The organism is Roseateles sp. P5_D6, from assembly GCF_054049415.1.
Genome location: NZ_JBFUMK010000019.1, coordinates 1 through 53,490 on the forward strand (window position 1 = coordinate 1; position 53,490 = coordinate 53,490).

The window sequence follows — 53,490 nt, forward strand, 5'->3', positions numbered from 1 at the left end:
CGCATTTACTGTGGGCCGCGTACCGTTGGGCTTTGCCGTCATGTGCCAGCTCGCCTCGCCGCCCTCAGCCTTCTATGCAGTTTCTGTCCGTCGCCTCGCACCTCTTGCGCTCCGGCTTCCTTCAGACAAACCCTCGCGGGCCTGCCCTTGCCTTCGGCTCGTGGTTATCCTTGCTCACGATGAGTCCAAGTCGGTACTCCCACAGGGGACTTCCACCCCATAAGTTCGCGCCCATGCTGGGCGCACACCTGTCGCTAAAACGGACGCCACTGCGTGGCGCCGCTTACCTTCCACGTTAGACCTCAGATCCATCGATGAGAACATCCGACCTTTGTTACGCGATCTTCAGTGAGGCATGTGAGGAGAACTCTGCCTTCTATCGAAGGTTGATTGAGGAAGAATCGCTGGACGCAATCAAGGATCCACTTTGGAAAAGGATCGTTGCCTTGGCGCGGTCGCTTTCGGATCAAGACAAAGAAACGCTTTTGGCGTTTGCCAAGCAAGCGTCTGTTGATGCCGTTTCGACTGTGTGCGGCGGCATTGATGGGAGTACTTCTCTTGCAGGAAAGTTCCTCTCACTTTCCCTCGTCGATGAAGAGGGGCAGCAGCATGCGGGTGAGTTGCAAGAGGCGTTTCTCGGCGTTGCGCAGCATCGTGAGGTCTAACCATTCATTGCAGCGGACGGCTTTACCGCCCGCTGAACTCCAACGTTGAGCCGCATGGAAATCGGGCACCGTTTACTCCTTCGGACCACTTGCACGGTGCTGGTCGTCGTCCTGTTTGCCGCGGCCATGCACTCCATGCATCAGTCTGGCTGCGCGGCAGACCTGAAGACCGGCTCCACCGGTGACATCGCCGAAGCGCTGAGGCTTGAAAGCCACGCAACGGGCTACGGTTTGGCAAGCGGAACTTTGCTAGTGCTGCTAGTGGCCAGCTTCGCTCGCAGCGCTCTTGGTCGAGTCGGCGTAGCAGCGGCCTCAGGCCTGTTGTTCTACGCTGTCTTTCTCGCTGGAGCGTTTCAAGTTGCAGTGGCGGCTGCGAAGTCATGCCTGTAGCTGCACTATCGCTCGCAAGCATGCGGCCCAACCTGTCGCTGCAGCGGACGGCTTCGCCATCCGCTGAGTTTCGACGTTAGGCCGTCCAAACCGATGCGCTGGTCCGCCCTCAAAGCCGCTACTGAATCACTGCTCGCTCCCGCCGTCGCCGGGCGCGTGCAAGTTCACGTGACAAGGCATCACAAGCCGTCAAGCCGAGGTAGCGCCTGGTTTGTCGTCGACGGCATCGAGATCGCGCGCGCATGCGATTGGGTTTACACCCGCACTCGCTATTGGAAGCCAGAGCTTGTCGGCACCACCGATGGATCGTCTGGAGCACTGCCGTGGGGTACGGAGTCCGCGTGGGACGTGAAGCTTGCGTGCTGGGAACTGGTCCATGGCGGTGCGGTTGCTGCCCTCGAAAGTCCGAATGCAGCCCTTCGAGCGCTTGCCTTGCTTCACCGAAAGGTTGGGCGGGCCCAGGTTCTGAAAGCCGTGGCGAGTGCTCGATCACCCTTAGAAGAGGCGTTCGCCTCGTTCCGGGCGGAGGCCGAAGGCTGGCTTCCAGCGGCGGTGAAATCCACCGCCAACCCGGCTAACCATTCCTTGCAGCGGACGGCTACGCCGCCCGCTGAACTCTGACGTTGACGCTGTGCAATAACCCAACGACATGCGGTAAATCCGACTGTCACCGACGCAGGCGTGTCGGCACGATCGCAGTCATCACGCTGCAGCCGGATGAAGCCAATGCCACGCTACAAGCTCGTAGATCGCAGTCCCCGCTTTCTGCCTGTTGTGCTGGCCGAGCAGATTCAACCTGGCACCTTCGAGTTCGCGCTGGATCATCTGGTCGATCACGAGTTGGACCTGAGCGCGCTGGATGCCAAGTTCAGCAACGATGAAGTCGGCGCCAGCGCCTACGACCCGCGCGTGATGCTCAAGATCGTGCTGCTGGCGTACAGCCGAGGCCTGGTCTCCAGCCGCAGCATCGAGCATGCCTGCCTGCGCCATGTGCAGTTCATCGCCATCAGCGGCGACAGCCAGCCCAGCTACGCCCACATCGCCAAGTTCGTGCGCGAGTTGAAGGAGCAGATCCAGCCGCTGTTCACGCAGGTGCTGCTCACCTGCGACCGCATGGGCTTGATCGGGCGGCAGATGTTCGCCATCGACGGGGTCAAGCTGCCCAGCAATGCCAGCAAGGAGCGCAGCGGCACGCATGAGGAGCTCAAGCATCGGGCGCTGAGGCTGGACAAGGCGGCCGACAAGATCCTGGAACTCCATCAGGCGCAGGACGCCGGCGGCGACAGCGCGCAAGCGCTTGACGCCAAGCGCCAGGCTCGCATCGATGAACTGCGCCGTGAAGCCCAGGCGACGCGCGACTTCGTGGCCCGCAACGAGCCACGGCGCAACGACAAGGGCCAGGAGCTCAAGAGCAACGTGACCGACCCCGACAGCGCCAAGATGGCCACCGGCAAGGGCGTGATGCAGGGCTACGCCGCGCAGGCGGCGGTGGACAGCGAGAACCAGATCATCGTGGCCGCTGAGGTGACGGGATCGGGCTCAGAACAGCACATGCTGCTGCCCATGATCGAAGCGACGGCCGCGGTGCGCGCGCCCGACACCTTGATCACCGCAGACGCTGGCTACCACTCCAACGACAACGTCCAGGCCTTGTGCGAGGCCGCCATCCCGGCCCTCGTGGCCGACAACGCGATGCGCCAGCGCGACGAGCGCTTCGCCGAGCAGGCCAAGCACAAGGCGAAGGGCGAAGTGCTCGCTGACAAGCGAGCGCGAGGCGAAAGTCCCAATCCGAAGGTCAAGGGCTTCTTCGGCACAGGCGACTTCGTCTTCCACGGCGACAACACCTGCACATGCCCGGCGGGCTGCACGTTGCGAAGCAGTGGCGCGCTGTACAAGGTGGGGCTGTACCTGCGGCAGGACTTCAAGGCCAGCGCCAGCGATTGCATGAGCTGCGCGCAGCGCGCTCAATGCATCCGCAAGCCAGACGCCGCGCGCAGAACGGTGGCGCTGCACACCCGAATGCCTGACGATCCTCAAGACCCGCTGCATCGCATGCGCCAGGCCATCGACAGCCCCCGAGGTCGCCGGCTATACAGCCAGCGCATCGCCACCGTCGAGCCGGTGTTCGCCAACCTGCGCCACAACAAGCGGTTGAGCCGCTTCACGCTGCGCGGCAAGGACAAGGTCGGCACGCAGTGGCGGCTGTTCTGCCTGGTGCACAACATTGAGAAAATCGCCAACAGAGGCGAACGATCATGAGGAATGGGAAAGGTGCGCAACGCGAGCAAGGCGCCAGAAGCGCCACACAGGGCATTCACAAGGTCCAATCCAATCGGGCCGGCGGCTCGACGCATCAAACGATGAAGAATTCCTCAGCATCCACGGTGATCAGCCGCTCCGGGCATCGCAGAAATCGGGTTATTGCCCAGCCTCGTTAGGTCTCGAAATGCATCCAAACACATTTATCGAGCAGTTGTGGCGTGGCGTTGAAGCTGACGAAGTCTTCGTCGCAATGAGCTTCGCACCTCGATATGAAACTCGCTTCCATGACGTTTTCCGCCCCGCCATAGAGTCGATTCGATATCGGGGGAAACCACTCACTGCCAGGCGCGTGGACGAAAGCCAGTCGGGCGACTCTATCGTGACAGAGATAGTCCGCGGCATCTGCGAGTCCCGGCTAGTCCTCGCGGACGTGTCCGATCTTTCGGGTGCCGCAGATGCCTCCGAACCGGTTCGAAACGGCAACGTCATGTACGAACTTGGTCTTGCACACGCCGTAAAGAGCCCCGCCAAAGTTGTCATCGTCCGCGACGACTCCAAACGACTCCTCTTCGACGTATCCTCGATTCCTCACATCGCAATTGACTTTACTTCGACCGAAGCGGCACGAGGAACAGTAACTAGACTTCTGACAGACCGCCTGCGCGAATCCGAAACGATTGACGACTTCAAGCTTCGCGCGTTTGTCGATTCGATTTCCGACACAGAGTTGTCTGTCCTAGTACGACTCTTCAAGTCCACCCAGTCTGCTCCAATGGAGCTGACCATTGAAACCAAGTCGGGCAAAATTCTCCCACTTCCAATTCGCGATGCGTTCCACCGCTTGCGTGACGCGGGCCTCGTGAGAAGCCATGTGAGTTCCAATCCCGTGTCTATCCTTTATTCATTGACTGAACGAGGCCAACGCGCCTGCCTCACTCTGGGGCGCGCACTCCGAGATGCCAAACCCGAGACCTAACCCTTCTACGCATCAAACGATGAAGAGTTCCTCAGCATCCACGGTGATCAGCCGCTGCGGGCATCGCAGAAATCGGGTTATTGCCCAGCCTCGTTAGGTTGCTTCAATTCACTTCCAATACTTCAATGAACACTCGGTATTTCTTGCTTGCTGTTTCGTTGGCACTGACCGCATGCGCTGCGCCAAACATTTCGCGAGACTTTTCACTTGAAAAGTCTTCGTCCACCGGCGTCGCTACGGGCAGCATTACTTACGATGGCGGCTATGCCGCTTACCGCCTGCACGTGGAAAACAAGGTTAGCGGCCAGAAGTTCCTAATCGAGCACGGTAGTTCGCAAACTCTCAACCTCAGCCTTGCGTTCAAAGGCGAGGATCCCAATCGAGCACTTGGCAAGAAGGGCTCGCCTTTCGCCATTGAATTGCCAGCGGGAATTTACATTGTCAAATCCTGGCAAGTTAGCCAAGGTATGGCAAATGTTTGGTCCACGGCGCCTACCGGAATTGAGTTCGAGGTCAAGCCGCGTGAAGCCATTTATTTGGGCGGCTTCTATTTCCGTGAAACATCAAGGTTTGGTCGCGCGGTTACGGCCTCGACGGTGACGCTGTCCGATCAATCGGCCCGCGATCTGCCCGCAATCCGATCCGAGTTTTCTGCCTTGGCAACAGTTCCGCTAACGCAGTCGCTGTCTACCGGAGCAAAGCTTGAAAATATCGGTGGCGCAAGCGATGGCAAGATTAGCATTCCCATTTTCATTCCAGTCGTTCGTTGAGGCATCAAGCAACCTCTCAAGAAACACCCACCAAATAGTTGATCTGCAAAGAGGTTTCAGGCGGTCTGTGCCACGGGCACGATCTGCATGCCGAGTTGCTCAGCCCGCTGCCGCAGGTTCCTGAGCACCCGCTCCCGGTAGTGCTCCTCGAAGTAGTCCTGACCCGCATCGGTGACTCCTGGCCTTTGCTGAGCATCGCGTAGATCAACCGCGCCAGCTTGTGAGCTGCCGCCATCACCGCCTTGCCCTTGTCCATGCGCGCGCACAGCCGCCGGTAGTAGGCCCCGAGCGCCGACTGGCTGGAGCGCAGCCCGGTAGTTGGGGTGAGCGTCGCGAACCCCAACACGATCAGACCCACCGCATCAGGTTGGGGTTCAGTACCCACACCCGGTGATTGCCGCGACGGCACGCTGTGTGCTTGTGTGCCGGCATGGATCGAACTTCAACAGAACCGCCCGTTCACACCTGGCTTGACGACGGCCATGCACTAATAGCGGGCTCGTTGTTCGTCGCCTTGGGCCTCACCATGTTTGCACATGCCGGCCTGCTGACGGGAGGGGTCGCGGGAGTTGCCTTCCTCGCCAGCTACACCAGCGGCCTCAGTCTGGCGCTGTGCTTCTTCGCCTTCAGCCTGCCGTTCTTCCTGCTGTCCTGGCAGCGCCTCGGCAGAGAGTTCACGCTCAAAAGCCTCCTTGCCGTCTCGCTGGTTTCCGCCTGTACGGCGTTGGCACCCAGGGTGGTCCGCTTCGAGTTCCTGAACCCTTGGGTGGCCGCGGTACTTGGTGGCTTTCTCGTCGGATTCGGCCTCCTGGCCCTGCTTCGTCATCAGGCGAGCGTCGGCGGCGTCAATATCGTGGCGCAGTGGCTCCAGCAAACCAAGGGTCTGAGTGCAGGAAAGATTCAGATGTCGGTCGATGTCCTGGTTGTGCTTGCAGCGCTTTTCACCGTGCCGCCCGTTCGGGTTCTGCAGTCAGTCGTTGGCGCCGTGGCCATCGGCGCCATCCTCACACTGAACCACAAACCCGGCAGGTATCTGGGCGTGTAGACAGAGCGCCATCCCCGGCTTCACCGTGTCGACGTGCCCGACCGGGAAGCCGCCCACCACTGGGCCGCCAAGATCGCCGCCGCTTGCCGCTGCGCGCAGGACGTGCGCGAGTTCATGCCGCTGCCGCCGGAGGTGGCGGCCCGCCTGAGCAAGGCTTGAACGCGGGCGCCCCTCAGGGCGCCGCAATGCCGTCGATGCGGTCCAGCCGCGCGAGGATGCGGCCGTGCTGCTGGTTGCGCAGTTCCACCCAGCGGCCCGGCTCGATGCGCGTCACGGCGCCCGAGATCGCCTGCCCGTTCACATAGAGCGTGATGCCGCGCTTGTCCTGCAGCGCTGCGTTGAGCGCCTGCTCGATGCCTTGCTCGGCATCCGCCGCATGGGCCAGGCCCGAAGTGAAGGCGAAAGCGGCAACGAGTGCGGCAAGCACATGGCGAGCAGAGGATGCTTGGAAAGGTTGTGAAGGCATGACGGTCTCCTGGAACCAAGGCATCGCACTGTGCCTGCCGCCTGTCGCGCAGCGGTTTCAGGCCAGACGGGCGTTTGTTTCGTTTGTTCATGCGCCCACGACGGCCGTTGACGGCCGCGATGCCGGAGGGCCAGTCGCAATGCTGGACTGACGCTCGCATCCCCCCGCGGCAATCCTCAACCGAGAGGACACCGAGCCATTGCGCCGCCTTCTAGGGGTTGCTGGGCCACCAGGGCGGGCGGAGCCTCGCAGCGTCGACTGCAAAGGAGCCGCGATGACACTTGCCGCTTGGAGATGCCTGCTGGCCGCCGTGCTGGCGACTGCCCTGCATTCGGCGCGAGCCGACGTTGTCACGGACTGGAACGTCACGGCGCTCGGCCTCACGGCGTCCAGCACGCCGCAAATCGAGATGCGTGCCTTGGCTCTCACGCACGTCGCCATGTTCGACGCCGTCAACGCCATCACGCGCACGCACCAGGCCTACATGAGTCCCGCCCCCGCGGCGCCGGCCGGCGCATCGGCCGAGGCGGCGGCGGCATCGGCGGCACATGCAGTGCTGGCGTCGATCTACCCGCTGCAAAAGCCTGCACTCGACGCCGCATTGCAGGCCTCGCTTGCCAAGGTGCCCGATGGCGCCGGAAAGAGCGAGGGCAGCGCCCTGGGCCGCCAGGTCGCCGAGCAATGCATCGCCATGCGCAGCAGCGACGGCTGGAACGCCCGCGTCGTCTACACGCCAGCCACCGCCCGAGGCAGTTGGCAGCCGGCGCCGCCCTCGATGGGCGGCTTTGCCTCGATCCACTGGGCCGAGGTCAAGCCCTTCTTCCTCAAATCAGCGGCAGAGGTGACGGCGCCCGGCCCGTTGGCGATTGACAGCGTGCAATACGCCAAGGAACTCGACGAGGTGAGGCGCCTGGGCGGGCGCAACTCCACCGAGCGAACTGCCGACCAGACGGCGGCGGCCATCTTCACGCTGATAAACGGCGGCCAGATGTGGAACGCCGCCGCGCGCGCCGCGGCCAGCGCCAAGGGCACGTCGACGCCGGAGAACGCCCGGATCTTCGCCATCATCAACATGGCCGCGCTCGACGCCGTGATCGCCAGCTGGGAGGTCAAGCGCAAGATGGGCACCTGGCGCCCGGTGACGGCCATCCGCGCCGCTTCGAGCAATGCGGACCCGACCTGGGAGCCGTTGATCAACACGCCGCCGCACCCGGACTACCTCTCCGGCCATTCGGCGACGTCAGGCGCCTGGTCCAGGTCGCTCCAACTGCTGTTCGGCAACGACGGCGTGCCCTTCAGCGCCACCTTCAACAATGCGCTGACGCGTCATTTCAGCAGCTTCTCCCAGGCGGCGACGGAGATCGAGAATGCCCGGATCTGGGCAGGCATTCACACCCGCACGGCTGATGAGCACGCCACGGCTCTCGGCCGGAAGGTCGCGGAACTGGCCGTGCAGCGAGGAATGCAGAAGCTGCCGTGAAGCGATCCCCGCGGCTTGAATGAGCGCGATGAGCGCGCACTCGCTTGAGGCGATCAGCACTGTGACCAGGATCAGCGACCCGCGCCCGCCGCACGCGTGATCTGCACCTGCACCTCGCCCACGCCGGCGAACACATGCCGCGACTGCTGGCCGATGCGGATGTCGTGCACGCCGGTGATCATGCCGGTCGAGATGACGTCGCCGGCCCGCAGGATCTCGCCCTGCTGGGCACGCTTGTTCAGCGTGAAGGCCAGCGCGCCGAGAGGCCCTGGCTTGATGGCGACCTTGCCGGTGCCGACCGACTGGCCATCGATGAAGGTCTCCACATCGATGGTTTCCAGCTCGCGCCAGTTGGCGATCTCTGCACCGACGACGACGCCCCAGTTGTTGCCGAAGTCGGAGATGACGGCCCCCGGGCCGATGTCGTTCAGCGTCGCCAGCGGGCTGCTAGCGACTTCCACACCGATGTGCATGGACTTGACCAGCGGGGCGACGGTGTCGGCCGTCCAGTCGGCTTTGCCTGCCGGCGCATCGGCCGCGACGACGATGACGACTTCGGCCTCGACCGCCGCAAAGCCGCCTTCGAAGACCGGGCATTGCGCGGCAACACCTTGCGCCACGTGGTGGACGTTGGCGGCAAAGGCGGGCCCGATGAGGCGTTCTTCAGGGAACTGCGCTGCGAACGCCGGGTTCACACGGGCGACCTTCCAGCCCTTGACCGCATCGGGCCAGCGCGCGATGGCGGCGGCCTGGATGGCATAGGCCTCGGCCAGCGTCGCGGGCGGCGTGCCGGGGTAGGCTGCGATCGCAAGGCCGGCGGCGCGGGCGGCGGTGAAGGCTTCGGCGATTTGCTGGGTGGCGCTCATGAAGTTCTCTCTGTGCGCCGACCGGCGCGGTGATGCATGCGGTCGGCAATGTACCGCGCAAAACGAAACACGGTTTCACTTCTCGGGAAGCGGTCCTATCCCGCCTGCTCCGTGCGCACCGCGAACAGCGCCAGTTCCACGTCATTGCGCACGCCGATCTTCTCCAGCACCCGGGCGCGGTAGGTGGACACGGTGTTGGGCGAAAGCACCAGCTGTTCGGCGATCTCGCCCACACTGCGGCCGGCCGCCAGCAGCTTGAAGACCTGGTATTCGCGGTGCGACAGCAGTTCGTGCAGGGGCTGCGTCTCGTCCGCCTGGCGGGCGCCACCCGCGCCGATGGCGCCGGCCAGCTGCTCGGCCACGCTGGGCGTGATGAACAGCTTGCCGCGGGCGACGCTGCGCACGGCGTCGATCATCTGCTCGCTGTCCGCGCTCTTGTTCAGGTAACCGGCCGCGCCTAGCTTCAAGCTGCGCACGGCGTACTGGCGGTCCGGGTAGGTGGACAGCATGAGCACCGGCAGCTTCGGGAACTCGGATTTCAGCGCCTTCAGGATGTCCAGGCCGTCACGCTGGGGCATGGCGATGTCCAGCAGCACGACGTCGACCCCACCGATGCGCACCCGCTGGATGGCGTCGGGTCCGTTGGCGGCCTCGCTGACAACATGCAGATCCTCGGCTTCAGCCAGCACCTGCTTGATGCCCTGGCGGACGATGAGGTGGTCATCGCAGATCAACACACGGATCATGCTTGCTCCAGCGGCATCACCAACCGCACCGTGGTTCCGCGGCCGGGAAAACTCTCGATGCCCACCCGCCCGCCGAAATGCCCGGCCCGCTCACGCATGCCCAGCACGCCGTAGCTGCGCGCATCGTTGAGCGCCTCGGGCGCTGCGCCCACGCCATCGTCGCGCACCTGCAGGTAGAGCACCGGTCCCGGCGGCGCGTCCACGTCGAGGCGGATGGCGACGTGCCGCGCCCGTGCGTGCCGGGCGATGTTGGACAGCACCTCCTGGAAGATGCGGAACACGGCAATGGCCAAGCCCCCTTCCGGCGGAACCACGTCGGCGGCCACGTGCATCTTGAAGTCGACCTGGCGCTCGTCGCTGCCAGCCAGCTCGAACTCCTGGGCCTGCCACTCCAGCGCCGCCCACAGGCCCTGATGGTCCAGGATGCTGGGGCGCAGGTCCGTGATGATGCGGCCGACCGAGTCGACCGCCGTGTCCACCAGGCCGCCCATGCGCTGGCACTTGTCCACCATGGGCTCACGCTGCGCCGCATCGCCGACGCGGCGGGCCAGCCAGTCCAAGTCCATCTTCAGCGCGACGAGCAGCGAGCCGAGTTCGTCATGGATCTCGCGGGCGATGCGCTTGCGCTCGGTCTCGCGCACCGCCTCCAGGTGGTGGGCCAGCTCGCGCAGCTCGGCGGTGCGCCCGGCCACGCGCTGCTCCAACTCGTCGTGGCTGGCGCGCAGCAGCGCCTCGGCCTGGCGGCGCGCCGAGATGTCAACGAAGGTGACGACGGCGCCCTGCACCTCCCCGGCTTCGATGACGGGGTAGCTCGAATATTCGGCGGGGAAAGCGCTGCCGTCGGCCCGCCACAGCACCTCGTCGTCAATGCGGCAGGGCTCGCCACGGCGAAAGGCGTTGAAGATGGGGCAGTCGCACTCGGGGTAGTGGGCACCACTTTCTCGCGAGTGGTGGATCAGCTCATGCATGTTGCGGCCCAGCACCTGTTCCGTGCGCCAGCCCAGGGCCTCGCAGGCGGCACGGTTGACGAAGGTGCAGCAGCCGGCCATGTCGATGCCGAAGATGCCTTCACCCGTGCTTTCCAGCAGCAGCGAGGCGGTCGAGGGGTGGTCAAGGGCAAACGGCATGCTCATGAGATTAGCAAGCAGCGCGCCACTCAATGCCTTGGAACGAATAAGGAAATAAGAAAACTGTCCTTCCGCGAATAAGAGACTTTGGGCACCCTCTCGGCTTTCGTTCACCCGACGGCCCAGTCATGCCCCCTTTCCTGCCCACCCGCCGTGCCCTGGTCGCGCTGATTGCAGCCACGGCCGCCCTGCCCGCCCTGGCCTCGGACGCGACGCTGCTCAATGTCTCCTATGACGTGGCCCGTGAGCTCTACAAGCAGATCAACCCGGCCTTCGTTGCCGCGCAGAAGGCCAAGGGCCAGGCCGTGACCGTCAACCAGAGCCACGGCGGCTCCAGCAAGCAGATCGGTGCCGTCATCGGCGGCCTGGAGGCCGACGTCGTCACGATGAACCAGGCCACCGACGTCGACCAGCTCGCCAGCGCCGGGCTGACGCCGGCCGACTGGCGCAGCCGCTTCCCGAACAACGCGGCGCCCTATTCGTCGACGATGACCTTCCTCGTGCGCAAGGGCAACCCCAAGGGCATCAAGGACTGGAGCGACCTGGCCCGCCCCGGCGTGCAGGTCATCATCCCCAACCCCAAGGTCACCGGCAACGGCCGCTACAGCTATCTGGCCATCTGGGGCAGCGTCATCGCCACTGGCGGCAGCGAGGCCCAGGCCAAGGAGCTGGTGACCAAGGTGCTGACCAATGTGCCGGTACTGGACGGTGGCGGCCGTGGCGCAACGACGACCTTCACGCAGCGCGGCATCGGTGACGTGCTCGTCACTTTCGAGGCCGAGGTCGAACTGATCGAGAACGAGTTCGGCAAGGGCCAGTTCGAGCAGGTCAACCCCAGCATCTCCATCGAGACCGACGCGCCGGTGGCCATCGTCGACAAGGTCGCGGCCAAGAAAGGCAGCGCGGCACTGGCCAAGGCCTACCTCGACTTCCACTGGAGCCCGGAAGGCCAGGAAATCATCGCCAAGAACAACTTCCGCCCGCGCGACCCGGCCATCTTCAAGAAGCACGCACAACGCTTCGCCAACATCAAGCTGTTCACGGTGGACCAGACGCTGGGCGGCTGGGCCAAGGTCAGCAAGACGCACTTTGCCGACGGTGGCTCGTTCGACCAGGTGATGGCGGGGATCAAGCGTTGACATGGAGCCCCTCGCCCAGCCGCGCCGCACTGAACGCGGGCGTACCTGGTCGATCCCCCGAGGGGATGGCGATGCTTGCGGCATTGAGCCGCAAGCACATCGCCTAAGCGGGCCGGCTAGGGAGCGGCCCGGCGCTCGGCCCGGAATGCAAAACAAATACAACTGACATGGCCCTGTTCCTACGACGACGCGTACTGCCCGGCTTTGCGCCAACGCTCGGCTTCACGCTGTTCTACCTGTCCCTCATCGTGCTGGTGCCGCTGATCGCGGTGTTCCTGAAGTCCTCGGGGCATGGCTTCGACGCCTTCTGGGCCGCCGCCACCGCGCCGCGCGTGATGGCGTCCTACAAGCTCAGCTTCGGCGCCTCGCTGCTGGCCGCGCTCATCAACCTCTTCTTCGGCCTCATCCTGGCCTGGTGCATCGTGCGCTATGAGTTCCCGGGCAAGAAGCTGGTCGACGCTCTCATCGACCTGCCCTTCGCCCTGCCCACGGCCGTCGCCGGCATCGCCTTGACGGCGCTGTACGCACCCAACGGCTGGGTCGGCGCCCTCTTCGCCAAGTACGACATCAAGATCGCCTTCACGCCGCTGGGCATCCTGCTGGCGCTGATCTTCATCGGCCTGCCCTTCATCGTGCGCACGGTGCAGCCGGTGCTGGAGGACATGGAGACCGAGTTGGAAGAAGCCGCGGCATCACTCGGCGCCCAGCGCTGGACGACCTTCCGCTATGTCGTGTTGCCCACGCTGCTGCCCGCCTTGCTGACCGGCTTYGCGCTGGCSTTCGCGCGYGCSGTGGGCGARTACGGCTCGGTGATCTTCATCGCCGGCAACATCCCCATGGTCAGSGAGATCACGCCGCTGATGATCATTGCCAAGCTGGAGCAGTACGACTACGTGGGCGCCACGGCGATCGCGGCCGTCATGCTGATCGTCAGCTTTGTGCTGCTGCTGGCCATCAACGGCCTGCAAGCCTGGAGTTCGCGCCGGGGAGGAAAGCGATGAGCACGGCTTTGCACCTCGCACCACCGCGTGCCCGCGCCAAGTACCAGGACAACCCGGCCACGCGCGAATCGCCCGCGGTGCGATTCACGCTGCTGGCGCTGGGCCTGACCTTCTTCGCCGTCTTCCTGCTGCTGCCGCTGGTGGCCGTGTTCACCGAGGCGCTGCGCAAGGGCTGGGAGGTGTACTTCGCGTCCATCGCCGAAGAGGAAACCTTCTCCGCCATCAAACTGACGCTGATCGCCACGGCCATCGCGGTGCCGTTGAACCTGGTGTTCGGCCTGAGCGCGTCGTGGCTGATCGCCAAGCATGAGTTCCGCGGCAAGCAGTTGCTGATCACGTTGATCGACCTGCCCTTCTCGGTCTCACCCGTCGTGGCCGGCCTGATGTATGTGCTGATCTTCGGCGCCCAGGGCTGGTTCGGCCCCTGGCTGCAGGCTCACGACGTGAAGATCATCTTCGCCGTGCCTGGCATCGTGCTGGCGACCGTCTTCGTGACCTTCCCCTTTGTCGCCCGCGAGCTGATCCCGCTGATGCAGGCGCAAGGGCGCGACGAGGAAGAGGCGGCCACCGTGCTCGGCGCCAGCGGCTGGCAGACCTTCCGCCGCGTCACGCTGCCCAACATCAAGTGGGGTCTGCTGTACGGCGTCATCCTGTGCAATGCACGCGCCATGGGCGAGTTCGGCGCGGTGTCGGTCGTCTCTGGCCACATTCGCGGCCTGACCAACACGCTGCCTTTGCACGTCGAGATCCTCTACAACGAATACCAGTTCGCGGCCGCCTTCGCCGTCGCGTCACTGCTGGCACTGCTGGCGCTGGTGACGCTGGTGATCAAGCAATTCATCGAGTGGCGCGCCAGCCAGTCGACGCACGGGAACGAGTGATGAGCATCCAAGTCCAGAACATCCACAAGAGTTTCGGCAACTTCACCGCCTTGGGTGACGTGTCGCTGGAATTCCCGACCGGCGAGCTGGTGGCTCTGCTCGGCCCCTCGGGCTGCGGCAAGACGACGCTGCTGCGCATCATTGCCGGCCTGGAGCAGGCCGACCGCGGGCGCGTGCTGCTGGACGGCCAGGACGCTTCCGACACGCATGTGCGCGAGCGCCAGGTCGGCTTCGTGTTCCAGCATTACGCGCTGTTCCGCCACATGACGGTGTTCGACAACGTCGCGTTCGGCCTGCGCGTGAAGCCCAGGAAGCAGCGCCTGCCCGAGACCGAGATCAGGAAGCGCGTGACCGAGCTGCTCAAGCTCGTGCAGCTSGACTGGCTKGSCGASCGCTTTCCRYCSCAGCTYTCGGGCGGSCAGCGCCARCGCATYGCCYTGGCGCGYGCGCTGGCSGTSGAGCCGCRCGTGCTGCTGCTSGACGAGCCCTTCGGCGCGCTSGACGCCAAGGTGCGCAAGGAGCTGCGCCGCTGGCTGCGCCGCCTGCACGACGASCTGCAYATCACCAGCATCTTCGTCACGCACGACCAGGATGAAGCCCTGGAAGTCGCCGACCGCATCGTGCTGATGGACCACGGCCGCGTCGAGCAGGTTGGCACGCCGCAGGAGGTCTACGAGCGCCCAGCCACGCCCTTCGTTTACGGCTTCCTTGGTGCTGTCAACCGCTTCGTCGGCCACTCACGCGGCGGTGTGCTGCATATGGGCGAGCACCAGTTGCCGCACCAGGGCGCGCATGGTGACGGCGAAGTGCAGGCCTATGCGCGGCCGCATGAACTGCAGATCCTGACTGACGAGTCGGCGCACGGCTTGTCGGCCACCGTGGAGCGCGTGCTGTCCTTCGGCGCGAGCGCGCGTGTCGAGCTGATCGGCCCGGATGGCCAGCCGCTGGAGGCAGAGCTGACGCGCGAGGAGGCAGACACGTTGCGGCTGCAAGGCGGGCAGCGCGTGAAGCTGAGCGCGGCACGGTTGAGTCTGTTCGAGGCCGGCGCGGGCATCTAGGGGGTCACCCCCGCCGGCTGTCCGCTTGCTGGTCGGGTTTGCGTCCGTCCAGGCAAGGGTCAGCGTCGACGAAGTCCGCCGGCGGGCCCTGCCAGGAGCCCGCCATGCCCATCCCCGCCCTGCAACGCCGCCTGATCGGCCTCGCCGCCCTCGCCGTCCTCGGCGTCTACCACCTCACCCGGCCTGCTCACGCCTGTGGGCTTCCGCGCCCTGCATCGGCCGTCGTGCCCGAGTCCGCTGCCAGTGCCGCCAAACGCCGAAACGACACGGCGCTGCGGTTCGATCCGCCCGCAGCCGGGAAGCTGCGTCCGACCCGGGCCGATTACGAGGACTGCATCGATCACCCTTCACTCGACGGCCTGGTCACCGATTGCTCAGCGCTGCTGCCCGAAACCCCAGCCAAGCCCGCGCGCCCGGCCAAGGCCCGCTGAGCCGCGCCGCACCCGGCTGGCATATTCGGCCCGCGCATGCGCTGCTGCGCATTGCTTCCTTCCTTGATCGCAGGGCGCTGACCACACTGGGGGTTCCACTGTTCAAGGAACACCCAATGAGCATCACCGCCATCAACGTGCGCAACCAGTTCCGCGGCACGATCAAGGAAATCATCGAAGGCCCGGTCGTCTCCGAGGTCGACGTCCTCACCCGCAACGGCGACATCGTCACTTCGGTCATCACGACACGCTCGGTCAAGGACCTGGGCCTGGAGGTCGGCCGCGAGGTCGTCGCCCTGGTCAAGTCCACCGAAGTGTCGATCGCGACGCTGTAAGCCATGGCCTACCAGCCGCCGCGCGTTCTCATCATCCCGGGCCTGAACGACAGCGGCTCGGCGCATTGGCAAACCTGGCTGCAGGGGCAGTACCGCGACGCCCGCCGCGTCACGCAGCGCGACCCGAGCAAACCCGAGTTGGAGCGCTGGGCCGAGCGCATTCAGCGCACGCTGGAAGTGGCGGGTGAAGGGGAATGGCTGGCCGTGGCCCACAGCTTCGGCTGCCTGGCGCTGGCGCGCCACCTGGCTGACCACCCTGACTCCCCCATTCGCGAGGCCCTTTTCGTTGCCCCGGCCGAGCCTGACAAGTTCGGCATCGCCGAGTCGCTGCCCCACCATCGCCTGCCGCGCCGCTCGCGCCTGATCGCCAGCAGCACCGATCCCTGGATGAGCGCCGCCAGCGCCGCGCGTTGGGCGCACCGTTGGGGAGCGAGTTACAGCAACCTCGGCCCGGTCGGGCACATCAATGCCGAGGCCGGCTTCGGGCCCTTCCCGCTGGCCAAGAGCTGGATCGAAGCGGCCCGGGCGCGCGCCGCTGCCGAGCAGCGGCCGCGCCATGCCGAGTTCCGCGAGTGGGCCTTTGCCATCTGAAGTGGCGGCTCGGCAGCCGAGAGTTCAACAGCCGCGGACGAGGAACTCGACCCGCCGGTCGAGCGCGTCGGACAGGTCGTCGCGGCCGTTGCCGATCAGCGCCTGCCTGGAGCCGACGCCACTGCTGGCCAGTCGCGGCGTCAGCTTGGGTGCCACCCGCTTCAACTCGCCCGCGACCATCTCCGCGCGCATCAGCGAAATCCTTTCGTTCACCGGCTCGGCGCCGCTTGCGCTCGTGTGGCCGACCACGTCCAGGCAACTCGGCCGCGCCGCAGCACGGCGGCCGATCTCGCCCATCCACATCGCATAAGGCAACGCCGTGGTGCCCGGCGGCGACCAGATCGCCGCGGTGCCGGGCTTGAACAGCACCTTCACGCCCAGCCGCTTCTGGTCGAGCCCTTGCTCGACGATGTCGCCGAAGGCCTTGGCCGCCGCCGACCGCTGGCCGAGCCGCATCCGCGTGAGGTACAGCCCGGTGTGCACGCGCAACTGGTTGCCGCCGGGGCTGGCCAGCGCCGTCTCGAACAGCGTGGCGGCTTGCGCATAGCGCTTGGCGGCATAGGCCTCGCTGGCCTCAGCGATGGTCGCAGCCGTCACGATGCGGTCGATGTACAGCGGGTGGATGGCGTCGCCGGGCTTGGTGCCTTGACAGGTGCGCACATAGCCGGTGGTGGCATCGTCCGGCGCCCAAGCCGGTGAATCGGCGAACAGCGGCAACGGCGTCGTGTCTACGCCCTCGGGCAGCGCGAAGGCCAGGCCTTTGCTGACCAGCTTGCCGGTCTTCAGGTCCGCCAGGGCCAGGCAGATCCGGAAGGCTTCGCGCCTGCCCTCGCTCTTGCGCTCGGCATTCACGCCGGTGAAGGTCCCGGTCAGGATCAGCGGCCCGCGCACGACGTTGACCGGGTTGAACGGCTTGACGTTGTAGCGCGGGTACTGCTGGCCGATCAGCTTGACCAGTTGCGCGCCCAGCGTCTGCGTGGCATTCGATTGAAGCCCGGTCACACCGTCCACCAGAGGGTCGATCACCAGCTCCCGGGCCTCGGCCGGCTGCGCATCGGCGAGCAAAGCCGTGGCGGCGCGCAGCACGGCGGCATCGAACGGCAGCGTGGGGGGTGGCACCGGCGCCGGCGGCGGTGCAGGCACGGCGGCCGGGACCGGCGCTGCCGCGGGGGCCGTGGCAGGGCCGGGGGCACCGCAAGCGCCCAAAAGGCTCATGAGGCTCACGGCAGCCAACACCGCCAGCCGCCAGCCGGCCCTGGCCGGTCGGACCTGGAAGACAAAACTGCCGCGTCTGATTCGATGCTGTGTCATGGCGCGCTCGCGTCGGGCCTCGGGAGCCGCAAGCGTATCGCGCCTGCGCGCCCTAGCCGAGCGTTGACTTGAATACCGCCAGCGTCCTCTCCCAGGCCAGCTGCGCCGCCGCGGGGTCATAGCGCGGCGTCGTGTCGTTGTTGAAACCGTGCTGGGTGCCGGCGTAAACGAACTGCTCGTAGCGCACACCCGCCGCCTTCAATGCGGCTTCATAGGGTGGCCAGCTGGCATTGACGCGCTCGTCGTTGCCGGCGTAGTGCAGCAGCAGCCGCGCCTTGATGCGCGGCACGTCTTCCAGCGCTGGCGCGGCGCCGTAGAAGGGCACGGCCACGGCCAGCTCAGGCACCTGCGTGGCCACATGGTTGGTCAGCGAGCCACCCCAGCAGAAGCCGACCACGCCGACCTTGCCATTGGCATCCGGCAGCGCCAGCAGCCCGCGAGCAGCGGCGACGATGTCTGCACGCGTCTTGCCGGCGTCGAGCTTGCCGAAGAGCTCGCGCGCCTTGTCCTCGTCGCCCGGGTAGCCGCCCAGCGGCGCCAGTGCGTCGGGCGCATAGGCCACGTAGCCGGCGAGCGCGACACGGCGGGCGATGTCCTCGATGTGCGGGTTCAGGCCGCGGTTCTCATGCACGACGAGCACGGCGGGCAGCTTGCCCGCGGCACTTGCCGGCTTGGCCAGATAGCCCTGCACCTTGCCGTTGCCTTGCGGCGAATCGAAGGCCTGGCGGCGCGTCACCAGGCGCGGGTCATCTGGCTTGACTTGCTGGGCCGCGGCGAAATTGGGGCTGAGTGTGGCCAACAGCGCAGCGGCACCAGCCGGGCCACCGGCAAAGCTGGCGGCCTGCTCAAGAAACCCGCGCCGGCTCAGGTCGCCGTGCACGTAGCGATCGAACAAGGCCCAGGCCTGGGTCGGAATGGCTTCCTTATGCATGCATTGACTCCTTGGATGCCGGCCAACTGTAGGCGTACCAAAACCGCCTGACACCACCACGAAGTGCATAACGATATGGCGAATGGTTCGACGACAGAAGTGATCGCTGTTTGCAGAATCGCCTCGCATGAACTTCCAGCAACTCCGTTCCGTCCGCGAAGCCCAGCGCCGCGGCTTCAACCTGACCGAAGTCGCGCAGGCCCTGCACACTTCGCAACCCGGCGTCAGCCGCCAGATCCGCGAGCTGGAAGAGGAGCTCGGCATCGAGCTCTTCGTGCGCGTGGGCAAACGCCTCACAGGGCTGACCGAGCCGGGCGAGCACGTGCTGCCCGTCATCGAGCGCCTGCTGCTGGAAGCCGAGAACCTCAAGCGCGCGGCCGATGACTTCGCCCAGGCGGGCAGCGGCCGCCTGCGCATCGCGGCCACGCACAGCCAGGCGCGCTATGCGCTGCCGCCCGCCGTGCGCGACTTCCGCGCCCATCACCCCGACGTCAGCCTGCATCTGCAGCAGGGCTCGCCGCAGCAGATTGCACGCCTGCTGCTCGATGGCGAGGCCGACGTGGGCATCGCCACCGAGGCGCTGGCCCAGTACCCCGAACTCGTCGCCCTGCCCTGCTACCGCTGGACGCACTCGGTCGTCGTGCCGCCCGACCACCCGCTGCTCGATGGCCCGCTGACGCTGGCCCGCCTGGCCCAATTTCCTATCGTCACCTACGAGCCCGGCTACACCGGCCGCTCCCACATCGACGAAGCCTTTGCCGCGGCCCAGCTGCAGCCCCACATCGTGCTGAGCGCGATGGATGCCGACGTCATCAAGACCTATGTGGAGCTGGGCCTGGGCGTGGGCATCGTCGCGGCCATCGCCTTCGACGAGGAGCGCGACCGCCATCTGCGTGCCATCGATGCCCGCCATCTGTTCGAGGACAACATGACGCGCCTGGCCGTGCGGCGCAGCGCCTATCTGCGCGACTACATCTACGAGTTCATCCAGACCTTTGCTTCGCCGCTCAAGCGCGAGGTCGTCGATGCGGCCCGCCACGAGCTGCCGACCGTGGCGGCTGAACCCGTGCTGGCCTGGTCGAAAGCCGCATGAGCTTGCGCGCTCTTCTTCTTTGCCCGCTCCTGCCCTGATCCCTAGAGTGAACCGCCTTACCCCTAACTCAAACACCATGCGCCGCCTCCTCACTGCCCTCTCCTTCGCTCTCGCCGCCACCGGCGCCTTTGCGCAGACCTCGCTGCTGAACGTCTCCTACGACCCGACGCGGGAGCTCTACCAGGACTTCAACAAGGCCTTCGCCGCGCAGTGGAAGGCCAAGACCGGCGAGACCGTCAGCGTCAAGGCTTCGCATGGCGGCTCCGGMAAGCAAGCCCGCGCCGTCATCGACGGGCTGGAAGCCGATGTCGTCACGCTGGCCCTGGCCTATGACATCGACGCCGTCGCCGACCACAAGCTGCTGCCGCTGGACTGGCAGAAGAAGCTGCCCAACAACGCCAGCCCCTACACCTCCACCATCGTCTTCCTGGTGCGCAAGGGCAACCCGAAGAAGATCAGCAACTGGCCCGACCTGGCCCGCAGCGGCGTCGACGTCATCACCCCCAACCCCAAGACCAGCGGCGGTGCGCGCTGGAACTACCTGGCGGCCTGGGGCTATGCGCTGAAAAACGGCGGCACGCCGGATTCGGCCAAGGACTTCGTCAAGCGCATCTATGCCAACACCAAGGTGCTGGACTCGGGCGCCCGTGGCTCGACGACGACGTTTGTCGAGCGCGGCATCGGCGACGTGCTGATCGCCTGGGAGAACGAGGCCTATCTGGCCGTCAAGGAACTCGGCCCGGACAAGTTCGAGATCGTCACGCCCAGCGTCTCCATCCTGGCCGAGCCGCCCGTGGCCATCGTCGACAAGGTGGTCGACAAGCGCGGCACGCGCAAGCAGGCCGAGGCCTATCTGAACTACCTCTACAGCCCCGAAGGCCAGGAGATCGCGGCCAAGAACTACTACCGCCCGCGTGACGCCAAGGTCGCGGCCAAGTACGCCAAGCAGTTCGGGCCGGTCAAGCTCTTCACCTTGGACGAGTACTTCGGCAACTGGCGCCAGGCCCAGAAGGCCCACTTTGACGACGGCGGCGTGTTCGACCAGATCTACACGCCCGGCTCGAAGTAAGCGCGCCGGCGCCGTCAGAAGCGCAGATGTTCAACCACCTCCGGCGGGTAGTGGCGCTGATAGGCCCGCCGGAGCGCCCCTTCAGCGATGGCCCGCTCGAACATCTGCACCAGCAGCGCCAGATCGGCCGCGTCGAGATTGCGCTTGGACAAATAGACGCCGTTCTCCATCAGCGGCAGGGCCTCCAGCAGCACGATGCGAAAGGCCGTCTGCGACAGCGGCATCCGCGGTGCCAGGTCCAGAGCACCCTGGCCGGTCACATAGGGCAGCAGCGTGAAGTCGGCGCGGCCCGCCCGCAACATGCGGCTGAGCGCCTCGATGTCGGGCACGATGTCGGCGCGTTTGTCTGCCAGCAATTGGTCGACGAAATCGCCGTAGGCCTGCCCGAAGTAGTAGCCACGCACGAAGATGCCGCGCAGGCTCTTGTCGGCCAACAGCCGGCTCAGGTCGGCCGGCACCGACGCGTGCGTGCGTAGCGTCGCCACGGCCACGCCCTGGCGACTCAAGGGCACGAAGAGATGGGTCTGTTCGCGCTCGGGCTTGCGCAACGCCGGCAAATAGAGATCGCCATCCTGCGCCTCGAACGCCGTTCGCGCGGCGCGCGCGCGGGGCACGACACTGAACCGGAACTCGCAGCCAAGCAGCGCACCGCGCTCGCGCAGCAGTTCCGGCAGCACGCCTTCGACGCGCTCGTCTTCAACGAACACCAGCCGACCCGCTGGCGACACCGGCACGTCAATCGCACGCGAACAACCCGCCTCGGCAGCCGGAGCGAACAACCCGGCTACCGCAAGCACCAGCCCTACCCTGAGCGGAACTCGACGACCGCTTTGCATGCGCAAACAGTAACGGCTGCGTGCGTTGACAGCAAGCCCGGCAAGTCCAGGGCCATGCATCCGCTGCACGCCGGGTGGCCGGTGAGCCGCCCGGCGCTGCCCAACGATGCTCAGCGGCGTCGACGCTGCCAGGTCACCCCGCCCAGTGCGGCCATGCCGGCCAGCAACAGAGCCGACGGCGTTGGCTCCGGCACGGCCGCGGTCGTCAGCGTCACGTCGTCAATGAAGCTGGCCGCCGCAATGTGGCGGGCACCGGTGTCTGGCATGTCTTCGAAATAGCACCGCCTCGACACAAAGGGCGGCAAGGACGCGGCCCACGCCACAAACCAGCAACATGACGGCAGCCGACAGACACATTAGGGGGGCGGCGCGTCTGCTAGCCTGCCGGGGTCAACGCCGGGCCGCGACCGACCGTTGGCCCGGACTCAGCCCGAAAGGCCCGCCCGCCATGACAGCCTTGCCCCGTTTCGCGCTTTGCACCGCCGCATTGCTGGCCGGCTGTGCCGCTGCGCCATTCCAGGCGCCCACGGTGGGCAGCCACAGCGCAGCCGCCGACACGCTATGGTTGGATCGCTTGAGCTGGGGTGCCAGCAGCGCCGATCTCAGCCAGGTCCGCCGCCAGGGCCGCGAGGTCTGGCTGGAAGCCCAGCTCCAGCCTCGCATCCCGGGCGCACTGCCAGAAGCCGCTCAGGCGCAAATCCAGGCTCTCGCCGTCACCCAGCAGCCGTTGTTGCCCCTGGTGCAGCAGATGGAAGCCCAGCGCAAGGCCGCCGATGCACTGACCGACGACATGGCCAAGGCGGAGGCGCAGAAGAACTACCAGCAGGCCCTGACCAAGCTGGCCCGCGAGGCGTCGACCCGCCAGCTGCTGAATGCCCTGTACTCGCCCAACCAGGTCCAGGAGCAGATGACCTGGTTCTGGTTCAACCATTTCAACGTCCACCAGTACAAGAGCAACCTGCGCGTCATGGTGGGCGACTACGAGCAGGGCCTGCGCGAACGCGCGCTCGGGCGCTTTCGCGACCTGCTCGGCTACACGGCCCACCACCCGGCCATGCTGCGCTACCTCGACAACGAGCAGAACGCCGCCAACCGCATCAACGAGAACTACGCCCGCGAGCTGCTGGAGCTGCACACCCTGGGCGTGGGCGGTGGCTATAGCCAGAAGGATGTGCAGGAGCTGGCCCGCGTGCTGACCGGGCTGGGCGTGAACCTGACCGACAACAAACCCAAGCTCAAGCCCGCGCAGGAGGCGCAATACCGCCGAGACGGGCTGATGGAGTTCAACCCGGCGCGGCATGACTTTGGCGACAAGCAACTGCTCGGCGTCACCGTCAAGGGCCAGGGCGAGGCCGAACTGGACCATGTGTTGGACCTGCTGGCCAAACACCCGAGCACGGCCCATTTCGTATCGCGCAAGCTGGCCCAGTACTTCGTCGCCGACGAGCCGCCGCCGGCGCTGGTGGAGCGCATGGCGGAGCGCTGGCAGCAGAGCGATGGCCGCATCGCCGAGGTGCTGCGTGCCATGGTGGGCTCGCCCGAGTTCGAGGCGTCCCTGGGCCGCAAGTTCAAGGACCCGACGCATTACGTCGTCTCGGCCGTGCGCCTGGCTTATGCCGACAAGGTGGTGCTGAACACCGGCCCAATGATCGGCTGGCTCTACCGCCTCGGCCAGGCGCCCTACAACCGCCAGACGCCCGATGGCTATGCACTCGACGAAAGCGCCTGGGCGGGGCCCGGCCAGATGACGACGCGCTTCGAGATCGCGCGCGCCATCGGCAGCGGCAGCGCGGGCCTCTTCAAGGTCGAGGGCGAGCCCAAGGACAGGCCAGCCTTCCCGCAGATCGCCCACCCGCTGTACTACGAGGGCATCGCCCCGCGCCTGGCCGCCGCCACGCAGCAGGCGCTGGGTCAGGCCACGTCGCCACAGGAATGGAACACCTACCTGCTGGCCTCCCCCGACTTCATGAACAGGTGACGCCATGAACCGACGCCTTTTGCTCCAGCTCGGCCTCGCTGGCCTTGGTACGGCCGCCCTGCCCACACAACTGTGGGCCGCAGCAGCCGACACGCCGCGCCTGCTCGTCGTCTTCCTGCGCGGTGCCTATGACGCGGCCAACCTGCTGGTGCCCACCTCATCCAGCTTCTACTACGAGGCCCGGCCCAACATCGCCATCGCCAAGACGGCCGCGCTGCCGCTGGACGCGAGCTGGGGCCTGTCGCCCGCGGTGGCCGACAGCATCCACCCGCTTTGGCTCAAAGGCCAGGCCGCCTTCGTGCCCTTTGCCGGCACCAACGACACGACACGCAGCCATTTCGAAACCCAGGACCACATCGAGTTGGGCCAGGCCGACGAGGGCAGCCGTGACTTCCGCAGCGGCTTCATGAACCGGCTGGCCGGCGTACTGGGTGCGGGCTCGCCCGTCAGTTCGAGGTTGGAAGCCATGGCCTTCACCGACCAGGTGCCGCTGATCCTGCGTGGCAATCTGCCGGTGGCCAACCAGGCCCTGCGCGACCTCGGCAAGCCGGCCATCAATGCCGCCCAGGCCCAGGTCATCGCCAGCATGTACGCCGGCACACGCATGGCCAACACGGTCAGCGGCGGCTTCGAGGTGCGCGACGAGGTGTCACGCGAAATGGCCGGTGAAATGGAAGCGGCCAGCCGCGGTGCCATTGCCGCCAAGGGCTTTGCGCTCGAAGCACGGCGCATCGCACGGCTGATGCGCGAACGCGTGACCCTGGGTTTCATCGACGTCGGTGGCTGGGACACCCACGTCGGCCAGGGCGGTGCGACCGGCCAGCTTGCCACCAAGCTCGGTGAGCTCGGCCGCGGCCTCGCGCTGTTTGCCGACGAGATGGGGCCACAGTGGAACAACACCGTGGTGGTGGTGGTCAGCGAGTTTGGCCGCACCTTCCGCGAGAACGGCAACCGCGGCACCGACCATGGCCACGGCAGCGCCTACTGGGTGCTGGGCGGCGGCGTGAAGGGCGGGCGGGTGATGGGCGAACAGGTGGAGGTCAAGGCCGCCACGCTGTTCCAGAACCGCGACTACCCGGTGCTCAACGAGTACCGGGCGCTATTTGGCGGCCTGTTCAAGCGTATGTACAGCCTGAACGACGCGCAGCTGGCCGCCGTCTTTCCCGGGGCCAGTGCGCGCGATCTGGGCCTGGTTTAAGCCTTGCTCAGTCGGGCGGCAACCGTCTTGATGCGCTCGCCGAAGGCCTTGGCCGTGGCGAAGTCGCCCGCGGCCATTTCGTCCGTGGAGGCGTCGCTGGGCGAGACCGTCATCAGGCCGCCGAAGGACGCGACGTAGTTGATGTCGTCGCGCGTCGAAGCCTTCTTGTTGGCCGGCATCATGCCCGTGCCCACCCACAGCATGGAGTGCTGCTGGCTCAGCGTGAAGAAGTAGTGCAGCGTCGACAGCTTGTCGCCGTTCATGGAGGCGCTGTTCGTGAAGCCGGCGGCCAGCTTGTCCTTCCAGCCCTGGCCGAACCAGACCTTGCTGGATGCGTCGGCAAACTTCTTGAACTGCCAGCTGGCCGCGCCCATGTAGGTGGGGGAACCGAAGACGATGGCGTCGGCCGCGGCCAGCGCTTCCCAGTCTGCGTCCTTCAAATTGCCTTCGGCGTCGATGGCGATGAGCTGGGCGCCCGCGCTCTCGGCAACGGTCTCGGCGATGCGCTTGGTGTGGCCGTAGCCGGAGTGGTAGACGACAACGATCTTGCTCATGGAGGAATTCCTCTGGGGGTGGGGGTGGGAAGAAATCAAGCGGCCAGGTCGAAGACCAGGACTTCGGCGTTCTTGCCGGCGGTCAACGCGAGGCGCGATGTTTCGCGAATCTGCAAGGCATCACCGGTTACCAGGTCTTGTCCATTCACGCTGAGCGCGCCGCGCACGACGTGCACATAGGCAAGGCGACCGGGCGCCAGTTCAAGTTCAGCTTGCTCGGCGCCATCGAACAGGCCCGCATACAGCTTGGCATCGGCATGGATGGTCACCGAGCCTTGCGAGCCGTCGTTGGCCGCGACGAGACGCAGCCGGCCGCGCTTGGAGCCGGCGTCGAAGTGCTTCTGCTCATAGCTCGGCGCGATGCCGCGGGCGTCAGGCTGGATCCAAATCTGCAGGAAGTGCGTCGTTTCGTCCTTGGCATGGTTGAACTCGCTGTGCATCACGCCGGTACCGGCGCTCATCCGCTGCACATCGCCGGGGCGGATGACACCAGCGTTCGCACCACCGGCCTCGCCGTTGCCCATGCTGTCCTTGTGCGCCAGTTCGCCGGAGAGCACGTAGCTGATGATCTCCATGTCGCGATGGCCGTGCGTGCCGAAGCCCTTGCCAGCAGCGACCTTGTCCTCGTTGATGACACGCAGCGGCCCGAAGCCCATGCGGGCCGGATCGTAGTAGTCAGCAAAGGAGAAGCTGTGGAAGGACTTCAGCCAGCCGTGGTCGGCGTAGCCGCGGTCACTGGACTTGATCAGTTGCATCACTGGGTTTTGCATGCTGGCTCCTTGCTTGTTGGCGATGGAGTCAATGTAGGAGCGACCGTCGTATCCGGGAGTCGGCCTGCGTTGAGGACATCATTCAAATAGACTGAACGCATGCCGAATCCTCAGGACAAACGCCGCGCACTGACCCCGGAAGCCCTGTCCATGATGGACACCATCGCCCGCACGGGCAGCTTCGCCGCCGCGGCTCGCGAGATGGGTCGGGTGCCGTCGGCGCTGACCTATTCCGTGCGCCAGCTGGAAGACGCGCTCGACGTGCTGCTCTTTGACCGCAGCTCCCGCCAGGCCGTGCTGACAGCGGCCGGCCAGGAGCTGCTGCACGAGGGCAGGCGCCTGCTGCAGGAACTGGACGCCGTGGCCAACCGCGTGCGGCGCATCTCCACCGGCTGGGAAAGCGAGCTGACGCTGGCCGTCGATGACGCCGTCGCCCGCCGGGCCCTGTTCGATCTGATGGAAGCTTTCTACGCCGAGAAGATCGACGGCGGCGGCCCACCGCCGACCCGGCTCAAGCTGCGCGTGGAGGTGCTGGCCGGCACCTGGGAGGCCTTGCTGCATGGCCAGGCCGACATAGCAGTCGGTGTACCGGGGCAGCTGCAGAACAGCGGCATTCACTGTGAGTTCGCGGGAGACCTGGAGTTCGCCTTCTGCATTGCGCCCCACCATCCGCTGGCCAGCCTGCCCGAGCCGCTCAGCGCAAGCCAGATCGCCGAGCACCGCATCGTTGCCGTGGCTGACAGCGCCCGGCTGATGGCGCCGCTCAGCGTCGGTCTGCTGCCAGGCCAGGACGTGCTGACCGTGCCGTCGCTGGCCATCAAGCTGGAGGCCATGATGCGCGGCCTGGGCTGCGGCTCCCTGCCCGTGCCCATCGTGCGGCGCCACATCGAGGCCGGCCGCCTGGTGCGCAAGGCCACCTACGAAGGCCGGCGCACCGGCAAGATGCACTACGCCTGGCGCGACACCGGTCCCGCACCGGGCAAGGCGCTGGCATGGTGGCTGGACAAGCTGCGCAGCGAGACGACGCGCAAGGCACTGCTCGAACAGCACGAGGGGCTGCTGCTCTGATGAGCTATCGAGGTCGATTCGCGCCCTCGCCCACCGGCCCGCTGCACGCCGGCTCGCTGGTGGCGGCGCTGGCGAGCTGGCTGGATGCCCGCGCCCACGGCGGCGAGTGGCTGGTGCGCATCGAAGACGTCGATGGCCCGCGCTGCCCGCCGGGCATGGACGAGGTCATCCTCGGCCAGCTCGATGCCCTCGGCCTGCGGCCCGACGAGCCGCCCGTCTGGCAGTCGCGCCGCGGCGAGCTGTATCAAGCCGCGCTGGACCGGTTGATTGCCTCCGGCCACGCCTATGGCTGCGCCTGCACGCGGGCCGAGATTGCAGCGGCAGCCGGCCCCAAGCCCAGGCATGGTGAACTGATCTATCCCGGCACCTGCCGAGATGGCACCCACGGCCGGCCGGTGCGGGCATGGCGCTTTCGCGTCGCGGGCCGCATCAACTGGCAGGACCGCCGGCTGGGCGCGCAATCGCAAGACCTCGAAACCGAAGTCGGCGACTTCATCCTCAAGCGCGCCGACGGCCTGTGGGCCTACCAGCTCGCCGTCGTCGCCGACGATGCCGAACAAGGCGTCACCGACATCGTCCGCGGTGAGGACCTGGCCGACAACACGCCGCGCCAGATCGCGCTGCAACGAGCACTTGGCTTTCCGACACCGCGCTATCTGCACACGCCGCTTGTGCTGGCGGTGGACGGGCACAAGCTGTCCAAGCAGAACGGCGCGGCGGCCATCGACCTTGCCGACCCTGCCGGGCGGCTGCGCGATGCCGCGAGTCGGCTGGGGCTGCGCTTGCCGGACGGGATGAACAGCGCCGAGGAAGTACTGACGGGCTCGGTGTCGAACTGGGAAGCGCTGGTGAGGGAATCAGTGGGTGAACGTTCGAGTTGAGACGCACAAGCTGGCGCGCCGAGCAGGAACAGGCTCAACCTTCCGACAACTGGCTCCACACCGGCCTGACCTCAATCGTGGCAACTGCAGCCATCGGGTGTTTGGCTGCGACCTCGACGGCGATGTCCAGACTGGCGCATTGGATGAGTTCATACGCGCACATTTGTTCGCGCGAGCGCGAGAACGGCCCTGAAGAGGGGCTGATCCTTCCATCCCTCACGCGCACGGTGACAGCCTCAGAGGCTGGCCGCAGTGGGTTGCCCTGGACTCGAATACCGCGAGCCTCCATCGACTTGATCCAGTCCATGATCTCCGCAACGAGGCGCTCCGTAGGTGCAAACCCGTCGTCGTGGGCGATGATGAGCAGATAGTTCATGCGTCTCTCTCAGAAGCGGCAGGGCAAAGGCGCCCTTCGACACGACGAACAAAGGGCTGAGCAATCGACACCAAGACCTCCCAGGCGACGAAACAGCCGCCTGGGCCAGGAGGCGACAATCCGGGGCTTTCCCCACAGCAAGGATTTCCCATGAACACCACGCCCACCGGCCTGCAGTTTGACGACACCGTCGAAGGCGATGGCAAGCAGGCAGCGGCCGGCCATGACGTCACCGTCCACTACACCGGCTGGCTCTGGGTCGACGGCGCCAAGACCGACAAGTTCGACTCCAGCAAGGACCGCGGCGACCCCTTCGAGTTCGAACTCGGCGCCGGCATGGTCATCCGCGGCTGGGACGAGGGCGTGCAGGGCATGAAGATCGGTGGCAAGCGCACGCTGATCATCCCGGCCGAACTGGGTTACGGCGCGCGTGGCGCCGGCGGCGTCATCCCGCCGAATGCGACGCTGTGCTTCGAGGTCGAGCTGCTGGGCCTCGCCGGCGGCCCCGAACATGTCGAGCTGAACCTGCACACCACCTCCAGCGGCCTGCAGTACGAGGACCGCTTGGTGGGCGACGGCGCCGAAGCCGCCAAGGGCCAGCGCGTGTCGGTGCACTACACCGGCTGGCTCTACAAGGACGGCATGAAGGGCAAGAAGTTCGACTCCAGCAAGGATCGCGGCCAGCCCTTCAAGTTCCGCCTCGGCGGCGGCGAAGTCATCCAGGGCTGGGACGAAGGCGTGCAGGGCATGAAGGTCGGCGGCACGCGCATGCTGGTGCTGCCGCCGGAGCTGGGCTATGGTGCCCACGGCGCGGGCGGCGTCATCCCGCCGAACGCGACGCTGCTGTTCGAGGTCGACCTTCTGGCGGTCTGACCCGAAGCCATTTCAAGCGACGGCAGGCGACTGACAAGCGCCTGTCATTCGCGGATGCTTTGATCCAGCCCGTTCACGAACCCAGATCACATCATGTCGATTGACCAACGCCGCTTCCCTCGCGTCGAGTTCTTCCTGGTGCCCGACGAGCACGAACAGCTGCCGGTCTGGGTCATCAAGCCCGAGGGCCTGGCCGAGAAGCGCGGCGGTGTCGTCGTCAACCTCAGCGAGGCCGGCCTGCAGATCCTGGCCGCGGCCGAGCCGCCGCTGGATGCCCAGCACTACGAGTTGCGCCTGCTGCTCGGCGAGGACGAGGGCGTGCCCCTCTTCAGCGCCGAGGTGCGCCGCGTCTGGACGCGGCCGCTGAGCCGCATCGTGCAGCTCGGCGGCTTCGAGTTCGAGTCGCCCAACTCCCAGGCCGAGGAGTTCCTGCTCGCGCAGACCGCGCAGATCACGGCGCGCAAATGGGTGCGCTGCGTGCTCGTGGAACGCATGACAGCCCTGGCCTGAATCCCTTCGCGTCCAGCCCCCTGGTGAGCGGGGCTGGACTGGGTTAGCGTGGTCGCGGGGCAGGTTTGCCCCGCCATTGCCCACGTCATGCTCGAAACCGACCACCTGCTGCGCTACTGGACCGACAGCCAATGGGCGGCCAACGTGCTGATGCTGATGCATCTGCTGGGCGCCATGGTGCTGGGCCTGTTGCTCGGCTATGAGCGGGCCTACCACGGCCGTGCCGCCGGCATGCGCACATACGCGCTGGTCTGCATGGCGTCCTGCGCCGTGACCATCCTCGTCGGCTACCCCGACCAATGGTTCGGCGGCCACATGGCCGGCGGTTCGCTGCCGCAGTTCACCGACCCGACCCGCGTGATTCAGGGTGTGGTGACGGGTATCGGTTTCCTGTGCGCCGGCGTCATCATGCGCGAGGGCATGAACATCTCGGGGCTGACGACGGCGGCCTCGATGTGGGCGGCATCGGCCATCGGCATCGTGCTGGGCATGGGCTTCTATTTCGCCGCCATCGCACTGACGCTGCTGTGCGCCACGCTGATGATGTGGGGCGCCAAGCTGGAAAGCCGCCTGCCCTCCCACCCGGCCATCGCGGTGACGCTGCGCGGCGAATCGGGCCGGCGCTTCACGCAGGCCGAACTGGCCGAGTTCGCCGATGGCCTGGGCTACCGCTTCGCGCCCGGCTCGCTGAGCATCGAGAAGCAGGGCGACCATGAAGAGTGGCGCTTCGTCTGCACGGCCAAGCAGAACTTCAAGGGGCAGACGCTATGCCGCTTCACCGACCGGCTGCATGAGCTGCCTGGCGTGGCCGGATACCGCGTGACCCACGCTCGCAACTAGAGCAGGCTGACCGCCGCCAGATTGAGCAGCGAGGTCTCGCGCATCAGCCGCACGAAGTCGGCCAGGAAGGGTTTGGCCGCGAGCCCTTCGGTGCTGACGGCGTAGAGCCGCCCGGTCAGCCCGCCCTCCCCGATGCGTTGGCGCGCCACATAGCCACGCGCCAGATAGCCTTCCACCGCCCACAGCGGCAGCGCTGCAATGCCGCGGCCGCTGGCAACCAGCTGCAGCATGGCCACCGTCAACTCGCTGGTGCGGCGCGGCGGCGTGATGCCTGCGGGCTGCAGCACGCGGCGCACGAGGTCCAACATCTCGTCGGGCACCGGGTAGGTGATGAGGGTGTGGTCAGCAAAATCGAGCGCTTCGAGCCAGGGCTTGGCCAGCAGCGCATGGCCCTTGGGCAGCAGCGCAATGATCTCGAAGCTGAACAGCGGGTGCACGACGACGCCGGTCTCGTCGGCGTCCACATCCGACACGATGGCCAGCTCAGCGCGGTCCTGGTGCAGCAGGCCCACGGGGTCGGCCTGGAAGCCGGAGACGATGTCCAGCTCCACCTCCGGCCAGCGGCCGCGGAAGGCGTCCATGGCCGGCATCAGCCAGTCGAAGCAGGTGTGGCATTCCACGGCGATGCGCAGTTGGCCGGCCGAGCCGTCCACCAGCCGGCGCACGTCGCGATCGGCCTCATCGACCTGGGTCAGCACGATGTCCGCCAGCTTCAACAGCCGCTGCCCAACCGCGCCGAACACCAGCGGGTTGCTCTTGCGGGCGAACAGCTCGGCGCCGTAGTGCTCCTCCAGGGCCTTGAGCTGGTGGGACAAGGCCGACTGCGTCAGGTTCAGCAACTGCGCCGCTCGAGACAGATTGCCGGCCTCGCGCAAAGCAACCAGGGTGCGCAGATGGCGCAGTTCGAGCGGCGTTTGCATGAGCGGAACTTGTGATGATTCAGAAAACGTTTCGTTTGAATCATAGTCACGGATTGCCGATCATCGCGAATCGCTTTCAGCATTGTTCGATTCATCATGATCAAGACTCATATTCTCGGCTTCCCCCGCATGGGCGAGCACCGCGAACTGAAGACGGCGCTGGAGCGCCACTGGCGCGGCGAGCTACCCGCCACCGAGCTGGAAGCCCAGGCCGCCGAGCTACGCGCCCGCCACTGGAAACTGCAGCAGGAAGCGGGGCTGGACCATGTCACCGTCGGCGACTTCGCCCTCTACGACCACGTCGCCCATCTGATCCAGCTGTTTGGCTGCGAGCCCGCCCGCTTCGGCTTCACCGGCCAGGAAACCGCGCTGCAGCGCTACTTCGCGATGGCCCGCGGCATCACGACGACCCATGTGCAGACCGAGGCCTGCGGCTGCAGCGGCACGCATGTCGATGGCGTTCCCGCCCTGGAAATGACCAAGTGGTTCGACACCAACTACCACTACCTCGTACCCGAGTTCGACAGCGCCACCGAGTTCAGCCTGAACGCCGAGCGCCTGCTCGCCGAGGTCGACGAAGCCATCGCCCTGCCCGCCAGCCCCAAGGTCGCGTTGCTCGGGCCGGTCAGCTTCCTGTATCTCGGCAAGAGCAAGCAGGAGGGCTTCGACCAACTGGTGTTGCTCAAGCGCCTGCTGCCCGCCTACGAACAGCTGCTGACCCGCCTGGCTGCACGCGGCGTGACCTGGGTGCAACTGGACGAACCCATCCTCGGCCTGGACCTCACGCCTGCATGGCAGGACGCGCTGCGCCTGGCCTACGCACGCCTCGGCGTGGTGGGCCAACCGCTGCTGCTGGCCACCTATTTCTCGCCGCTGGGCGACAACCTGGCTCTCGCCTGCGAACTGCCCGTAGCCGGCCTGCATGTGGACGCCGTGCGCGCGCCGGAGGAACTGCTGCCCGTGGCCCTGCGACTGCCGCTGGACCGTGAGCTGTCGGTCGGCATCATCGACGGCCGCAACATCTGGCGCAGTGATCTGGACCAGGCGCTGTCACAGCTCAACAAGGTCCGCGAACTGCGCGGCGGCCGGCTGTGGGTGGCGCCGTCCTGCTCGCTGCTGCACGTGCCCTTCGGCCTGCGCCACGACGCAGCGCTGGACACCGAGCTGCAAGGCTGGCTGGCCGGCGCCGTCGAGAAGCTGGACGAGCTGCGCGTACTCAAGCGCGCGCTGTGGGGCGACGAAGCGAGCGTGGCCCGTGAACTGGCCGAGTCGCGCATTGCCCGCGCCAACCGTGTCACCAGCCGACGCGTGCGCAACGGCACCGTCGCCGCCCGCCTCAAGGCACTGCCCGCCGACGCCGACCAACGCCGCTCGCCCTTCCCCGCCCGCCAGGCCGCGCAGCGCCAGCGCCTGCGCCTGCCGGCCTTCCCGACAACCACCATCGGCTCCTTCCCGCAGACACCCGAGATCCGCGCCGCCCGCGCCGCCTTCAAGCGCGGCACGCTCGCCGAGCCCGCCTACCGCGAAGCCATGCAGCGCGAGATCCAGCTGGCGGTCAGCAAGCAGGAAGCGTTAGGGCTGGACGTGCTCGTGCACGGCGAGGCCGAGCGCAAYGACATGGTSGAGTACTTCGGCGAGCAGCTYKMSGGCKTYGCCTTCACCGCCAACGGCTGGGTGCAGAGCTACGGCTCACGCTGCGTGAAGCCGCCGGTGCTGTTCGGCGACGTGTCGCGCCCCAAGGCCATGACGGTGGACTGGACCGTCTTCGCGCAGAGCCTGACGGCCAAGCCCATGAAGGGCATGCTGACCGGCCCCRTCACCATCCTGCAATGGTCCTTCGTGCGCGACGACCAGCCGCGCGCCACCACCACGCTGCAGATCGCGCTGGCCATCCGCGACGAGGTGGCCGACCTGGAAGCCGCTGGCATCGCCGTCATCCAGATCGACGAACCTGCCATCCGCGAAGGCCTGCCGCTGCGCCGCGCGGCATGGGGCGAATACCTGGACTGGGCCACGCGTGCCTTCCGCGTCTCTGCCAGCGCCGTGCGTGACGACACGCAGATCCACACSCAYATGTGCTACTCGGAGTTCAACGACATCCTGCCCGAGATCGCAGCCATGGATGCTGACGTCATCACCATCGAGACCAGCCGCTCCGACATGGAACTGCTGCGCGGCTTTGGCGACTTCCGCTACCCCAACGAGATCGGCCCTGGCGTCTACGACATCCACTCACCGCGCGTGCCCGATACGGCTGAGATGCTGAGGTTGCTGAAGAAGGCGGCCGAAGTCATTCCGCCGGAGCTGCTGTGGGTCAACCCGGACTGCGGGTTGAAGACGCGCGGCTGGCCCGAGACCGAGGCGGCGCTCGCCCGCATGGTGGAAGCGGCGCGCGAGCTGCGGGCTGAGGGTCAGTCGATGGCGGCGTAGTCCCCTAGCCCATCCGGCCAAGGCGTCAGGATCTCGAAGCCATCGGCTGTCACGGTGACCATGTGTTCCCACTGGGCCGACAGCGACTTGTCGCGCGTCACCACCGTCCAGCCGTCGTTCAGCTCGCGAATGCCGGCCGCGCCCGCGTTGATCATGGGCTCGATGGTGAAGATCATGCCCTGCTGCAGCTTGAGCCCTTCGCCGGGCCGGCCGAAGTGGTTGACGTGAGGATCGTCGTGATAGACGTCACCGATGCCGTGGCCACCGTACTCGCGCACGACGCTGAAGCCGGCTGCGTGGGCGACCTTCTGGATGGCGTGGCCCACGTCGCCCAAGGTCGCGCCGGGGCGCACCTGGCGGATGCCGGCGCGCAGGGCCTCGTAGGTCGTGTTGACGAGCCGGCGAGCCAGCACATTGGCCTCGCCGACGATAAACATGCGGCTGCTGTCACCGAACCAGCCGTCCTTGGTGAGCGTCACGTCAACGTTGACGATGTCGCCCTTCTTGAGCCGCTTGTCCTTGGACGGGATGCCGTGGCAGACGACGTGGTTAGGCGAGATGCAGGCGGTCTTCGGGTAGCCGTGATAGCCGACATTGGACGGGATGCACTTCAGCGTGTTGACGATGTAGTCATGGCAGAGCTCGTCCAACTCCTCGGTCGTCACGCCGGGCACGACGTGGGCTTTCAGCATGGCGAGCACCTCGGCGATCAGATGCCCGGCCTCGCGAGCCTTGGCGACCTCATCGGGCGTGCGCAGCTTGAGGCTCTTCATGCCCGCGCTCCTTTGGCCTTGGGTGCTTGAGCCCAGCCCGCCAGGCGCGCCAGGTCCAGGCCGCCCTCCTGCTCGGCGCGGATCAACAGCTGGCAGATGTCGCTGTGGCTCAACTGCGGATGCAGTTCGGCCAGCATGCCAATGCGCATCCAGTGCTCGGCCTGGGCATTGATGGAACGCGACAAGGCCTGGCTGGCAACGCGCAGGCTCTCGTGCATTGGATCGGAGATTTTGACGATTCCCATGCCGCAACTATATACGATTCATATACGAAACGTATATCACTCGGGCTTGGGCATCACCACCGTTTCGTAGGCGCTCAGGAACTCGGGCGGCATGCGCCGCGGCTTGCCACTGCTGATCTCGATGCAGACCAAGGCCCAGCGCCCACGGACGAGCGTGACGCCATCGCTGGCGCGGCGCAGCTGGAAGCGCCGCTCCATCGTCAGCTTGCCGTCGCTGGCGGTCAGCCAGGTGCCAAGCACCAGGGCCTCACCCTCGACGGATGGCAGCAGGTACTCGTAACGCCCCTCGCGAATGGCCATGGCGCGGTCCTGGCGGCGGTAGTCGTCAAGCGACAGGCCGAGCGCCTCGGAATGCGCCCAGCCGGCCTGCTCGCACCATTGCACATAGACGGCGTTGTTGGTGTGGTCCAACCCGTCGATGTGTTCGGCCGCCGGCGTCAGCGCCAGCGTGAACGGGGACGGGTAGTCCCAGTCATTCATACACGGAGACTTCCGGCCGGCGCGCCAGCACCGCGATGGGCGGCGCCCAACGCTCGCCGCGCGGCTTCTTGCTCGTCACCAGCGTGATCTCGCTGGGCTCAAACACCTCGACGTTGTGCGTGATCGGCGTCGTCAGCAGGTATTGCGCGCGGGTCGAGCGCAGGAAGTGCCCGACGAGCTGGATGTTGCGCACGTCCAGGTGGGCGAAGGGTTCGTCGATGAAGACGAAGCCGCCCGGCGTCTCGTCGTCTTTCATCAGGCCCACGAGCAGGATCAGGCTCTTCAGCACCTGCTGGCCACCCGAGGCCTCGCCGTCGTTCAGCCCCACCTCGCCCTTACCGTCGAAGTTGAACTTGACCTGCAGGCCGGCCTGGGCGAGCACGGTGTCGTCGTTGTCCAGGTGCGGCAGCACGGCCTCGGCGGTAACGCCGGCCAGTTCGCCCAGCTCGGCGACGTTCTTCTTGTAGCGGCGCACGGTGGCGCGCATCACGTCGATGTAGCGCTCGCGGGCGTTGAAGGCGGCGATGCGGGCCAGCTCGTTGCTGGCGCGGCGGTCGCTGAGCTGGGTGTCCTGCTCGTGCACCTGGGCCGACATGCGGGCGTGACGGTCCACGACGCTGGCGTCGACCTCCCAGTGGCCGCCTTGCAGTTCCTGGTCGACGTGGTGGGCGCGGATCTCGGCCTGGCGGGCGTTCTCGAACTCGTCACGCAGCGCGGCCAGCGCGATGGCCGTGACCCAGGATTTGGGGAACTGGGCTTTCTGCGTGCGTGACTGGCGCGATGCCGTGCGCACAGCATCCCGCTTCGCCTCGTGCTCGCGCAGGCGGCCGGCTGCGGAGCCCTCACCGTCCTTCAGCGCGATCTGCGCGCCTTCATAGGCTTGCTCGCTGCGGGTCGAGTCGCGCAGCACGCGGTCGTGCTCGCTGTCGATCTGGCTCATGCGGGTGGACGCTTCGGCGCGCGCTTGGCGCAGCACCGGCAGGCGCGCGCGGGCTTCGGCGAATTCGTCGGAGCGTTCGCTCAATTCCTGCGCAGCCTTATGCCCAACGGCTGCGCGCTGCACGTCCTTGAACTGGCGTTCGACTTCCGCCTGCGCCTTGGCGATGCGGCTCAGCTCACCGTCCCAGCGGGCCAGCTCGGCCTCCAGCGCACCGCGGCGCGAGTCCACGGCCGACGCGCCGAACTGATGGTCGCGCGGCTCGACGAAGACGCTGCGGCCGCCGCGGCCGTCGCGGTAGTAGGCGTCGGTCGTGATCCATTCGCCGCCAGCCTTGGCGCCCTCTTCCGTCGACGTGACGCAGCGGATGCCGCCCAGCTGGCGCACCAGCCAGGTCGGCAGCGGCGCACTGACGTTCAGCGCCGCCAGCAGCGAGCCGGCCGGCGCCTGGCCTGCGGCCTGCGTGTCGGCCACGACGTAGTGGCGGTAGCGCTGCTTCGCCGCAATGTCGAAGGCGCGGCCTTCGTCGCTGCGGTGCTTCAGCACCACGACCCAGCGCGATGGGCGCAGCAGGCCTTCGGCGGCGGCGCGCCAGGTTTCGTCGGCGATGTCGACGCTGTCGGCAACGAGGTGGTGGGCGATGCCCGCGTCGTCCAGCGCGCGCTTCATCGGCGCGACCTCGGGCGGCGGCGGGGGCAGGCGCTTGCCGCTCAGCTCGCCCAATGCGGTCTGCGCGCGGGCGGCCTTGTCGCTGGCACGGGTGTAGTCGGCGCGCAGGCGGTCGCGTTCGCCGGCCAGTTCCTGCATGCGCGCCGTCAGCGCGGCGGCATCGGCCTCCACGTCGGCCAGCGCTTTCAACTCGTCCTCGCGCTTGACCAAGGCCTCGGCCGGCCGCTCGCCTTCGCGGGCGGCATCGAACGCAGCACGGGCTTCGCGGCGTTCGCCGTCCAGCGCCTTCAACCGCTCCTTGGCCGCCTCCTGCGCAGTGAACAGGCCGTGCAGCGCCGCGCGCTTCTCGGTCAGCGCCTTCACGTCACCCGAGGCAAACAGGCGCTGGCGGTGCAACTCGCGCGCATCGCGGGTGATGCGTTCGCGGGCCTCGCTCCAGCGCAGCACGGGCAGCACCTCGGTGGCCAGGCGTTCGCGCTCCTGGATCTTGAGCTGGTACTGGCGGTGGCTGTTGACGCGGTTGGCCAGGTCGCTGAGCTGCGCCTGCGTGTGCGCCAGCTCGGCGCCGGCCTGCTCGACTTCCTTGCCCAGGTGTTGCTGATGGCTGCGCGCCTGCTCGTAGCGGTCCAGCACTTCCTGGTCGCCGAAAACCTCGAACACGAGGCGCAACAGCTCCTTCGGGCTCAACTCGCAAAGGCGGTCGGTCTGGCCCTGCTCCAGCGCCAGCACGCGGCCGATGGCGCGCGTCAGGCCGGCGGCTTCGAGGCGCTTCTTCCAGGCCTCGATGCCCAGCCAGTCGCGGTCGCCCTTCTCGGCGAGCTGCTCGATCTCGTGCGCGCCATCGAGGATGGTGTAGCGGCGCACCCAGTCGCCACCATGGCGCTCGATGCGGCAGGCCAGCGTCACCTGGTCGGCATACAGCAGCGAACTCGCGAAAGGCCGGCTGCTGTTCTGGCGCGAGCGCGGGCGGTTGTCCACCAGCGCGCGCAGCCAGGCCGTCTCGGCGTTGGCGTGGCGGGCGTATGTCTTGTACGTGCGGCCGCCCGAGCACTCCAGGCCCAGCAGCGTGCGCATGGCGTCCAGCAGCGTGGTCTTGCCGGAGCCGTTGGGGCCGGCGATGGTGATGATGGCGCCGTCCAGCGGCAGCGTGACGCGCTGGCAGTAGTCCCAGTGCAGCAGTTCTAGCGATTGCAGGTGGAACATCAGTCGTCGATATGTTGTTGTTCTTCTTCACGCGGCAGCGCGTGGCCGGCGCGCGCGAGCACGTCGCCCATGGCGCCATCGAGGATGCGCGGCGCCAGCAGGTCGTAGTCGACCAGCAGGTCCAGCAGCGGCCCCTCGGCAATGTCCTCGCCGCGGCGCGTGATGAAGCCGTGGCGCTCCAGCAGCTTGAGGTTGGTGTCCAGCCGCAGCTTCTTGCCGAGCTGGTCGCCAAAGTCCGCCAGCAGGCTGCGGTAGCTGATCAGCGGCGCGACGCTGGCGGCCTGGGGCAGCGGCTTGTCGGCCGCGAACATCTCGCCCTGGCCGGCGTGGATGGCGTCGCTGCGCGCGACCTGGCGCTGGCGCTTCGGCAACACGATGAGCGACCACAGCACCACCAGCAGCGCCACGCCATCGCGCGGCAGATCGAGGTTGTTGTTGGCGGCCAGGCCCATCTCGCCGAACACGGCGCTTTCGGCCGGTCGCACGAGGGCGACGGCGATGTGGTCGGCGTGCACGTTGTCCACCACCTTGAGCCCGACGGCCCCCAGGCGCTGGCCCAGCAGGGTCCACAGCTCGGTGTCGATCAACGCGCGGCGCACCAGCGGGTGGCTGCGCGGCAGCCAGCGCCGGGCCAGCAGTTGCGCCGCCAGTTGGGCGGCGTCGTCGAGAGGTTGGCTCATGAAGAAGAGGCTTCAGGTGTGAGGACGCCGCGGCTCATCCATTTGACGAACTCGTCGTCGACGGGGCCTTGTTCGGCGGACCAGCGCACGCTCCACGGCTGGCGGGCCATGTCGCCGGTGGCGCCCTTCAGGTGTCGGGCTTGCGCGTCGCCCAGCAGCGGCAGCAGCTGGGCGCGGTAGGCGGCGCGGGCATAGCTGTCGCCAAGAACCGCGGGCGACAGGTCGCGTTCGATGGGATCGGCGGCCGCCCAGGCCGTCAGCAGCGCCTGCATCTGGTCCATGTCGGGCGGCAATTGCATGACAGCCAGCTCGCCCGTCGGCGCGGCCTGGCCTTGCGGCAGCGCGGCGATCTCGGCAGGCTTGGGGCGGTCGCGCTCGAACTCGGCCTCGGCCGTGTCGACGAGGTCGTGCTGCGACACGAGCACGGGGTGCACCGGCCGCTCCCAGCCATCAGCCAGCAGTTTGGCCAGGTCGCCCTGGCTCTGCAGCCAGCGGCGAACATCGGTCGTCGTGATGCCGGTGGAGCCGAGCGTCACACGCTGGCGGTCGGCTTGCTGCAACGCGCGGTTGAACTGGCTGGCCATCGCCAGCAGCCGCGCCTGCGCCAGGCCCAGCTCGCGGGCCAGGCGCTCCAGACGGGCATCGCCGGCGGCTTCGGCCTGGGCAATGATGGCACCCAGCGCCTCGCCAGCGCGATCCACCAGCGTCAGCGCCTTCTCGAAACGGGTGCGTGCGCGGCGCAGCGCGAACTCGCTGCCGCTGGCGATGGCATCGGCAAACTCGTCGTACAGGCGTGAGAGTTGGGCCAGCAGATGCTGCAGTTGCGCAGGTTGCAAGGTGCCGAGCTGATGGGCGCCGGCCACGCCAGCCAGCAGCGAGGCCAGGTCGCCGTCGGGCGCCTGCTCCTGCGTCAGCGGCTGCAGCAGGCCCACGAGCTGCTGGGCCAGCGGCGTGACGGCATAGGTCTGCGCGGTCGCGTCCCAGGCCAGCAGGTCGGCCTCGCGCAGGCGCTTGAGCACGCTGTCCAGCACCTCGTCGCGCAGCACGTGGAAGGCCTGGTTCAAGGCCTCGCGGGTCAGGCGCGACTCGCGCAAAGCCAGCAGCTCGAAGAACACCCACAGCCGCAGCCGCGTGACGCCCGCCGGGCCCTGGAACAGCGCCCGCAGCGCGACCTGCAAGGCGTCCTGGCGTTCGAGCTGCCACCACAGCAGCGCATCCGCCGGCGCGGCGCCGTCGCGGAAGTAGTCCTCCACGCGATCGGGGCGCGCGGTGTCGTCGGTGTCCTGGGGTGTCGTCAACATGGGGCGCGGATTATCGACGGGCCCTGAAGCCGCCAAATTAGGTGGTGTCGAGGGGTTTGACAGTCGACAGTCGCCGTCGGACAGCTCATCACCGATTTCAACATCGACATCGACATCGACATCGGCTCGGCCCTGGGCACCAACGACGCTTTCGTCGGCTTCACTGCCGCGACCGGCTCGGGCTACCAGAACCACGACATCCTGAACTGGCGGCTGGCCAACGACACCTCCATCACCACCGATCCAGGCCGTCTGCCCGAGCCGGCCGACCTGGCGCTGCTGAGCCTGGCCGGCGTGACGGCCCTCGCAGCCTCCCGGCGTCGCCGCGGCGGCTGACGTTCGGCTTTTGCGAACGCCGGCATCAAGCCGACTGAACCCAGGCCCGCGCAAGCGGGCCTAGTCTTATGGGCATGCAAACCCCTCGCCTGCCCAGCTTCTTCCTCTCCCACGGCGGCGGCCCCTGGCCGTTCATGGACGGCGACTACCGTCGCGCCCACGCCAGGCTTGAGACCTCGCTGCAGGCCCTGCCGGCCACGTTGCCGGCCAAGCCGAAGGCGATCCTGATGATCTCGGCCCACTGGGAAGAGGCCGCCTTCACTGTCATGACCTCGCCCGCGCCCGGCATGCTCTACGACTACGGCGGCTTCCCGGCCCACACCTACGAGGTGGTCTACCCGGCGCCGGGCGATCCGGCGCTGGCCGAGCGTGTTGTCGCACTGATCCAGGCCGCCGGCCTGCCCGCCGCCCGCGACGCCCAACGCGGCTTCGACCACGGCGCCTTCTGCACGTTGGTACCGATGTACCCCGACGCCGACGTGCCCGTCGTGCAGCTGTCGCTCAAGCGCGGCCTGAACCCGGTCGAACACATCGCGCTGGGCCGCGCCCTGGCGCCGCTGCGCGACGAAGGCGTGCTCATCCTGGGCAGCGGCTTCAGCTTCCACAACCTGCGCATGTACGGCATGGCGGGGCGCGAGCCGTCCGCCGCCTTTGATGCCTGGCTGCAGTCCACCCTGCCCTCTCCGGCCGGCCGTGCTGAGCGGCTGCTGGCCTGGGCCCAGGCACCCGCCGCCCGCCTGGCCCATCCGCGCGAGGAACATCTGCTGCCGCTGATGGTGGCCGCCGGCGCGGCCGAGGGCGAGGCCGCCAGCTGCAACTATCACGAGACTGAATTCATGGGCGGCGTGACAGCATCGAGCTTCCGGTTCGGGTGACCGCGCGGTTGGGTCCTGATGGCAGGCAGACCCAGGGTGCTAGATTCGCCGAAGCCGCTTGGTCACCACAGGTCTTCATGAAATCCCATCACTTCCTTGCGCTGGCCCTCGCGCTCGCCGCCCTGCCTGCCTTCGCCGCCGACGCACCGAAACCCATCCGTGCCCTGCTCATCACCGGCGGCTGCTGCCACGACTACGGTGCGCAAAAGGACCTGCTGAAATCGGGCATTGAGGCGCGCGCGAACATCGTCGTGGATCAAATGCACAGCGACAACACCACCGGCAGCCCCCCGCTGCCCCTCTTCGGCAACCCCGACTACGCGCGTGGCTACGACGTGGTCATCCACGACGAGTGCGCGGCCGACCCGCGCGACCCCAGCTCGTTCAAAAGCGTCTTGAAACCCCATCTGGACGGCATGCCCGGCGTCAATCTGCACTGCGCGATGCACAGCTTTCGCTCTGGCGACTACACCGAGCCGGTAGCCCGCGGTGCGGACAACGCCCAATGGTACGAATACCTCGGCCTGCAATCGACCGGCCACGGACCGAATGAACCCATCGCGATCACCTTCGTCGACAAGGATCATCCGATCACGAGGACGCTCGACGGTTGGACCACCGTCAATGAGGAGCTCTACAACAACGTCCAGATCCTCGATGGCAAAGCGCTCGCAAAGGGCAGGCAGATCGTCAAGCAAAGCAGGCGGCAGCCCGACGGCAGCGTGACCGAAGAAGCGCAGGCCGTCGAAACGGTCGTCGTCTGGACGAACGAATTCGGCCCGAAGAAGACGCGCGTGTTCAGCACCTCACTCGGTCACACCACGGCCACCGTCGCTGACGCCCGCTATCTGGACCTGGTCACCCAAGGCATTCTCTGGGCCACCGGCAAAGTCGACCAACCCGGCTACGCCAAGAAGAAGTAAGGCCACTCGCTGCTCCACTTCAAGCCATGACGCAAGCCCTGATCGATGCCCTGGTTGCCTGCCACCGTGACGGCAGCCGCTTGAGTGCCGCCGACTGGACCCACGCCGTACGTGACGAGGCCGATGCCTATGCCGTGCAAGACGGCATCGCCCGGGCGCTGGACTGGCGCTTCGACCGCTGGAAGTCCGGCGGCGCCAGCGCCCAGGGTCCGTTCAGCCATTCGCCAGTCAACCCCGTCCCCGGAACGTCACTGCTTGGTGTCGAGGCCGAGGTGGCGCTGCGCATTGACGCGGATGGGAGGGCGCAATCCATGTGCGTCGCTGTTGAACTGGTCGCCTCGCGCTGGCAGGAAGGGCTGGACGCGCCTGCCTTGCTGCGCATGGCCGACCACCAATCCAATGACGGTCTGCTGCTCGGTGCCTGGCAACCCTATCGCCCGTTGCAGTGGGGTCAGCTCGAATGGCGTCTCAGCCTCGCCGGCCAGCCCGATGTCGTCCGCCGTGGCGGGCATTCCCTGGCCGATCCGGCCGCCGTATTGCCGGCCTGGTTGCGCCATGCCACGCGCCATGGCGCCACCTTGCCAGCCGGCACCATCGTGACGACCGGCGCCTGGGGCGGGTTGCATCCGCTGACGGGTGCGGCCCGCGGCACGCTGGCCTTCGAGGGCCTGGGCGAACTCAGCTTTTCAGTAGCGGCGTGAAGATCGCAGCGAAGGCCGCGATGTTGAGGATCACCGTCAGCCAGTAGATGCGCCGGAACGACGGCTTCACGTTCTTGTGGTGCAGCAGTTGCTGGGCGAGCAACGCGCCCGGCCAGCCGCAGGCGAGCGACAGCCCATGCAGGGTCTTCTCGCCCACGCGCCAAGCTCCCTGCCTGGCGGCCCGCTTGTCGAGCGCATAGACGATGAAGGTCGCCATGCTCATGGCGGAATAGATGCCCCAGAGCCAGTTCGGCAAGCCCCAGAGGAGATGGCAGGCCAGCACAAAGCCGGCAAAGGTCGGCACCAGCAGCAGCACACGGCTGCGATCGCGCGGCGCTGCGGGTAGCGGCGGCGCCTTGATGGGCCGCACGGCCAGCGCCCTCGGCTTGCCCTGGGCGTCAGAACCCGCCTGGAAGCTCAATCGCTCACCCACCACCGGCCGCTCGGCGCGGGCGGCAAAGGCCTGGATATGGACAAAGAGGCGGGCCGGGCCGCCGTCGGGCGCGATGAAGCCATAGCCCTTGGCGTCGTCCCACTGGACGAGGGTGCCGGTCTGCTTGTCGCTGGAACTGGTCATAAAAAAGGGCCCGCACTGCGGGCCCTCCATCATCGCCGGGGCGGCAGATGCCGCCGCGGGATCAGCGGCCGAAGCCGCCCTTGCGCGGGCCGCTCGGCGGACGGCGGTCGCCGAAAGCCGGCTTGGCGCCGAAGCTGGGCTTGCCGGCCGGCTGGAAGGAGCGCTCGCCGCGCGGCGCGAAGCCACGGTCGTCACGGGGCTGGAAGCCGCGATCTTCACGCGGTGCGAAACCACGATCCTCACGCGGAGCAAAGCCGCGGTTGTCACCCTGCGGCGCAAAACCGCGATCTTCACGGGGAGCAAAGCCGCGGTTGTCGCCTTGCGGGGCGAAGCCACGGTCATCGCGCGGCGCAAAGCCACGGTCCTGGCCGCCAGAACCATGATTGAAAGGCTTGCCACCACCGTGGAAGGGGCGGCTGCCCTCTTCACGACGGAAAGGCTTGTTGCCGAAGCCAGGGCGGCCGCCACCGAAGTGGCCACGCGGGCCGCGGTCGTCGAAGGAACCAGCCGGGCGCGGCGGGAAGATGCGCGGCTCTTGCGTCTTGGGCTCAAGACCGGCGATCTGCTGCACGGGGATCGTCTGCGTCGTGAATTGCTGGATGCGGCGGATCATGGACACGTCGTCGCGCAGGCCCAGCGTGATCGCCAGACCCTGGCGGCCGGCGCGGCCGGTGCGGCCGATACGGTGCACATAGTCCTCGGCCTTCATCGGCAGGCCGTAGTTGATGACGTGGCTGATGGTCGGCACGTCGATACCGCGGGCCGCGACGTCGGTGGCCACCAGCACGCGCACTTGCTTGCTGCGCAGAGCCTGCAGCACGCGGTTGCGCTTGCCTTGCGGCATCGCGCCGTGCAGCGGTGCCACCGAGTGGCCGATCTCGGCCAGGCGCTCGGCCAGCCAGTCGGCGTCACGCTGCGTGCTGGTGAAGACCACCGCCTGCTCCATCTCCGGCAGGGCCAGGATGGATTCCAGCAGCTGGTCCTTGTGGTGGGGGTTGTCGGCCCAGTGCAGGCGCTGCTCGATGTTCTCGTGCGTGTCGGTGTGGTTGGCGACCTCGATGCGCTGCGGATCCTTCAGCAGGTTCTGCGCGAGGCGGCCGACGTGGCCGGCGAACGTGGCGCTGAACATCACGGTCTGGCGCTCAGCCGGGGTATTGCCGGCGATCATCGTGATGTCGTCGATGAAGCCCATGTCCAGCATGCGGTCGGCTTCGTCCAGCACCAGCATTTCGACATTACCCAGCACGCATTTGCCGGAGTTGATGTGGTCGATCAGGCGGCCGGGGGTGGCGATCAGGATGTCCAGCGGGCCCATCAGCTGGCGGATCTGCAGCGGGTAGGGCATGCCGCCCAGCACGGTGGCGACCTTCAGGCCCGGGATGAAGCGGCCGTAGGTCTGTGCGGCCTTGGCAACTTGCATGGCCAGCTCACGGGTGGGGGCCAGCACCAGGATCTTGGGGCCATAGACCTTGCCCTTTTCGCGCTTCTTGCTGTCGTCGCCACGTGCGGCCAGGATCTTTTCCAGCGCCGGCAGGATGAAGGCGGCGGTCTTGCCCGAGCCCGTGCGCGCCGAGACCATCAGGTCCTTGTTGGCGATGGCAGCGGGAATGGCGAGCGTCTGCACGTCGGTGGCGTTCTCGTAGCCGGAATCTTTCACGGCCTTCAGGACCACTTCGTTCAGGCCCAGGGTATCGAAACTCATGTCGTTCTTTCAGTCAAAAGCCCGTCCATGCCGCCCGAAAATCAGTGAGGGCGGACACGCGGGCGCTGAACAGACCATGCCGTTCAGCAGTCAAAGTCGCTGGGAGAAAGCTCGTGTCGGGCGGCTCGGGCTGCTGGTTGCAGTCGGGTGCGRCACGGGGGAACAGTCAAAGCGACGGCTTCATCGCCGCCGACCGATCCACGAGGGGTGTTCGAGAAGCCGTATGAACTACGGGCCGAACGAGGTCAGAGGAGACGTACGAAGCTCGGTTGGAACCGAGCGAAGCTGCGACTGTAGCACAGATCAGGGTTTTCACGGAAGCCACCCCTGAGGCGCGGGTGTGCGCTCTGGCACACTTGCGGCCCGGGTCGGCAGAACACCCAGGCCTTGCCGCGCGGCATCCGTCGCGAGCTGAACCTGCCACGCATACCGCCTTCGTTCACGTGAACCTCGCGTGCGCCCTGGCTGCAAGTCGGCAAGCCCAGCCTCTTTCGTCGTTGGCGTGCGCATGGAGTGCCATCATGGCCCGTGAATCCCTGCCCCTCGTCGTGGACGACTTGTCCACCTTCACCAAGTCTCTGCGCACGCAGTTGCTGGCGCACCCCGCCACGCCGGGCCACCAGACCCTGCTGAACATGCTGGCCCGCGCAGCCGGGCATCGCAATCTGCAGATGCTGAAGGCGCGTCCGCCGGCCCTGCCGCGGACCACCACCCCTGCCCGTGCGGAACACAGCGACATCGTTCGCCGCACGCTGCGCCTGTTCGACGATCAGGGCCGGCTGCAGCGCCTGCCCGTCAAGCGCTCGCTGCAGTTGATGGCCCTGTGGGGCCTGTGGATGCGCTTCGACGCCAAGCGGCCTTACCGCGAGCGCGAGGTCAACCAGATCCTGACGGCCTGGCACTGCTTCGGCGACTACTGCACGCTACGCCGTGATCTCGTCACCCAAGGCCTGATGGCGCGCACGGCGGACAGCTCGGTCTACACCAAGCTGCCAGCGCGGCCGGGCGAGGACGCGATGGCGCTGATGCGGGCCTTACGTCAACTCGGCAACTAGCCAGCCGCGCAGGCTGTTGAAGAAGGCCAGGCCCTCGGCACGGGCCAGATCCTGCCGGGTCAGCCGTGCTTCCTTGAGACGGCCCAGGGCCAGCAGCTCAGCACGCAGCACGCCGGGCAACACCCCGGCGGCCAGCGGCGGTGTGAGCCACTGGTCGTCAAGCCGCAGGGCAAGGTTGCCGAAGCTGCATTCGGTCAGCTCGCCCGCCTCGTTCCAGAGGATGACGTCGAAGGCTTGGGCTGGCTTGTCGAAGGCATACAGCTCGCGGCGTGTCGTCTTGTGGGCCAGGAACTCGGCACTGGGACCGAGCGTGGGAATGGGCTGATCGGCCAGCGCCAGCAGCACCGGCTCGGCCATCGGAGTGAAGGCGGCCAGCGTGTGATGCAGGCGCCCCTCGGCGTCGCCGGTCAGGCGCAGGCGCCAGCTGCCTTGTGCGTGGGCCTCCGCCACTGCCTTCAGGTGGGCCCGCGCCTCGGCCAGCGAGAAGCGCAGGCCGAAGTGGCGCGCCGTGCGCTGCATGCGGGCCAGGTGAGCGTCGCCGCGCACCGCCACGCCGCCCTCCAGCCGCAGCGTCTCCAGCGCCTCGACGGGCGCTTCGGCGCGGGCCAGGAAGCGCGACTTGGCCCGCCATTCGGCGATTTCGGCAGCAGGCTCACTGTCCAGCGTGATGGCGCTGCCGATGCCACAAGTCAGCGCCTCGCCGTGGAACTCGACAGTGCGGATGGGCACATTGAAGGTGGCAACGCCGCCGGGCTGGATCAGGCCCAGCGCGCCGCAGTACCAACCCCGCGCCGACGGCTCCAGCTCGCGGATGATCTGCATCGCGCGGATCTTGGGCGCGCCGGTCACCGAACCGCAGGGGAAAAGTGCCGCGAAGGCATCGGCCAAGGTCAGCCCGCCGCGGCTGACGGCCGTCACGGTGGATGTCATCTGCCAAACCGTCGGCAGCGCATGCAGCTCGAACAGACGTGGCACCCGCACTGTGCCGAGCTGCGCGACGCGGCTGAGGTCATTGCGCAGCAGGTCCACGATCATCAGGTTCTCGGCGCGCTCTTTTTCGCTGGTGCGCAGGTGCGCTTGAGCGGCTTCGTCATCGACGCGGTCGCGGCCGCGCGGCGCCGTGCCCTTCATCGGCTGGGCCGCCAGCAGCCAGCTCGCCTTGGCACCGGGCACGGGACGCCAGTCGAAGAAGAGTTCGGGTGACACGCTGGCCGCGCCGGCTTCGCGCAAGAACAGGCTGAAGCCGCCGGGCTGGCTGGCGTGCAGGGCGAGGAAGAGCTGCCCAGGGTCCAGTGCGCCGGCCGCCGCGCGCAGCCGGGTGGTCAGATTGACCTGGTAGCAATCGCCGTCACGGATGTAGGTGCGGATGCGCTCGATGGCCGCCGTGCCGTCCGGTTCGGCGTCATTCCAGCCCAGGAAGCCGCTGTAGGCCGGAGGCAGCTCCGGCCAGGACTCAGGGGGCGACTCGTAGACAGCGAACTCGGCCAGCGGCGCGGTGGCGCCGTGCGTCTTCAGTGCGGCGTCGAAAACCGCGGCGGCCTCGTAACGCAGCCCCCCAAGCACCCAGGCGCCGACTCGTGCCGCGGCTTCGGCCTCGGCGATGACGCCGCGCACCTCATCCAGCCGCGTCGCCCTCAGCCAGCGCGTCGGCGGCGTGGCCCAGCAGCCGCGCAGCCGCTCGCCGTCCTCGCGGGCCAGCGGGTGGCGGGGGAAGTCGAAAGCGGCGTGCAGCAAGCGCCGTGCGGCCCGGTCAGGCCAGGTTCAGGAAATGAGTGCGGTAGTGGACGAGCTCGTCGATGGACTCGTGGATGTCGGCCATGGCCGTGTGGGCCTGGGCCTTTTTGAAGCCCTCCAGCGCGGCGGGCTTCCAGCGCTTGGCCAGTTCCTTCAACGTCGACACGTCGAGATTGCGGTAGTGGAAGAAGCTCTCCAGCTCCGGCATGTAGTTGGCGAGGAAGCGGCGGTCCTGGCAGATGCTGTTGCCGGCCATCGGGCTCTTGCCCTTGGGCACGTATTGCTTCAAGAAAGCGATGGTCTGGGCGGCGGCCTCGGCCTCGGAGACGGTCGAGGCCTTGACGCGGTCGATGAGGCCGCTCCTGCCATGCGTGCCCTTGTTCCAGGCATCCATCGCGTCCAGCGTCGCGTCGCTCTGATGCACGGCAAAGACCGGGCCTTCGACGCGCTTTTCGAGGTTGGCGTCGGTCACGACGACGGCGATCTCGATGATGCGGTCGGTGTCGGGATACAGCCCCGTCATTTCGRGGTCGATCCAGATCAGGTTGTTTTCGCTGAGGGCAAGGGTGTCGGACATGCTGGGCTCACTCTGAAGATGCGGAATTCTCGCAGCCTAAACTTGAGGCTTATGTCTCCCCTGCTGTTGTCCCTTGCTTTTGCGGCCGCGCTCGCCGCCTCGACCCTCGTCAAGTTCTGGCTGTCCTCTCGCCAGATCCGCCATGTCGCCGCCCATCGCGGCCAGGTCCCGGCAGCCTTTGCCGGCAGCGTGACGCTGGTGGCTCATCAGAAGGCGGCGGACTACACGGTCGCCCGGTCCCGCTTCGGCCTGCTGGCCCTGGCCTTCAATGCGGCCGTGCTGCTCGGTTGGACGTTGCTGGGCGGCCTGAACGCTCTGAACAGCTGGGCGCTGGAAGCCAGCCGCATGCTGCCCGAAGCTTGGCAAGGCATGGGCTACCAGCTCGGCCTGGTCGCCGTCTTCGTGCTGGCGGGGTCACTGCTGGACCTGCCCTGGGAGCTGTGGTCCACCTTCCGCATCGAGCAGGCCTTCGGCTTCAACCGCACGACGCTCAAGCTCTTCTTCGCCGACATGGCCAAGGGCCTCGCCGTGGGGGTGCTGATGGGCCTGCCCATCGTCGCCCTCATTCTCTGGCTGATGGGCGCGGCCGGCCCGCTCTGGTGGCTGTGGGCCTGGGGCGCSTGGATGGGCTTYAACCTGCTCATCATGGTCATCTACCCGACCGTCATCGCACCGCTGTTCAACAAGTTTGAGCCGCTGACCGATTTGGCGCTGAAGGATCGCGTCGAGAAGCTGATGGCGCGTTGCGGCTTTGCGGCCAAGGGCTTGTTCGTCATGGACGGCAGCCGACGCTCGGCGCACGGCAACGCCTATTTCAGCGGCTTCGGCCCGGCCAAGCGCGTGGTCTTCTTCGACACGCTGCTGACCAAGCTCAACGGCAGCGAGGTGGAGGCCGTGCTGGCCCATGAGTTGGGCCACTTCAAGCACAAGCACATCACCAAGCGCATCGTGTTGATGTTCGCCATGAGCCTCGCCGGCTTTGCGCTGCTCGGCTGGCTGGCGCAACAGCCGGCCTTTTACCTGGGCCTGGGTGCAACGCCGAATCTCGACGCACCCAATGACGCGCTGGCGCTGATCCTCTTCCTGCTCGCCGGCCCGGTGTTCGGCTTCTTCGTGACGCCGCTGGCGAGCCACTTCTCGCGCCGCGACGAGTTCCAGGCCGACGCCTATGCCCGCGCCCAGGCCAGTGGCGCCGACCTGTCCTCGGCCCTGCTCAAGCTGCACGAGGACAATGCCGGCACGCTGACGCCGGACCCGGTCTACGCGCGCTTCTACTACTCCCACCCACCGGCCGCTGAGAGGCTTGCCGCCCTCGCCTCATGAACGATCTGCTGCTTGCCCAATGTGACCCCAAGGCTCCGCTGATGGATGCCGACACGCGCAACCGCGTGCTGGCCCAGTTGCCCGGCTGGCTGGCTGATGCCGAGAACAAGCTGATCGGCCGACGCTTTGGCTTCGCGAACTTCTACCAGACCATGGCCTTCGTCGACGCGGTCGCCGAGATCGCCCATGCGCAGGACCATCACCCCGAGATGCTGGTCGGCTACGACGCCTGCACGGTCAGCTTCACGACGCATTCGCGCGGCGGGCTGACCTTGAATGACGCGATCTGTGCGGCACAAGTGAGCGCCTTGCCCGAAGCGACCGGTACATGAGTACATTCCAGGCGCTGGACCTGGGACTTGTCGTGCGCGGCCATGGCCGCCACTACATCGTCGAGGACTCGGAGGGCAAGCGCTTCGTCTGCCACCCGCGCGGCAAGAAGAGCGAGGCTGTCGTTGGTGACCAGGTGCGCTTCGCCGATTCCGGCGATGAGGGAGTCATCGAAGCCGTCGAGCCTCGGCGCAATCTGCTGTTCCGCCAGGACGAGTGGAAGACCAAGAGCTTCGCAGCCAACCTGGACCAGCTGCTTGTCCTCGTCGCTGTCGAGCCGGTGTTCAGTGAGAGCCAGCTCACGCGCTCCCTGATCGCCGCCGAATCCGCCGGCATCAGCATGGCCATCGCGCTGAACAAGACCGACCTGCCGGGCACCGATTCGGCCCGCGAGCGTCTGGCGCCTTATCGCGCCATGGGCCTGAAGATGTTCGAGGTCGCGCTGAAGGCCGACCCCGAAGGCTCCCGCGCGACGCTGGACCCCTGGCTGGCCGGCCAACGCACCTTCGTCCTCGGCCCCAGTGGCACGGGCAAGAGCACGCTGATCAACCTGCTCGTGAAAGACGCCAAGGCCCAGATCGGCGAGATCTCGCAGGCGCTGAACTCCGGCCGCCACACGACGACGACGACGCAGTGGTACTGGACCGACGAGACACGCACGACGGCGCTGATCGACTCGCCCGGCTTCCAGGAATTCGGCTTGCGCCAGATCGACGCCGCCGAGCTGTGGCGCTACATGCCCGACCTGCGCGAGCACGCCAACTGCCGCTTCGCCAACTGCAGCCACATCCACGAGCCCGACTGCGGCGTGCGCGCGGCGGTTCAAGCGGGGCTGATCAGCGCCAGCCGCTATCGCATCTACGGCGAGATCCTCGAAGAGCTGCAGCGCAAGACCTGGTGATGCGCGGCGTACTCGCCTTCAGCGCCCTGGCCTTGCTGGCCGGCTGCGCCACGACCGTCGCCCCGCCTCCAGCCGCCGAAGGCTGGCAGCCGCTGGCCCTGCCCGGCAAGAAGCTCACCCAGTACAGCTGGACGGAGAAGGACGGCCGCCCCGCGCTGGAAGCTGCTTCGGACCGCTCGGCCAGCATCTGGCGCAAGCGGCTGGAGCCGGCGCCGCCCAACGTCGGCGAGGTCAGCTTCTCGTGGTGGGTGCAAAGCCTGATCCCGGGTGCCAATGTCTCGGACATCGACCACGAGGACGCCGTCGCCCGCGTCATCTTCGGCTTCGCCGGCGACATCGACAAACTGCCGCTGCGCACGCGCATGAAGTTCGAACTCGCGCAGGCCCTGACCGGCGAGCTGCCACCCTATGCAACGCTGATGTATGTCTGGGACAGCAAGCTGCCGGTCGGCACCGTCGTCATCAACCCACGCAGCGACCGCATCCGCAAGATCGTCGTCGACTCCGGCCCCGCGGAACTGCGCCGCTGGCGCGAACACCGGCGCGACCTGGCCGCCGACTTCCGCCTGGCCTTTGGCGAGACGCCAGGCCCTTTGACCTCGATGGCCGTCATGACGGACAGCGACAACAGCCGCGCGTCGGCGCGCACCTGGTACGGGCCGGTGGAACTGAAATAGCTCAGCGCTGGTCGGGTGAGCGCAACGATAGTGGCGCGGCGTCGTGCACTTCACGCGCTTCGACGTCCACCACTTCTCCCGCCGGCTGGCGGCGCTGCGCCCACGGGTTCTTGTTGACACGGAACTGCAGATTCGGCTTGCGGCCGGTCAGCAAGCTGACGAGCAGGAAGGCCAGGAAGGCCAGCACGGCGATCAGGAAGAGGCCCAGGCCGATAAAGGCGCCGACGACGAGCATCAGCAGGCGAAGCAGCAAACGGAACAGCGACATGACCCCTATTCTGAACGCTGAGCGCCCGCTGGGGCCGTGACGATCGTCACCCCTCAGCCCCGCCCGACAAACGGCATGCTCGTCGCCATCACCGTCATCGTCTGCACATTGGCCGACAGCGGCAGGCCGGCCATGTAGACGACGGCGCGGGCCACATCCTCGACGTCCATGCGCGGCTCCACTGCAACGGAGCCGTTGGCCTGGGGCACGCCGCGCGTCATCTTCTCGGTCATCTCGGTGGCGGCATTGCCGATGTCGATCTGGCCGGCTGCAATGTCGAAGGTGCGGCCGTCCAGGCTCAGCGACTTGGTCAGGCCGGTGATGGCGTGCTTGGTGGAGGTGTAGGGTGCCGAGAACGGCCGCGGCGCGTGGGCCGAGATGGAACCGTTGTTGATGATGCGGCCGCCGCGCGGCGATTGCGCCTTCATCAGCGCGAAGGCTGCGCGGGCGCAGAGGAAGCTGCCGGTCAGGTTGGTGTCGACGACTGCGCGCCATTGCGCCACCGTCAGCTCATCGATGGGCACAGCCGGCGCGGAGATGCCGGCGTTGTTGAACAGCAGGTCCAGCCGGCCGAAGCGCTCGCGCAGCGTCGCGAAGGCGGCGTCGACCTGGGCCTCGACACAGACATCGGTCTGCAGGGCCAGCGCATCCGGCAGGGTCTCGCGCAGGGCCGCCTCGCGACGACCCATCAACGCCAGCGTCCAGCCCTCGGCGGCCAGAGCGCGGGCCACGGCCCTGCCGATGCCGGAGCCGGCCCCAGTGACGAGAGCGACCTTCATCAACGACCGCTCGGCGACACCAGGGTGCGCTGTACCCAGCCGCTGAAGTTGGCGGCGTCGACCTTGACGAAGCCGTCCTTGACCTCGCCGGTGGCAACGAGTTCATCGCTGCGGTTCAGCGTGGCAACGACCTTGCTGTCGCGCGACGGGGCGGCGTAGGCCTTCACGTTGGAGATCTTGGCCACGAGCATCTGGCCCGCGGGAACGGGCGCGCCAGCCTGCGTGGAGGCGCCCGCATTCGCGTCGCCGGCGGCGCTGCCCGTGCGGATCAGGCTCTGCTGGTCGCGGATGCCCAGCACGATCTTGTTGTAGTTGTCGAGCAGGCTGGCAGCGATGAGCTTGCCTTCGGGCGTGCTGGTGTAACCGCCCATGGCGCCCAGCGCGCCGCCACCGTAGCCCCAGCCGCCGATGGAGAAGTCGGTCTTGGTGGCCTTGCCTTCAGCGGCAGCGACCTGGATGCTGGAGCGCACGTCGGCGATCAGCAGGCTGGTGCTGGCCTCCTTGAATTTCAACCCGCCGGCGATGGCGCCGATGCCACCCAGCCGGTTGCCCAGCAGGCCACCAATGGCGCCGCCGA

Annotated in this window: 60 protein-coding genes and 1 pseudogene (1 of these 61 only partly in view); 36 read left to right on the forward strand and 25 right to left on the reverse strand. The window is 67.0% G+C overall.

Going from position 1 to position 53,490, the window contains the following annotated elements; translation table 11 throughout:
* Positions 1-314 precede the first annotated feature (314 nt).
* The 8 genes from ACXJKM_RS22100 to ACXJKM_RS22135 all read left to right on the forward strand — a co-directional run bounded on the left by ACXJKM_RS22100 (position 315) and on the right by ACXJKM_RS22135 (position 6,267).
* Positions 315-665 (forward strand): hypothetical protein, encoded by a 351-nt coding sequence (locus ACXJKM_RS22100; protein ID WP_457355168.1) that lies wholly within the window; start codon positions 315-317, stop codon positions 663-665.
* Positions 666-761: 96 nt separating this feature from the next.
* Positions 762-1,055 (forward strand): hypothetical protein, encoded by a 294-nt coding sequence (locus ACXJKM_RS22105; RefSeq protein ID WP_457355169.1) that lies wholly within the window; start codon positions 762-764, stop codon positions 1,053-1,055.
* A gap of 93 nt (positions 1,056-1,148) precedes the next feature.
* Positions 1,149-1,676, forward strand: coding sequence for a hypothetical protein (locus tag ACXJKM_RS22110; protein WP_457355170.1), 528 nt, complete (start codon positions 1,149-1,151; stop codon positions 1,674-1,676).
* A gap of 105 nt (positions 1,677-1,781) precedes the next feature.
* Entirely contained in the window at positions 1,782-3,314 is a 1,533-nt protein-coding gene (locus ACXJKM_RS22115) for an IS1182 family transposase (protein WP_457355171.1), read from the forward strand.
* Positions 3,315-3,501: 187 nt separating this feature from the next.
* The gene (locus ACXJKM_RS22120) at positions 3,502-4,293 is read left to right on the forward strand and encodes a hypothetical protein (protein WP_457355172.1); all 792 of its coding nucleotides are present in this window, start codon (positions 3,502-3,504) and stop codon (positions 4,291-4,293) included.
* A 125-nt stretch (positions 4,294-4,418) separates the two neighbouring features.
* Complete coding sequence (locus ACXJKM_RS22125) at positions 4,419-5,063, forward strand: hypothetical protein (protein WP_457355173.1); 645 nt, start codon at positions 4,419-4,421, stop codon at positions 5,061-5,063.
* Between the two features lie 430 nt (positions 5,064-5,493).
* Positions 5,494-6,108, forward strand: a complete 615-nt coding sequence (locus ACXJKM_RS22130; RefSeq protein WP_056197583.1) for a YitT family protein — start codon at positions 5,494-5,496, stop codon at positions 6,106-6,108.
* A gap of 33 nt (positions 6,109-6,141) precedes the next feature.
* Positions 6,142-6,267 (forward strand): hypothetical protein, encoded by a 126-nt coding sequence (locus ACXJKM_RS22135; protein ID WP_457355174.1) that lies wholly within the window; start codon positions 6,142-6,144, stop codon positions 6,265-6,267.
* Positions 6,268-6,280: 13 nt separating this feature from the next.
* Here the strand turns inward: ACXJKM_RS22135 and ACXJKM_RS22140 are convergent, their stop codons facing one another.
* Entirely contained in the window at positions 6,281-6,574 is a 294-nt protein-coding gene (locus ACXJKM_RS22140; RefSeq protein ID WP_457355175.1) for a hypothetical protein, read from the reverse strand.
* Between the two features lie 274 nt (positions 6,575-6,848).
* On the opposite strand from ACXJKM_RS22140, the gene ACXJKM_RS22145 reads away from it, so the two are divergent.
* The gene (locus ACXJKM_RS22145; RefSeq protein ID WP_457355176.1) at positions 6,849-8,054 is read left to right on the forward strand and encodes a vanadium-dependent haloperoxidase; all 1,206 of its coding nucleotides are present in this window, start codon (positions 6,849-6,851) and stop codon (positions 8,052-8,054) included.
* A gap of 71 nt (positions 8,055-8,125) precedes the next feature.
* Here the strand turns inward: ACXJKM_RS22145 and ACXJKM_RS22150 are convergent, their stop codons facing one another.
* From ACXJKM_RS22150 to ACXJKM_RS22160, 3 genes are all read right to left on the reverse strand, one after another.
* A complete protein-coding gene (locus ACXJKM_RS22150; protein ID WP_056197589.1) occupies positions 8,126-8,920 on the reverse strand; it encodes a hypothetical protein in 795 nt (264 codons plus the stop codon).
* A gap of 95 nt (positions 8,921-9,015) precedes the next feature.
* Positions 9,016-9,666 carry a response regulator gene (locus ACXJKM_RS22155; RefSeq protein ID WP_457355177.1) on the reverse strand — a complete coding sequence of 217 codons (651 nt, stop codon included), beginning with the start codon at positions 9,664-9,666 and terminating at the stop codon, positions 9,016-9,018.
* Positions 9,663-10,793, reverse strand: coding sequence for a PAS domain S-box protein (locus ACXJKM_RS22160; RefSeq protein WP_457355178.1), 1,131 nt, complete (start codon positions 10,791-10,793; stop codon positions 9,663-9,665). Before ACXJKM_RS22160 ends, ACXJKM_RS22155 begins: the two co-directional genes overlap by 4 nt.
* 128 nt (positions 10,794-10,921) lie before the next feature.
* Here ACXJKM_RS22160 and ACXJKM_RS22165 point away from each other — a divergent pair, with 128 nt between their 5' ends.
* The 7 genes from ACXJKM_RS22165 (at position 10,922) to ACXJKM_RS22195 (ending at position 16,229) form a co-directional block, all read left to right on the forward strand.
* Positions 10,922-11,932, forward strand: coding sequence for a sulfate ABC transporter substrate-binding protein (locus ACXJKM_RS22165; protein WP_457324453.1), 1,011 nt, complete (start codon positions 10,922-10,924; stop codon positions 11,930-11,932).
* A 167-nt stretch (positions 11,933-12,099) separates the two neighbouring features.
* Positions 12,100-12,933 carry a sulfate ABC transporter permease subunit CysT gene (gene cysT / locus ACXJKM_RS22170; protein ID WP_457355179.1) on the forward strand — a complete coding sequence of 278 codons (834 nt, stop codon included), beginning with the start codon at positions 12,100-12,102 and terminating at the stop codon, positions 12,931-12,933.
* Positions 12,930-13,814: a sulfate ABC transporter permease subunit CysW gene (cysW, locus tag ACXJKM_RS22175; RefSeq protein ID WP_457355180.1), complete on the forward strand. Its 885-nt coding sequence runs from the start codon at positions 12,930-12,932 to the stop codon at positions 13,812-13,814. Before cysT ends, cysW begins: the two co-directional genes overlap by 4 nt.
* On the forward strand, positions 13,814-14,872 hold the full coding sequence (locus tag ACXJKM_RS22180; protein WP_457355181.1) for a sulfate/molybdate ABC transporter ATP-binding protein: 1,059 nt from the start codon (positions 13,814-13,816) through the stop codon (positions 14,870-14,872). Before cysW ends, ACXJKM_RS22180 begins: the two co-directional genes overlap by 1 nt.
* Before the next feature lie 104 nt (positions 14,873-14,976).
* Positions 14,977-15,303, forward strand: a complete 327-nt coding sequence (locus tag ACXJKM_RS22185; RefSeq protein WP_056197602.1) for a hypothetical protein — start codon at positions 14,977-14,979, stop codon at positions 15,301-15,303.
* 116 nt (positions 15,304-15,419) lie between these two features.
* Positions 15,420-15,638, forward strand: a complete 219-nt coding sequence (locus ACXJKM_RS22190; protein ID WP_056197604.1) for a TOBE domain-containing protein — start codon at positions 15,420-15,422, stop codon at positions 15,636-15,638.
* A gap of 3 nt (positions 15,639-15,641) precedes the next feature.
* The gene (locus tag ACXJKM_RS22195) at positions 15,642-16,229 is read left to right on the forward strand and encodes an RBBP9/YdeN family alpha/beta hydrolase (RefSeq protein ID WP_056197606.1); all 588 of its coding nucleotides are present in this window, start codon (positions 15,642-15,644) and stop codon (positions 16,227-16,229) included.
* 24 nt (positions 16,230-16,253) lie between these two features.
* Here ACXJKM_RS22195 and ACXJKM_RS22200 read toward each other — a convergent pair whose 3' ends face one another.
* Both ACXJKM_RS22200 and ACXJKM_RS22205 read right to left on the reverse strand, forming a co-directional pair.
* Positions 16,254-17,444: a hypothetical protein gene (locus ACXJKM_RS22200; protein WP_200955286.1), complete on the reverse strand. Its 1,191-nt coding sequence runs from the start codon at positions 17,442-17,444 to the stop codon at positions 16,254-16,256.
* Between the two features lie 148 nt (positions 17,445-17,592).
* Positions 17,593-18,471, reverse strand: a complete 879-nt coding sequence (locus ACXJKM_RS22205) for a dienelactone hydrolase family protein (protein ID WP_457355182.1) — start codon at positions 18,469-18,471, stop codon at positions 17,593-17,595.
* Between the two features lie 127 nt (positions 18,472-18,598).
* Here ACXJKM_RS22205 and ACXJKM_RS22210 point away from each other — a divergent pair, with 127 nt between their 5' ends.
* Complete coding sequence (locus ACXJKM_RS22210) at positions 18,599-19,564, forward strand: CysB family HTH-type transcriptional regulator (RefSeq protein ID WP_457322221.1); 966 nt, start codon at positions 18,599-18,601, stop codon at positions 19,562-19,564.
* Between the two features lie 76 nt (positions 19,565-19,640).
* Positions 19,641-20,633 (forward strand): sulfate ABC transporter substrate-binding protein, encoded by a 993-nt coding sequence (locus tag ACXJKM_RS22215; RefSeq protein ID WP_457355184.1) that lies wholly within the window; start codon positions 19,641-19,643, stop codon positions 20,631-20,633.
* 14 nt (positions 20,634-20,647) lie between these two features.
* Here ACXJKM_RS22215 and ACXJKM_RS22220 read toward each other — a convergent pair whose 3' ends face one another.
* Together ACXJKM_RS22220 and ACXJKM_RS22225 are read right to left on the reverse strand one after the other, a co-directional pair.
* A complete protein-coding gene (locus ACXJKM_RS22220; protein ID WP_457355186.1) occupies positions 20,648-21,340 on the reverse strand; it encodes a substrate-binding periplasmic protein in 693 nt (230 codons plus the stop codon).
* Positions 21,341-21,579: 239 nt separating this feature from the next.
* Positions 21,580-21,735, reverse strand: a complete 156-nt coding sequence (locus tag ACXJKM_RS22225) for a PEP-CTERM sorting domain-containing protein (RefSeq protein WP_457322225.1) — start codon at positions 21,733-21,735, stop codon at positions 21,580-21,582.
* Positions 21,736-21,917: 182 nt separating this feature from the next.
* On the opposite strand from ACXJKM_RS22225, the gene ACXJKM_RS22230 reads away from it, so the two are divergent.
* Entirely contained in the window at positions 21,918-23,447 is a 1,530-nt protein-coding gene (locus ACXJKM_RS22230) for a DUF1800 domain-containing protein (RefSeq protein ID WP_457355188.1), read from the forward strand.
* A gap of 4 nt (positions 23,448-23,451) precedes the next feature.
* Positions 23,452-24,645, forward strand: coding sequence for a DUF1501 domain-containing protein (locus ACXJKM_RS22235; RefSeq protein WP_457355190.1), 1,194 nt, complete (start codon positions 23,452-23,454; stop codon positions 24,643-24,645).
* On the opposite strand, the gene ACXJKM_RS22240 is transcribed toward ACXJKM_RS22235, so the two are convergent.
* Positions 24,642-25,199: a flavodoxin family protein gene (locus tag ACXJKM_RS22240; protein ID WP_056197620.1), complete on the reverse strand. Its 558-nt coding sequence runs from the start codon at positions 25,197-25,199 to the stop codon at positions 24,642-24,644. The two genes, ACXJKM_RS22235 and ACXJKM_RS22240, sit on opposite strands and share 4 nt — an antisense overlap.
* A gap of 35 nt (positions 25,200-25,234) precedes the next feature.
* Positions 25,235-25,957: a pirin family protein gene (locus ACXJKM_RS22245; protein WP_457355319.1), complete on the reverse strand. Its 723-nt coding sequence runs from the start codon at positions 25,955-25,957 to the stop codon at positions 25,235-25,237.
* A gap of 111 nt (positions 25,958-26,068) precedes the next feature.
* Between ACXJKM_RS22245 and ACXJKM_RS22250 the strand changes: the two genes are divergently transcribed.
* Positions 26,069-27,037, forward strand: a complete 969-nt coding sequence (locus tag ACXJKM_RS22250; protein ID WP_457355192.1) for a LysR family transcriptional regulator — start codon at positions 26,069-26,071, stop codon at positions 27,035-27,037.
* Positions 27,037-27,918 carry a tRNA glutamyl-Q(34) synthetase GluQRS gene (gluQRS, locus tag ACXJKM_RS22255; protein ID WP_457355194.1) on the forward strand — a complete coding sequence of 294 codons (882 nt, stop codon included), beginning with the start codon at positions 27,037-27,039 and terminating at the stop codon, positions 27,916-27,918. Before ACXJKM_RS22250 ends, gluQRS begins: the two co-directional genes overlap by 1 nt.
* A gap of 34 nt (positions 27,919-27,952) precedes the next feature.
* Here gluQRS and ACXJKM_RS22260 read toward each other — a convergent pair whose 3' ends face one another.
* On the reverse strand, positions 27,953-28,294 hold the full coding sequence (locus ACXJKM_RS22260; RefSeq protein WP_457322231.1) for a YciI family protein: 342 nt from the start codon (positions 28,292-28,294) through the stop codon (positions 27,953-27,955).
* A 150-nt stretch (positions 28,295-28,444) separates the two neighbouring features.
* Here ACXJKM_RS22260 and ACXJKM_RS22265 point away from each other — a divergent pair.
* From ACXJKM_RS22265 to ACXJKM_RS22280, 4 genes and pseudogenes are all read left to right on the forward strand, one after another.
* A pseudogene (locus ACXJKM_RS22265) lies at positions 28,445-28,789 on the forward strand (FKBP-type peptidyl-prolyl cis-trans isomerase); the annotation flags it as partial.
* A 30-nt stretch (positions 28,790-28,819) separates the two neighbouring features.
* Complete coding sequence (locus tag ACXJKM_RS22270; RefSeq protein WP_457355321.1) at positions 28,820-29,167, forward strand: FKBP-type peptidyl-prolyl cis-trans isomerase; 348 nt, start codon at positions 28,820-28,822, stop codon at positions 29,165-29,167.
* 93 nt (positions 29,168-29,260) lie between these two features.
* Positions 29,261-29,677 carry a PilZ domain-containing protein gene (locus ACXJKM_RS22275; protein ID WP_056197633.1) on the forward strand — a complete coding sequence of 139 codons (417 nt, stop codon included), beginning with the start codon at positions 29,261-29,263 and terminating at the stop codon, positions 29,675-29,677.
* An 87-nt stretch (positions 29,678-29,764) separates the two neighbouring features.
* Positions 29,765-30,517, forward strand: coding sequence for an MgtC/SapB family protein (locus ACXJKM_RS22280; protein ID WP_457355196.1), 753 nt, complete (start codon positions 29,765-29,767; stop codon positions 30,515-30,517).
* Here the strand turns inward: ACXJKM_RS22280 and ACXJKM_RS22285 are convergent.
* The gene (locus ACXJKM_RS22285; RefSeq protein WP_457322235.1) at positions 30,514-31,437 is read right to left on the reverse strand and encodes a LysR family transcriptional regulator; all 924 of its coding nucleotides are present in this window, start codon (positions 31,435-31,437) and stop codon (positions 30,514-30,516) included. The two genes, ACXJKM_RS22280 and ACXJKM_RS22285, sit on opposite strands and share 4 nt — an antisense overlap.
* Before the next feature lie 96 nt (positions 31,438-31,533).
* Here ACXJKM_RS22285 and metE point away from each other — a divergent pair, with 96 nt between their 5' ends.
* The gene (gene metE / locus ACXJKM_RS22290; protein WP_457355198.1) at positions 31,534-33,867 is read left to right on the forward strand and encodes a 5-methyltetrahydropteroyltriglutamate--homocysteine S-methyltransferase; all 2,334 of its coding nucleotides are present in this window, start codon (positions 31,534-31,536) and stop codon (positions 33,865-33,867) included.
* Here the strand turns inward: metE and map are convergent.
* From map to ACXJKM_RS22320, 6 genes are read right to left on the reverse strand one after another with little or no spacing between them, the layout of a single operon-like run.
* The gene (gene map, locus ACXJKM_RS22295; protein WP_457355200.1) at positions 33,849-34,640 is read right to left on the reverse strand and encodes a type I methionyl aminopeptidase; all 792 of its coding nucleotides are present in this window, start codon (positions 34,638-34,640) and stop codon (positions 33,849-33,851) included. The two genes, metE and map, sit on opposite strands and share 19 nt — an antisense overlap.
* Complete coding sequence (locus tag ACXJKM_RS22300) at positions 34,637-34,885, reverse strand: ParD-like family protein (RefSeq protein ID WP_457355202.1); 249 nt, start codon at positions 34,883-34,885, stop codon at positions 34,637-34,639. The genes map and ACXJKM_RS22300 overlap by 4 nt, the downstream gene beginning before the upstream one ends.
* A gap of 36 nt (positions 34,886-34,921) precedes the next feature.
* Positions 34,922-35,365: an acyl-CoA thioesterase gene (locus ACXJKM_RS22305; protein WP_457355204.1), complete on the reverse strand. Its 444-nt coding sequence runs from the start codon at positions 35,363-35,365 to the stop codon at positions 34,922-34,924.
* Positions 35,358-38,174 carry an ATP-binding protein gene (locus ACXJKM_RS22310; RefSeq protein ID WP_457355205.1) on the reverse strand — a complete coding sequence of 939 codons (2,817 nt, stop codon included), beginning with the start codon at positions 38,172-38,174 and terminating at the stop codon, positions 35,358-35,360. Before ACXJKM_RS22310 ends, ACXJKM_RS22305 begins: the two co-directional genes overlap by 8 nt.
* Positions 38,174-38,854 (reverse strand): hypothetical protein, encoded by a 681-nt coding sequence (locus tag ACXJKM_RS22315; protein WP_457355207.1) that lies wholly within the window; start codon positions 38,852-38,854, stop codon positions 38,174-38,176. The genes ACXJKM_RS22310 and ACXJKM_RS22315 overlap by 1 nt, the downstream gene beginning before the upstream one ends.
* On the reverse strand, positions 38,851-40,155 hold the full coding sequence (locus ACXJKM_RS22320; RefSeq protein ID WP_457355209.1) for a hypothetical protein: 1,305 nt from the start codon (positions 40,153-40,155) through the stop codon (positions 38,851-38,853). Before ACXJKM_RS22320 ends, ACXJKM_RS22315 begins: the two co-directional genes overlap by 4 nt.
* Before the next feature lie 252 nt (positions 40,156-40,407).
* Between ACXJKM_RS22320 and ACXJKM_RS22325 the strand changes: the two genes are divergently transcribed.
* The 4 genes from ACXJKM_RS22325 to ACXJKM_RS22340 all read left to right on the forward strand — a co-directional run bounded on the left by ACXJKM_RS22325 (position 40,408) and on the right by ACXJKM_RS22340 (position 42,990).
* Positions 40,408-40,491, forward strand: coding sequence for a PEP-CTERM sorting domain-containing protein (locus ACXJKM_RS22325; protein ID WP_457355323.1), 84 nt, complete (start codon positions 40,408-40,410; stop codon positions 40,489-40,491).
* A 74-nt stretch (positions 40,492-40,565) separates the two neighbouring features.
* Positions 40,566-41,366, forward strand: a complete 801-nt coding sequence (locus tag ACXJKM_RS22330; protein ID WP_457355211.1) for a DODA-type extradiol aromatic ring-opening family dioxygenase — start codon at positions 40,566-40,568, stop codon at positions 41,364-41,366.
* Positions 41,363-42,289 (forward strand): ThuA domain-containing protein, encoded by a 927-nt coding sequence (locus ACXJKM_RS22335; RefSeq protein WP_457355213.1) that lies wholly within the window; start codon positions 41,363-41,365, stop codon positions 42,287-42,289. The genes ACXJKM_RS22330 and ACXJKM_RS22335 overlap by 4 nt, the downstream gene beginning before the upstream one ends.
* 26 nt (positions 42,290-42,315) lie before the next feature.
* Positions 42,316-42,990, forward strand: a complete 675-nt coding sequence (locus tag ACXJKM_RS22340) for a 2-keto-4-pentenoate hydratase (RefSeq protein WP_457355215.1) — start codon at positions 42,316-42,318, stop codon at positions 42,988-42,990.
* Here ACXJKM_RS22340 and ACXJKM_RS22345 read toward each other — a convergent pair.
* Both ACXJKM_RS22345 and ACXJKM_RS22350 read right to left on the reverse strand, forming a co-directional pair.
* Positions 42,968-43,567, reverse strand: coding sequence for a DUF1294 domain-containing protein (locus ACXJKM_RS22345; RefSeq protein ID WP_457355217.1), 600 nt, complete (start codon positions 43,565-43,567; stop codon positions 42,968-42,970). The genes ACXJKM_RS22340 and ACXJKM_RS22345 overlap by 23 nt on opposite strands.
* Before the next feature lie 61 nt (positions 43,568-43,628).
* Positions 43,629-45,269, reverse strand: coding sequence for a DEAD/DEAH box helicase (locus tag ACXJKM_RS22350; RefSeq protein ID WP_457355219.1), 1,641 nt, complete (start codon positions 45,267-45,269; stop codon positions 43,629-43,631).
* A gap of 521 nt (positions 45,270-45,790) precedes the next feature.
* Between ACXJKM_RS22350 and ACXJKM_RS22355 the strand changes: the two genes are divergently transcribed.
* Positions 45,791-46,324, forward strand: coding sequence for a DUF2087 domain-containing protein (locus ACXJKM_RS22355; RefSeq protein WP_457322141.1), 534 nt, complete (start codon positions 45,791-45,793; stop codon positions 46,322-46,324).
* Here ACXJKM_RS22355 and ACXJKM_RS22360 read toward each other — a convergent pair.
* Positions 46,304-48,058 carry a chorismate-binding protein gene (locus ACXJKM_RS22360; protein ID WP_457355221.1) on the reverse strand — a complete coding sequence of 585 codons (1,755 nt, stop codon included), beginning with the start codon at positions 48,056-48,058 and terminating at the stop codon, positions 46,304-46,306. The genes ACXJKM_RS22355 and ACXJKM_RS22360 overlap by 21 nt on opposite strands.
* A gap of 16 nt (positions 48,059-48,074) precedes the next feature.
* Positions 48,075-48,635 carry an oligoribonuclease gene (gene orn, locus ACXJKM_RS22365; RefSeq protein WP_457355223.1) on the reverse strand — a complete coding sequence of 187 codons (561 nt, stop codon included), beginning with the start codon at positions 48,633-48,635 and terminating at the stop codon, positions 48,075-48,077.
* Positions 48,636-48,686: 51 nt separating this feature from the next.
* Between orn and ACXJKM_RS22370 the strand changes: the two genes are divergently transcribed.
* Genes ACXJKM_RS22370 through ACXJKM_RS22385 form a run of 4 tightly spaced genes read left to right on the forward strand, consistent with a single transcriptional unit; the run spans position 48,687 to position 51,866 of the window.
* The gene (locus ACXJKM_RS22370; protein WP_457355225.1) at positions 48,687-49,958 is read left to right on the forward strand and encodes a M48 family metallopeptidase; all 1,272 of its coding nucleotides are present in this window, start codon (positions 48,687-48,689) and stop codon (positions 49,956-49,958) included.
* The gene (locus ACXJKM_RS22375) at positions 49,955-50,290 is read left to right on the forward strand and encodes a 4a-hydroxytetrahydrobiopterin dehydratase (RefSeq protein WP_457355227.1); all 336 of its coding nucleotides are present in this window, start codon (positions 49,955-49,957) and stop codon (positions 50,288-50,290) included. The genes ACXJKM_RS22370 and ACXJKM_RS22375 overlap by 4 nt, the downstream gene beginning before the upstream one ends.
* Positions 50,287-51,189 (forward strand): ribosome small subunit-dependent GTPase A, encoded by a 903-nt coding sequence (rsgA, locus tag ACXJKM_RS22380; protein ID WP_457355229.1) that lies wholly within the window; start codon positions 50,287-50,289, stop codon positions 51,187-51,189. Before ACXJKM_RS22375 ends, rsgA begins: the two co-directional genes overlap by 4 nt.
* The gene (locus tag ACXJKM_RS22385) at positions 51,189-51,866 is read left to right on the forward strand and encodes a DUF3047 domain-containing protein (protein ID WP_457355231.1); all 678 of its coding nucleotides are present in this window, start codon (positions 51,189-51,191) and stop codon (positions 51,864-51,866) included. The genes rsgA and ACXJKM_RS22385 overlap by 1 nt, the downstream gene beginning before the upstream one ends.
* A gap of 1 nt (position 51,867) precedes the next feature.
* Here the strand turns inward: ACXJKM_RS22385 and ACXJKM_RS22390 are convergent, their stop codons facing one another.
* The 3 genes in view from ACXJKM_RS22390 to ACXJKM_RS22400 are tightly spaced (at most 53 nt apart) and all read right to left on the reverse strand, a layout consistent with a single transcriptional unit that may run on beyond the window.
* Positions 51,868-52,134, reverse strand: coding sequence for a hypothetical protein (locus ACXJKM_RS22390; protein WP_056197677.1), 267 nt, complete (start codon positions 52,132-52,134; stop codon positions 51,868-51,870).
* 53 nt (positions 52,135-52,187) lie between these two features.
* Positions 52,188-52,913: an SDR family oxidoreductase gene (locus ACXJKM_RS22395; protein WP_457355233.1), complete on the reverse strand. Its 726-nt coding sequence runs from the start codon at positions 52,911-52,913 to the stop codon at positions 52,188-52,190.
* A protein-coding gene (locus ACXJKM_RS22400) for a CsgG/HfaB family protein (RefSeq protein ID WP_457355235.1) crosses the window boundary here: on the reverse strand, positions 52,913-53,490 show its 3' portion. Its footprint extends 388 nt past the window's final position; the window shows 578 of its 966 coding nt (coding positions 389-966); its start codon lies beyond the right edge, outside the window; the stop codon is at positions 52,913-52,915. Before ACXJKM_RS22400 ends, ACXJKM_RS22395 begins: the two co-directional genes overlap by 1 nt.

What these genes read in the sequence shown, in the direction of transcription:
- ACXJKM_RS22100 (WP_457355168.1), top strand. Translation starts at nt 315, where the DNA reads ATGAGAACATCCGACCTTTGTTACGCGATCTTCAGTGAGGCATGTGAG.
- ACXJKM_RS22110 (WP_457355170.1), top strand. Translation starts at nt 1,149, where the DNA reads ATGCGCTGGTCCGCCCTCAAAGCCGCTACTGAATCACTGCTCGCTCCC.
- ACXJKM_RS22115 (WP_457355171.1), top strand. Translation starts at nt 1,782, where the DNA reads ATGCCACGCTACAAGCTCGTAGATCGCAGTCCCCGCTTTCTGCCTGTT.
- ACXJKM_RS22120 (WP_457355172.1), top strand. Translation starts at nt 3,502, where the DNA reads ATGCATCCAAACACATTTATCGAGCAGTTGTGGCGTGGCGTTGAAGCT.
- ACXJKM_RS22125 (WP_457355173.1), top strand. Translation starts at nt 4,419, where the DNA reads ATGAACACTCGGTATTTCTTGCTTGCTGTTTCGTTGGCACTGACCGCA.
- ACXJKM_RS22130 (WP_056197583.1), top strand. Translation starts at nt 5,494, where the DNA reads ATGGATCGAACTTCAACAGAACCGCCCGTTCACACCTGGCTTGACGAC.
- ACXJKM_RS22140 (WP_457355175.1), bottom strand. Translation starts at nt 6,574, where the DNA reads ATGCCTTCACAACCTTTCCAAGCATCCTCTGCTCGCCATGTGCTTGCC.
- ACXJKM_RS22145 (WP_457355176.1), top strand. Translation starts at nt 6,849, where the DNA reads ATGACACTTGCCGCTTGGAGATGCCTGCTGGCCGCCGTGCTGGCGACT.
- ACXJKM_RS22150 (WP_056197589.1), bottom strand. Translation starts at nt 8,920, where the DNA reads ATGAGCGCCACCCAGCAAATCGCCGAAGCCTTCACCGCCGCCCGCGCC.
- ACXJKM_RS22155 (WP_457355177.1), bottom strand. Translation starts at nt 9,666, where the DNA reads ATGATCCGTGTGTTGATCTGCGATGACCACCTCATCGTCCGCCAGGGC.
- ACXJKM_RS22160 (WP_457355178.1), bottom strand. Translation starts at nt 10,793, where the DNA reads ATGCCGTTTGCCCTTGACCACCCCTCGACCGCCTCGCTGCTGCTGGAA.
- ACXJKM_RS22165 (WP_457324453.1), top strand. Translation starts at nt 10,922, where the DNA reads ATGCCCCCTTTCCTGCCCACCCGCCGTGCCCTGGTCGCGCTGATTGCA.
- cysW (WP_457355180.1), top strand. Translation starts at nt 12,930, where the DNA reads ATGAGCACGGCTTTGCACCTCGCACCACCGCGTGCCCGCGCCAAGTAC.
- ACXJKM_RS22185 (WP_056197602.1), top strand. Translation starts at nt 14,977, where the DNA reads ATGCCCATCCCCGCCCTGCAACGCCGCCTGATCGGCCTCGCCGCCCTC.
- ACXJKM_RS22190 (WP_056197604.1), top strand. Translation starts at nt 15,420, where the DNA reads ATGAGCATCACCGCCATCAACGTGCGCAACCAGTTCCGCGGCACGATC.
- ACXJKM_RS22195 (WP_056197606.1), top strand. Translation starts at nt 15,642, where the DNA reads ATGGCCTACCAGCCGCCGCGCGTTCTCATCATCCCGGGCCTGAACGAC.
- ACXJKM_RS22200 (WP_200955286.1), bottom strand. Translation starts at nt 17,444, where the DNA reads ATGAGCCTTTTGGGCGCTTGCGGTGCCCCCGGCCCTGCCACGGCCCCC.
- ACXJKM_RS22205 (WP_457355182.1), bottom strand. Translation starts at nt 18,471, where the DNA reads ATGCATAAGGAAGCCATTCCGACCCAGGCCTGGGCCTTGTTCGATCGC.
- ACXJKM_RS22210 (WP_457322221.1), top strand. Translation starts at nt 18,599, where the DNA reads ATGAACTTCCAGCAACTCCGTTCCGTCCGCGAAGCCCAGCGCCGCGGC.
- ACXJKM_RS22225 (WP_457322225.1), bottom strand. Translation starts at nt 21,735, where the DNA reads ATGCCAGACACCGGTGCCCGCCACATTGCGGCGGCCAGCTTCATTGAC.
- ACXJKM_RS22230 (WP_457355188.1), top strand. Translation starts at nt 21,918, where the DNA reads ATGACAGCCTTGCCCCGTTTCGCGCTTTGCACCGCCGCATTGCTGGCC.
- ACXJKM_RS22235 (WP_457355190.1), top strand. Translation starts at nt 23,452, where the DNA reads ATGAACCGACGCCTTTTGCTCCAGCTCGGCCTCGCTGGCCTTGGTACG.
- ACXJKM_RS22240 (WP_056197620.1), bottom strand. Translation starts at nt 25,199, where the DNA reads ATGAGCAAGATCGTTGTCGTCTACCACTCCGGCTACGGCCACACCAAG.
- ACXJKM_RS22250 (WP_457355192.1), top strand. Translation starts at nt 26,069, where the DNA reads ATGCCGAATCCTCAGGACAAACGCCGCGCACTGACCCCGGAAGCCCTG.
- gluQRS (WP_457355194.1), top strand. Translation starts at nt 27,037, where the DNA reads ATGAGCTATCGAGGTCGATTCGCGCCCTCGCCCACCGGCCCGCTGCAC.
- ACXJKM_RS22260 (WP_457322231.1), bottom strand. Translation starts at nt 28,294, where the DNA reads ATGAACTATCTGCTCATCATCGCCCACGACGACGGGTTTGCACCTACG.
- ACXJKM_RS22275 (WP_056197633.1), top strand. Translation starts at nt 29,261, where the DNA reads ATGTCGATTGACCAACGCCGCTTCCCTCGCGTCGAGTTCTTCCTGGTG.
- ACXJKM_RS22280 (WP_457355196.1), top strand. Translation starts at nt 29,765, where the DNA reads ATGCTCGAAACCGACCACCTGCTGCGCTACTGGACCGACAGCCAATGG.
- ACXJKM_RS22285 (WP_457322235.1), bottom strand. Translation starts at nt 31,437, where the DNA reads ATGCAAACGCCGCTCGAACTGCGCCATCTGCGCACCCTGGTTGCTTTG.
- map (WP_457355200.1), bottom strand. Translation starts at nt 34,640, where the DNA reads ATGAAGAGCCTCAAGCTGCGCACGCCCGATGAGGTCGCCAAGGCTCGC.
- ACXJKM_RS22300 (WP_457355202.1), bottom strand. Translation starts at nt 34,885, where the DNA reads ATGGGAATCGTCAAAATCTCCGATCCAATGCACGAGAGCCTGCGCGTT.
- ACXJKM_RS22305 (WP_457355204.1), bottom strand. Translation starts at nt 35,365, where the DNA reads ATGAATGACTGGGACTACCCGTCCCCGTTCACGCTGGCGCTGACGCCG.
- ACXJKM_RS22310 (WP_457355205.1), bottom strand. Translation starts at nt 38,174, where the DNA reads ATGTTCCACCTGCAATCGCTAGAACTGCTGCACTGGGACTACTGCCAG.
- ACXJKM_RS22315 (WP_457355207.1), bottom strand. Translation starts at nt 38,854, where the DNA reads ATGAGCCAACCTCTCGACGACGCCGCCCAACTGGCGGCGCAACTGCTG.
- ACXJKM_RS22320 (WP_457355209.1), bottom strand. Translation starts at nt 40,155, where the DNA reads ATGTTGACGACACCCCAGGACACCGACGACACCGCGCGCCCCGATCGC.
- ACXJKM_RS22330 (WP_457355211.1), top strand. Translation starts at nt 40,566, where the DNA reads ATGCAAACCCCTCGCCTGCCCAGCTTCTTCCTCTCCCACGGCGGCGGC.
- ACXJKM_RS22340 (WP_457355215.1), top strand. Translation starts at nt 42,316, where the DNA reads ATGACGCAAGCCCTGATCGATGCCCTGGTTGCCTGCCACCGTGACGGC.
- ACXJKM_RS22345 (WP_457355217.1), bottom strand. Translation starts at nt 43,567, where the DNA reads ATGACCAGTTCCAGCGACAAGCAGACCGGCACCCTCGTCCAGTGGGAC.
- ACXJKM_RS22350 (WP_457355219.1), bottom strand. Translation starts at nt 45,269, where the DNA reads ATGAGTTTCGATACCCTGGGCCTGAACGAAGTGGTCCTGAAGGCCGTG.
- ACXJKM_RS22355 (WP_457322141.1), top strand. Translation starts at nt 45,791, where the DNA reads ATGGCCCGTGAATCCCTGCCCCTCGTCGTGGACGACTTGTCCACCTTC.
- ACXJKM_RS22375 (WP_457355227.1), top strand. Translation starts at nt 49,955, where the DNA reads ATGAACGATCTGCTGCTTGCCCAATGTGACCCCAAGGCTCCGCTGATG.
- rsgA (WP_457355229.1), top strand. Translation starts at nt 50,287, where the DNA reads ATGAGTACATTCCAGGCGCTGGACCTGGGACTTGTCGTGCGCGGCCAT.
- ACXJKM_RS22385 (WP_457355231.1), top strand. Translation starts at nt 51,189, where the DNA reads ATGCGCGGCGTACTCGCCTTCAGCGCCCTGGCCTTGCTGGCCGGCTGC.
- ACXJKM_RS22390 (WP_056197677.1), bottom strand. Translation starts at nt 52,134, where the DNA reads ATGTCGCTGTTCCGTTTGCTGCTTCGCCTGCTGATGCTCGTCGTCGGC.
- ACXJKM_RS22395 (WP_457355233.1), bottom strand. Translation starts at nt 52,913, where the DNA reads ATGAAGGTCGCTCTCGTCACTGGGGCCGGCTCCGGCATCGGCAGGGCC.